Here is a 56,610-nt window from a genome sequence, read left to right as displayed (position 1 = left end):
GGCCCGTCGGAACCGCCGGTGCCCACACCTTCGAGCTCACCCTGCCCGGGCAGGTCGTCGTCCCGGCCGCCGGGGTGACGTCGGTCGGCGTCCTGCCCACCCACCGCCGCCAGGGCGTGCTCACCGCGCTGATGCGGCGCCAGCTGGCCGACCTGCGCGCTCGCGGGGAGTTCCTCTCCGTGCTGCTCGCCTCGGAGGCCGGGATCTACGGCAGGTTCGGCTACGGGCCGGCGACGTACACCCGCCGGCTGACGGTGCGGCGCCAGCAGGCCGCGTTCGCCGTCCCCCGCGCGCAGGGGGCACCGGCGGGCTCGGTCGAGCTGCTGCGGCGGGCCGACTGCGAGGCGGTGCTGGAGGAGGTGTACGACCGCTACCGCCGCACCCAGCCGGGCGCGCTGTCCCGGCCGCGCCGCTGGTGGGCGCTGGGCGCGGGCCAGGCGCCGGTCGCCCGGACGCCGCGCTACGTCGCCGTCCACCGGGACGCCGACGGCACCCCGGACGGCTACGCCAGCTACTGGAAGGACGGGGACACCCTGACGGTGGACGAGACCGTCGCCGTCGACGACGCCGGGTACACCGCGCTGGCGCGCTCCGTCCTCGGCCACGACCTGGTCGACAAAGTCGTCCTGCGGCACTGCCCGGCGGACCACCCGCTGCGCTGGCAGCTCGCGGACTTCGGCGCCGCCGAGCCGAGCGGCGAGACCGACTGGCTCTGGGTGCGGCTGCTGGACGTCCCGCGCGCGCTGACCTCACGCGGCTGGTTCGCGGACGGCGAACTCGTCCTGGACGTCGACGACCCGTTCCTCGGCGAGCGCCGGCGCCACCTGCTGACCGTCCGGGACGGGAAGGCGGAGTGCGTCCCGACGGACCGGGAGCCCGACCTGTCCCTGGACGTCCGCGACCTCGGCTCGGTCTACCTCGGCGGCACCGCCCCGAGCACCCTCGTCCGGGCCGGGCACATCCGGGCCCGCCACCCGGACGCGGCCGCCCTCGCCGACACCCTCTTCCGCGCCGAACGGGCCCCGCACTGCCTCCACTGGTTCTGACCCGGCCCGTGCCCGCCCGCACCGTCCGGCGCAGTAGGGTCGCCGCATGCTCCTGTGGATCAACGGCCCGTTCGGGGCCGGCAAGACCCAGACCGCGCACGAGATCCGGCGCCGCCTCCCCGGCAGCGTCGTCTGCGACCCCGAGCACGTGGGGTTCGGCCTGCACCGGATGACGCCGCCGCGGCTGCGCGGGGACTTCCAGGACCTGCCCGCCTGGCGCCAGGGCGTCTTCGAAGTGCTGGACCGCACGCTCGCCGCCCACGACGGCGTGGTGATCGCGCCGATGACGGTGGTGGAGCCGGTGTACTTCCGCGAGACCGTCGGCCGGCTGCGGGAACGCGGCCACGACGTCCGCCACTTCGCGCTGCTGGCCGAGCGCGGGACGGTGGTGGAACGGCTGCGCGAGCGCGGGTTCGGGCACGTCGTGGGGTTCGTGGCCGGGAAGGACGCCCCGCTGCGCCGGGAGAGCTTCGCGCTGTCCCGGCTCGACCTGTGCCTGGAACGGCTGCGCGAGGAGGAGTTCGCCCAGCAGGTGTGGACCGACCGGCTCACGGTGGCGCGGGTCGCCGACCACATCGCGGCCGCCTCGGGGCTGACCCTCGCCCCGAACACCGACAGCCCGCTCCGCGGACGCGTCCGCCGGGCGTGGACGGGAGTCCGGCACATCCGGTTCGTCTGAGCCCGGGCGGCGGACGCCGGTGCGGTGCGCCGCCGGGTGCGCCGCCGGGTGCGTCGTGCCCACCCGGCGGCGGGACCGCCCGTGCCGCTCACACCAGCAGGAGACCCCCGCACCGCTGGGCGCCGTCCTTCATCGCGATCAGGTTGGCCACGACGTAGGAGATGTTGTTCCGGGAGTGCCACTCGGTCGGGAAGTAGGTGACCAGCCGCGAGCTCTGGAACCGGGCCCGGATCTCCGGGACGAAGGCCCGGTACTGGTCGTCGGTGTAGTACCAGAAGGAGTTCTCGTTGTAGAAGGCGACATGGGTCGGGTCCTGGTACGCGCCCCGGCCGTCGGAGCTGGGCGTCATGGTGAGGAGCATCCCGCCCGGGGCCAGCAGCCGGTACAGCTCGTTGATCAGCGGGACCTTCTCGGGCACGTGCTCCAGGAAGTCCACCGCGCGCAGCACACCGACCGAGTCGTCCGGCAGGTCCAGGCGCCCCGGCAGGGTCGCGACGAGGTCGACCCCCTCCCCGGGGTACCGGTCCACCCCCAGATAACCGGGCGGCTTGCGGTGCGCCGCGCCGAGGTCCACGGCCAGCAGGCCGCGCCGCTTCGCCCAGGCCAGCGCGTTGGCCTCGATGTACTTGTCGTACAGCGCGACGGTCTCGCGCTGGATGTGCGCGTTCACCTCCGTGTCCCGCTGGGTGTTGGCCGGGTGCATCCGCTGGAGGTACAGGCAGCGCGGGATGTGGTGGAAGTCCCCGGCCTGGAAGAGACGGCACATCAGGTCCTGGTCGTCGAGCACGGTGCGGGTGGCGTCGTACCCGCCCACCTGCTCGTAGACCCCCCTGCGGAACGCCCGCACGTGGTTGGGCGCGTACCAGATGTACGAGACGTTGTGCGGAGTCGGCGCCATCGCGAGCGACTGGAGCAGCCGTCGGCCGTCGACCTCCGTCTCCTCGTACCGCCAGCCGTGCTCCTCGTTGAAGCGCGAGTCGTCCCGGCCGCCGTCCTCGGTGATCTGGGCGGTGTGGCTGTACACGAGCACGGCGTCGGGGTGGTCGTCGAAGGCCTCCGCCAGCCGCGCCAGGCAGTCGGCGGCCAGCAGGTCGTCGTGGTCGAGCTCGACGAGGATCTCGCCCCTCGCCAGCTCGCAGGCCCGGCGCTTCGCCGCCCCGACGCCGCTGATCCCGTCGTCGACCTCCACCCTGATGCGGTCGTCGGGCCGCTCGGGCCGCCAGCGCGCGCCGTTGTTGAGCACCACGATCCACTCCCAGTCCGAGCGGCTCTGTGCCGTGAGCGTGGCGAGGCACTCGTCGAGGAAGCGCGGTTGGTGGCTCGGGGTGAAGACGGAGAACTTCGGTGTGGCGAGCGATGTCATCGGTTGGCACCTGTTGGGGAGGCAGTCGGTTCGGGGGTCGGAGCCGTGCGCACGGAATCCCGGAACTCCTCCGGGACGAGGGGCCGTAGCGACGGGTCTGTTCGGACGGCGGTCCGGAAGGATTCCTCGGCCTCACCGCGGTGTCCCTGCTTCGCCAGGCCGTAGCCGAGGTGCAGATGCGCGGTGGCGGCCTTCGGATCTGCGGCGACGATCCTCCGCAGGATCGAGACGGCCTGGTCGGTGTCGCCCGGCCCGAGCAGGATCGCCTTGTTGAACAGCGCCGGCTGGTAGTCGGGATCGGTCTTCAGCGCGCTGTCGTAGGCGGCGAGAGCCTCGGCGGGACGGTTGTCCTGCTGGGCGACGACACCGAGGTCGTACCACGCCAGTTTGTTGCCGGGCTCCCGCTCCAGGACCTGGCGGAAGATGCTCTCCGCCAGGTCGTAGTGCTTCGACTCGCCCTGTTTGATTCCCTCCTGGAGCAGGACCTCGGCGGGCGGGGGCGCGGCGGGCGAGGACTTCGCCGGGCCCCTGACCGGCGGGGCGGCACCCGTCGAACCGGCCGCGGCCAGGTGGAGCCAGCCGCCCACCGCCGCGGCGGCCACCGTGACGACGAGGCCCTTCCACCACCATCTTCGTTTCACAGGACTTCCCACCTCGTCGGTCCGATGGCACGGCTCACCCGGCCCGCGGGACGCGGAGCCGGGTGAGCCGAATTCTCAGGGGAGGAGCACCACTCGGGACGCTAGGGCGCGCACACCGCGTACGCGGTGACCTGAGTGGCGGGCAGCGCGAGGGTGTTGACCTGCCATCCGGTGGCCGGTGACGTCGCCGAACCCCCGACCGGGACACTGGAGGCGATGTCGGCGGAGAGGCCCTGGAAACCACCCCCGATGGCATGCGTCCCGGTGGGACAGGTGGCGGTGGCGGTGCCGATGGCGGTCGCCGTGATGATCACACTCTCCGCTCCGGCGGCGGGTCCCTGGAAGCCCTGCGGGCCCTGGGCGCCCTGGGTGCCCGTCGCGCCCTGGACTCCCTGAGGGCCGGTAGCGCCTTGGAAGCCCTGTGCCCCTTGGAAGCCCTGCGGCCCTTCCGCGCCGGTCGCTCCTTGGGCGCCGGTCGCGCCTTGGGCTCCCGGGACACCTTGGAAGCCTTGCGTGCCTTGGGTACCGGTTGCTCCTTGTGCCCCGGTGGCGCCTTGTGTTCCTTGTGTTCCTTGTGCGCCGGTGGTGCCTTGGGGGCCTTGGAAGCCCTGTGCGCCTTGGGTGCCCTGCGTGCCGGTCGCTCCTTGGGCGCCGGTGGTGCCCTGGAAGCCCTGGAAGCCCTGGGTGCCTTGGGTGCCTTGGGTGCCGGTTGGACCTTGGGTGCCGGTGGCACCCTGTGCGCCGGTTGCGCCTTGAGAGCCGGTCGTGCCTTGGGTGCCGGTTGGTCCTTGGGTGCCGGTTGGGCCTTGGGTGCCGGTGGCACCTTGCGTGCCCTGGGCGCCGGTGGTTCCGGGGGTGCCCTGGAAGCCTTGTGGTCCTTGTACGCCGGCGACGCCCTGCGTTCCTTGGGCGCCTGTGGTGCCGGGATCGCCTTGGAAGCCCTGTGTTCCCTGTGCGCCGGTTGCGCCTTGAGAGCCGGTCGTGCCTTGGGTGCCGGTTGGGCCTTGGGTGCCGGTGGCACCTTGCGTGCCCTGGGCGCCGGTGGTTCCGGGGGTGCCCTGGAAGCCCTGTGTTCCCTGTGCGCCGGTGGCGCCTTGTGTGCCAGTTGCGCCTTGAGAGCCGGTTGCACCCTGCGTGCCGGTTGCGCCTTGGAAGCCCTGCGTGCCCTGGGTCCCTGGAGTGCCTTGGAAGCCCTGCGTGCCTTGGGCGCCGGTTGGTCCTTGTGTGCCGGTGGCACCCTGCGTTCCTTGGGCGCCGGTGGTTCCGGGGGTGCCCTGGAAACCCTGTGCTCCTTGTACGCCGGCAACGCCCTGTGTGCCTTGGGTTCCGGTGCTGCCTTGGAAGCCTTGCGTTCCCTGGGCGCCGGTGCTGCCCTGGGTGCCCTGTGTCCCCTGGGCGCCGGTCGTGCCTTGGCTTCCCTGCGTTCCCTGCGTTCCCTGCGCGCCCTGGGTCCCTTGGCTGCCCTGCGGCCCCTGGGGTCCCTGCGACCCGTGCTCCCCATGGTGGTCTCCCAGGGTTTCCCAATACCCCCAGATCCCCCAGTCCCCCCAGTTCCAGAGACCGCCGCTGAAGTCCCTCATCCAGCCCGTGCGATGGCTCAGGTCGGAGCTCATGGCACCGTTCGGGCCGGGGATGTTCGCAAAGTCCGTGCTGACGGAGCGTGTGACCGCGTCGGCCAGGGCCTCCGTGGTCGATGCCAGGTTGACGGCCGCGGTCAGCGCTGCCGCCGTCGACAGCATGGCGATGGATCTGACGCGGGATCTTCGAAGCGACTTCTTCTTCATGGGTGGGTTCTTCCTGAGAGGTGACGCATGGACACCACCGTGCAGAGGGATCTGCGGGCATACGCAGGTGCGCCTCGACGGTCATCGGTGGGACCAGTATGTTTCCGGCGCCATCCGCACTCAGGTTTCGTTCCGTCCTTTGCCCGCTGAATGTCACCCACCCGGGTTCGGGCCCTCGGAAGACCGCGTCCGAGGGCCCGTCACCTCGTCAAAGGACGCAGCGGCTCAGCGGTAGATCGCGACCCGGGGTTCGATGGTCCCCTGGAGTGGAGCCTTGCCGACGACGGTGAGCCGGTACTGCTCGGTGAGGGTGCCGTGGCCGTGCAGCACCAGCTGGACGGTGTCGAGCCGGGTGTACAGCGTGCCGGTCTGGCTTGCGAGCGCCGTGCTCCGCCAGTGGCCGTCGGGCCCCAGCACTTCGAGCCGGATGCTCGCCGGGTCGAGGAAGGGGCCGCTGGCGGGGGACTCCACGAGGATCTGCGGGGCCACCGTCCGGTCCCGTGCGGAGTCGTTGCGGTACGTGACGGTGATCGTCCGCTGCCCGTGGTCGGACGGCAGCGGGCTGCGGGGGAGCTCCACGAAGCGGCTGATCAGCTCGTTGGGTGGGGCCGCGACGGCGGGGGTGGCCAGTGCGGCGGTCGGCAGCGCGGCGAGGGCGGCGGCCAGTGCCAGGCTCCGACGGGGGATGTTCCGGGTGCGCATGGCGCCTCCCTTGGTCGACGGCCGGTGCGCGGAGTGCGCCGGTGGCCCCGGCAGCAGGTCCGCAAGACACCACCCTGCCCCCTCACCCGGAAAGCCGCATGCCGCGGGCCCGCGCCGGGTTCGTGCGCGGCACCGGGACCGGCCGGGAACCGGCCCGGAACCGGACCGGGGGGGCGGCGTTCCCGCTGGGCCGAACGTGCGACGGCCGCGGCCGCCACGCCGGTGCGTCACCCCGCCGGGTACAGGGACCCGTACTTTGGGCCGCAGCCTCCGCCCGGCGGCCTCGCGCCGCCGCGGCTCACCCGGAGCGCCGGAGGGACGTCGCGAGGAGGGGAGGGACGGCTTGCGGGCGCGTTCCGAGGAGGAGTCGAGGCATCGGCTGCCGGCCCTGATCCGGTACGGCCACCGTTCCTGGCTGGTGCCGGTGGCGGTGCTCGCGCTGGTGGTGGGCGTGGACGCGGCCACACCGCCCTCCTTCGTGTCCGTCAGCTGGCTGGTGATGGTGCCGGTGGTGGCCGCCGCGCTCTGCGGGCCGACGGCCACCGCGCTGTTCGCCCTGGTCTCGGTCGCGGCCTTCCCGGCGCTGGACAGCGTCTGGGGCAAGTCCCAGGGGCTGGAGGACTTCCTGCTGGTGGCCGCCGGCGCCCTCCTCTCGGTGCCGCTCAGCGTCTTCCGTGCCCGGGCCGCCGTCTACGTGCGCCACCTCCAGGGCACCGCCGAGACCACCCGGCAGGTGGTGCTGCGCCCGGTGCCGCCGGGGTGGGGCGGGGTGGACTCGGCGGCGCGCTACCTGGCCGCGGACGTCGAGGCCCGGGTGGGCGGCGACTTCTACGACGTGCTGGCCACCCCGTTCGGGGCGAGGGTCATCCTCGGTGACGTCCAGGGCAAGGGGCTGCCGGCCGTCTCCACCGCGGCGGCGCTGGTCGGCTGTTTCCGGGAGGTGGCCTTCCACGAGGGGGACCTGGCCACCGTCGCGTCGTGGATGGAGGAGCGGGCGCACCGGCAGAACGTGCTCGCGGAGCGGCTGGGGGACCGCGAGGAGCGGTTCGCCACGGCGGTGGTCGTCTGGTTCCCGCTCGACGCCCCGGGGGAGATCGAGGTGGTCAACTTCGGCCACGACAGCCCCTACGTCCTCGGTCCCGCGGGCATGCGGCAGCTGCCGACGGGTGACGGTGCCCCGATCGGGCTGGCCCAGCTGTCCGGCGGGCTGCCGCAGGTCCAGCGGCTGCGGCTGGACGTGGACGAGACGCTCCTGGTCGTCACGGACGGGGTGACCGAGGCCCGCGACCGGGTGGGGACCTTCTTCCCTCTGCGCACCCACCTGGAGCGGCTGGCCGCGGTGCCCGGTGCGGCCGCCCCGGGGCTCCTGGTCGACGAGGTGGCCGCCGCGGTCGTCCGGCACACCGGCGGCCGGCTGACCGACGACACCGCGCTGCTCGCCGTGCGGCAGATCGCCGGCGCGCCCGACACCTCCTGGTGAGCCGGCCGGGCCGTCCTGCCGGGGTGCTCCGTCAGCCCCCGCCCATCAGGCGGTACATGCCGATCGAGTCGGCACGCCGGGGCGGATTTCGTAAGAGTCACCATCCGGGCTTATGCCTTACAAGCTGCCCGGAGGTGATCGCCGCCGGGCTCCGGCCGCCCGGGTGAACGCGCGGCGCGACATGCCGGACCGGGCGGGGGGTCGCGGGGGCGGCGGCGATGATCGCCGGGTTCCCGGACCCCCACCCCGTCGGAGGCGGACATGCGGATTCTTCTCCTCGCCAGCGCGTTCAACAGCCTCAGCCAGCGGCTGCACGCCGAACTGCGCGACCGGCGCCACACCGTCGATGTCCAACTGGCCGGTGACGACGACGAGTTGCGCGAGAAGGTGGGCCGCCTGCGCCCCGACCTGCTGCTCGCGCCGATGCTGCGCACGGCCGTCCCGCAGGACGTCTGGTCCCGGCTCACCTGCCTGATCGTCCACCCGGGCCCACCGGGCGACCGCGGCCCGTCCTCCCTCGACCGGGCGATCCAGGAGGGCCGTACCGAGTGGGGTGTCACGGTGCTCCAGGCCGAGGCGGAGATGGACGCCGGTCCGGTCTGGGCGTGGGCGCCCTGCCGGCTGCCCGGGTACGGCAAGAGCGACCTGTACCGCAACGAGGTCGCCGACGCGGCGGTGACGGCCGCGCTGCTCGCCGTGGAGCGCTTCGCCTCGCCCGGGTACGTGCCGCAACGCCAGTCCGGCCCCGGCTGGCACGGGACGGTCCGCACCCGGCCCCTGCTGCGCCGGGAGAGCCGCCGGATCGACTGGGCGGCCCACCCCACCGAGGAGGTGCTGCGCAGGCTCCGCGCGGCGGACTCCCGGCCCGGGGTGCTCGACGGGCTGTGCGGCGGCGAGTGGTTCCTGCACGGCGGGCACCGCGAGCCGCTGCTGCGCGGCCGCCCCGGCGAGCTGCTGGCCACCCGGGCGGGCGCCGTGTGCCGGGCGACCTCCGACGGCGCGGTGTGGATCCCCGAGCTGAGCCGCCGTACCCCCGACGGCCGCACGGGCATCAAGCTTCCGGCGGTGTCGGCGCTCGGCGACCTGCTGCCTCCGCTGCCGGAGGCGCCGGCGCCGCTGATGCAGGACGACCGGGACGACCGGATCTGGTCGGACATCCGCTACCGGGAGGAGGGCGCGGTGGGCTTCCTGCGCTTCTCGTTCCCGGGCGGCGCGATGTCCACCGGGCACTGCCACCGGCTGCTGGCCGCGTACCGCATCGCCCTCGCCCGCCCGACCTCGGTGCTGGTGCTCGGCGGCGGCCGGGACTTCTTCTCCAACGGCATCCACCTCAACGTGATCGAGGCCGCGCCGGACCCGGCCGTCGAGTCCTGGGACAACATCACCGCGATGGACGAACTGGTCGACGCGGTGCTCACCACCACCGACCGGCTGGTGGTCTCCGCCATCGGCGGCAACGCGGCGGCCGGCGGCGTGATGCTGGCGCTGGCGGCGGACGAGGTGTGGTGCCGGGGCGGCTCGGTCCTCAACCCGCACTACCGGCTGATGGGCCTGTACGGCTCGGAGTACTGGACGTACACCCTGCCGCGCCGGGTCGGCGCGGCGGCGGCCGAGCGGCTGACCCGCCAGGCGCTCCCGGTCTCCGCGGCCACCGCCGAGCGGATCGGCCTGGTCGACCGGGTGCTCGACCACGGGCCGGAGGAGTTCGGGCCGGCCGCGGCCCACCTGGCCGGGCTGCTGGCCGCCTCGCCCACCACCCAGCAGCGGATCGCGGCGAAGAAGGCCGCGCGCGAGGCCGACGAGCGGACGAAGCCGCTCGACGCGTACCGGGAGGAGGAGCTCGCGGTGATGCACCGGCAGTTCTTCACACCCGAATCGCCGTACCACGCGCTGCGATCCGCGTTCGTCCACAAGCGACCGGTGCCGACGGGGCCGACCGCCCGAGGTTGACCCGAACGGCCGCGCCGGGCTCGCCTCCCCGGGCCCCGGTCCCCGCCGCGCGGTCCGGCGCCGGGCGCGGACCGTTGCTATGACTGGGCTTCGAGCCATACCGTCCGGCTCCCATCCCCGAGGAGGCATCCTCATGGGTGCTGCAACACCTGCAACAGCCGAATCCGCCGGAAGAGCCGCGACCACCGACACCGACGTGGTGCACATCCTCTGGATCAACGCCGGCCTCAGTTGCGACGGCGATTCCGTCTCGCTGACCGCCGCGATGCAGCCGAGCATCGAGGAGATCGTCACCGGCGCCCTGCCCGGCCTGCCGAAGGTCGCGGTGCACTGGCCGCTGATCGACTTCGAGTGCGGCCCGGTCCAGGGCGCGGACAACTTCGTCGAGTGGTTCTTCAAGGCCGACCGGGGCGAGATCGAGCCGTTCGTGCTGGTCGTCGAGGGGTCCATCCCCAACGAGAAGATCAAGAAGGAGGGCTACTGGTGCGGCTTCGGCGACGACCCCGCCACCGGCCAGCCGATCACCACCAGTGAGTGGCTGGACCGGCTCGCCCCCAAGGCGACCGCCGTGGTGGCGATCGGCACCTGTGCCACGTACGGCGGCATCCACGCGATGGCGGGCAACCCGACCGGGGCGATGGGCGTGCCCGACTACCTGGGCTGGGACTGGACGTCGAAGGCCGGGCTGCCGATCGTCTGCGTCCCGGGCTGCCCGATCCAGCCCGACAACTTCGCCGAGACGCTCACCTACCTGCTGTACCAGCTGGCCGGCTCCGCGCCGATGATCCCGCTCGACGACAAGCTGCGGCCCGCCTGGCTGTTCGGCGCCACCGTGCACGAGGGCTGCGACCGCGGCGGCTACTACGAGCAGGGGCAGTTCGCCACCGACTACGGCACGCCCGAGTGCCTGGTGCGGCTCGGCTGCTGGGGCCCGGTCGTCAAGTGCAACGTCACCAAGCGCGGCTGGACCAACGGCATCGGCGGCTGTCCGAACGTGGGCGGCATCTGCATCGCGTGCACCATGCCGGGCTTCCCGGACAAGTTCATGCCCTTCATGGACCCGCCGCCCGGCTCGCGGGTCTCGTCCAACGCCAGCAACGCGTACGGCACGCTGATCCGCCGGCTGCGCGCGATCACGCTCAACACCCTGGACAAGGAACCGAAGTGGCGCCACGCCGGTGACCACCTGACCACGGGCTACCGGCCGCCCTGGTGACGCCGGAGGGCCGCACACCGCCCGGTGTGCGGCCCGTCGCCGCTGCCCCGCCCCCGCCCCCTTCAGAGAAGGACACGACAGACACGATGGCTACACCGATCAAGAAGGCGACCGGCGACGGCAGCGGCCTGACCGAGATGTCCTGGGACCCGATCACCCGGATCGTGGGCAGCCTGGGCATCCACACGAAGATCGACTTCAAGCAGAAGAAGGTCGCGGAGTGCTACAGCACCTCCTCGGTCTTCCGCGGCTACAGCGTCTTCATGCGCGGCAAGGACCCGCGCGACGCCCACTTCATCACCAGCCGGATCTGCGGGATCTGCGGCGACAACCACGCCACCTGCTCCGTCTACACCCAGAACATGGCGTACGGGGTGAAGCCGCCGCACCTGGGGGAGTGGATCATCAACCTCGGCGAGGCCGCCGAGTACATGTTCGACCACAACATCTTCCAGGAGAACCTGGTCGGGGTCGACTACTGCGAGAAGATGGTCCGCGAGACCAACCCCGGCGTACTGGAGCTGGCCGAGCGCACCGAGGCCCCGCACGCGGGGGACCACGGGTACAAGACGATCGCCGACATCATGCGCTCGCTCAACCCGATCGAGGGCGAGTTCTACCGCGAGGCGCTCCAGGTCAGCCGGTACACCCGGGAGATGTTCTGCCTGATGGAGGGCCGCCACGTGCACCCCTCCACGCTCTACCCGGGCGGCGTCGGCACGGTCGCCACCGTGCAGCTGTTCACCGACTACCTGACCCGGCTGATGCGCTACGTCGAGTTCATGAAGAAGGTCGTGCCGCTGCACGACGACCTCTTCGACTTCTTCTACCAGGCCCTGCCCGGCTACGAGGAGGTCGGCCGCCGCAGGGTCCTGCTCGGCTGCTGGGGCAGCCTCAACGACCCGGAGCACTGCGACTTCACCTACCGCAACATGACGGACTGGGGCCGGCGGATGTTCGTCACCCCCGGCGTCGTGGTGGACGGCAAGCTCGTCACCAACGACCTGACACAGATCAACCTCGGCATCCGCATCCTGCTCGGCAGCTCCTACTACGAGGACTGGCAGGGCAAGGAACTGTTCGTCACCCACGACCCGCTGGGCAACCCGGTCGACCCCCGGCACCCGTGGAACCAGCACACCATCCCCGCCCCGCAGAAGCGGAACTTCGACGACAAGTACAGCTGGGTGATGTCCCCGCGCTGGTTCGACGGCAAGGACCACCTCGCCCTCGACACCGGCGGCGGCCCGATCGCCCGCCTGTGGTCCACCGCCCTGTCCGGACTGGTCGACATCGGCTACGTCAAGGCCACCGGCCACAGCGTCGTGATCAACCTGCCCCGCTCGATGACCAAGCCCGAGGTCACCTTCGAGTGGAAGATCCCGCAGTGGAGCAACGCCATCGAGCGCAACCGCGCCCGCACCTACTTCCAGGCGTACGCGGCCGCCGCCGCCCTGCACTTCACCGAGAAGGCACTCGACGAGGTCCGCGCCGGGCGCAGCCAGACCTGGGAGCGCTTCGAGGTGCCCGACGAGTCGATCGGCTGCGGCTTCACCGAGGCCGTGCGCGGCGTGCTCTCGCACCACATGGTGATCCGCGACGGGAAGATCGCCAACTACCACCCCTACCCGCCCACCCCGTGGAACGCCAGTGTCCGGGACAGCTACGGCACGCCCGGCCCGTACGAGGACGCGGTGCAGAACACGCCCATCTTCGAGGAGAACCCCCCGGAGAGGTTCAAGGGCATCGACATCATGCGCGCGGTGCGCAGCTTCGACCCCTGTCTGCCCTGCGGCGTGCACATGTACGTCGGCGGCGGGCGCACCGTGCAGACCATGCACGTGCCCACCGGCCTGAGCGGGCTCACCGCATGACGGCCGAGCAGACCGGGCAGCGGATCCAGCAGGCCCTGGACGCGCTGGCCGACAGCGGCGCGGACGCCGAGCGGGCCGGTGAGCGACTGGTGCGGGAGCTCATCGGCTTCCACGGCCAGGGCCTGGCCCGGCTCGTCCCGGCACTGCCCCCGCCCGCCCTGGAGCGGATGCTGGACGACCCGGCCGTGGCCGGGCTGCTGCTCCTGCACGACCTGCACCCCGAAGACCTCGCCGCCCGGATCGACCGGGCGCTCGCCGCCCTGCCCGAACGGGTCGAGGCGGCCGGCTTCGACCCGGACACCGGCACCCTGCGGCTGCGCCGGACGGCCACCGGCTGCGGCTGCGGCGAACGGGAGGTGGAGGCCGTCCTCGCCTGCCACGCCCCCGAGGTGACGGCCGTGGAGCTGGAGCGCGCCCCGCAGCTGCTCCAGATCGGCACCCGCCCGCCACAGGCCGCGGAGGTGCGATGAACACCCGCCGGATCTCCCGCGACGGCACCGCCCTGCTGCACCGGCTGCGCGAACCGGCCCCGCCGCGCCCCGAACAGTGCGCGCTCTGCGGCCGGGACCTGCCCGCCGTCCACCGCCACCTGGTGGACGTCGAGGAGCGCGCCCTGGCCTGCGCCTGCACCGCCTGCGGCCTGCTGTTCCGCCGGCCGGGCGCGGCCGGCGGCCGCTACCGCACCGTGCCGGACCGCTACCTCGCCGACCCGGCGGGCGAGTTGGACCAGCGGGCCTGGTCGGCGCTGGGCATCCCGGTGGGCACCGCGTTCCTGTTCCGCAACACCGTGCTGGACCAGCTGCTCGCCTTCTACCCCGGCCCGGCCGGCGCCACCGAGAGCGAACTGGACGAGGACACCTGGCAGCGCGCCCTCGGCGACAGCCGGCTGGCCGCCGCCCTGGAACCGGACGTGGAGGCGCTGCTGCTGCGCCGCACCGAGGAGCGCGTCGCGTGCTACCTGGTGCCGATCGACGTCTGCTACGAGCTGGTCGGCCGGCTGCGGCGCCGCTGGCACGGCTTCGACGGCGGCGCCGAGGCCCGGGCCGAACTCGACGCGTTCTTCGCCGGGTTGGCCGCCAGGGCCCGCCCGCTGCCCGGGGAGGTGACGGCGTGACGGCCCTCGGCTTCGCCTGCGTGGGCGTGCGCTCCGACCCGTACGCGGCCGGGCCGACCCTGGTGTTCCGGCTGCGGATCACGGCCGCGGCCGACACCCGGGTGCACGCCCTCGCCCTCCAGTGCCAGCTGCGGATCGAACCGGCCCGCCGGCCGTACGCGGACGCCGAGGGCGAGCGGCTGACCGACCTGTTCGGCACCCGGGACCGCTGGGCGACCACGCTCAACCCGGTGCAGTTCGCCACCGTGCCGCTGCTGGTGCCCGGCTTCACCGGTGACACCGAGATCGACCTCGCGGTGCCCTGCACCTACGACCAGGACGTCGCCTCGGCCCGCTACTTCCGGGCGCTGGACGGCGGCGAGGTGCCGCTGCTGCTGCTCTTCTCCGGCACGGCCTTCGCCGGCCCGGCCGGTTTCCAGGTCAGCCCGGTGCCCTGGGACCGCGAGGCCCGGGTGCGGATGCCGGTCCGGGTCTGGCGGGAGGCGATCGACGGGCACTTCCCGGACAGCGGCTGGCTGCGGCTGCCGGACCAGGTGATGGACGAACTGCTGGCCTACCGCTCCCGGCGGGCCCTGCCCTCCTGGGAGGCGACGGTGCGCGAGCTGCTCACGGCGGCGGCGATCGGGGAGGCGGCCCGATGAGCGGCTTGCCCGAAGGGATCGAACGCGGCTTCGCGGCCGCCCGGCAGATCGCCGACGCCGTGCTGCTGGAGGGCTACGTCCTCTACCCGTACCGGGCCTCGGCGGCGAAGAACCGGCTGCGCTGGCAGTTCGGAGTCCTGGTGCCGCCCGCGTACACCGCGATGGGCGGCGAGCACTCCCACCAGCGCACCGAGTGCCTGATGGAGGCGCGCGAAGGCGACGTGCTGGCGGTCGAGCTGCGCTTCCTGCGGGTGCGGCGGCGGACCGTGGAGCGGGCCGTTCCCGCCGGGTTCGAGTCGGTGGAGCGGCTGGAGCTGGCCGACCGGGACCTCGTCGAGTGGGACGAGGGAGCCGAGGAGCGGATCGAAATCCTGCTGCCCGTTGCCGAGTTGACCGGCTCCGGGCTACAGCGGACGTTCCGGTTGCCCGGTGTCGGAGAGACCGGGCTGGTGCACGAGCGCGGCGCGGTCGTCGGCCGGGTGATACGGCGCCGCGAGCAGGTCGACGGCCTGGTCCGGCTGCGCGCCGAGGAACTGCCCGGCCCCTACCGGGCGCAGCGGCTGACCGTCGAGGTGGAGAACACCTCCGACTGGGAACCGCCCCGGCGGGCCACCCGCGAGCAGGCGCTGCCGCGCTCGCTGGTCTCCGCCCACCTGCTGCTCGGACTGGAGCACGGCCGCTTCCTGTCGGTCACCGACCCGCCCGAGTGGGCCCGCCCGGCCGTCGAGCGGTGCCGCAACGACCGCACCTGGCCGGTGCTGGCCGGCCCGGAGGGCGAGCGCCGGGTGGTGCTCTCCTCGCCGATCATCCTGGAGGACCACCCGCGGATCGCCCCGGAGAGCCTCGGCACCCTGTACGACGCCACCGAGATCGACGAGATCCTGGCGCTGCGGACAGCGGCCCTGACCGAGGAGGAGAAGCGCGAGGCCCGGGGCACCGACGAGCGGGCCGGAGCCGTCGTCGACCTCGCCGACTCGATGCCGCCCGAGGTGCTGGAACGGCTGCACGGGGCGATCCGCGGACTGCGCGAGGTCACCGGCGGCGCCGGCGAGCCGGCCGCGCAGCCCTGGTGGGACCCGGGCAACGACCCGGACGTGGACCCGGAACGCGACCGGGTGCTGGTCGACGGCCGACAGGTCGGCGCCGGCAGCCGGGTGCTGCTGCGGCCCGGACGGCGGCGCACCGACGCCCAGGACCTCTTCCTGGACGGGCGCACCGGCGTCGTCGAGGCGGTGCTGCACGACCTCGACGGCTCGGTGCACCTGGCCGTCACGGTGGAGGACGACCCGGGCGCCGACCTGTGGCGCGCCCAGGGGCGCTTCCGCTACTTCCAGCCCGACGAGGTCACCCCCCTGGAGGGGCCGTGACGGTCCTGGTCGCCGGGGTCGGCAACATCTTCCTCGGCGACGACGGCTTCGGCGTCGAGACGGTCCGCCGGCTCTCCGCCCACCCGCTGCCGGCGGGCGTCGAGGTGGTCGACGTCGGCGTGCGCGGCGTGGACCTCGCGTACCGGCTGCTCGACGGCTACCGCACCGCCGTCCTGGTGGACGCCACCTGCCGGGGCGGCGCGCCCGGCACCGTCTACCTGATCGAGGCGGACGCCGGGCAGCCGTCGGACGTACCCGTGCTGGACGGGCACCGGATGGGGCCGGACGCGGTGCTGGCGCTGCTCGCCACGCTCGCCGCCGGCACCGGCGGCGAACCGCCCGGACGGGTGCTGGTGGTCGGCTGCGAGCCGGCCTCGCTGGAGGAGGGCATCGGGCTCAGCGAGCCCGTCACCGCCGCCGTGGAGGAGGCGGTCCGAGTGGTCCTGCGGGTCGTGGACGAGGCCGCGCAGCCGGAGAAGGAGACAACAGCATGCTGAGGAAACTGATCTGCGCGGCCCTGCTGGCCGGGATCGGCGCGGCGGTCTGGCAGAGCCTGCCGGACCTCAGGCGGTACCTGCGGATCTCGCGGATGTGAACCGCCGATTGCTGCGAACGGTGCAGCCCCGCCCCGGGTGGCGGCGCGGCTTCGGGCCGCCGCCGCCACCGCGCCCTGTAATGGGGCCCGTTGCCGCCCGCCCCGGGAAGGGACCCATGCACGAGATGTCGATCGCCGAAGCCGTCGTCGAGCAGGTGGACGCGGCGGCGCGCGAGCACGGCGCCCCCGGGGTGGCGCGGGTCCGGCTGCGGGTGGGCGAGTTGGCCGGCGTGGTGCCCGAGGCGCTCGACTTCTGTTTTGAACTCGCCTGCGCCGGAACGCTGGTGGCGGGCGCGGCGCTGGACACCGAGACCGTCGCCGCCCGGGCCCGCTGCGCCCCCTGCGCGGTCGAGTGGGCGGTCGGCATGCCGCCGGACCTCGGCTGCCCGAACTGCTCCGGCGGTGGCGGCGTCGAGCTGCTCTCCGGGCGCGAGTTGCAGATCCTCGACGTCCGGTGGGCCGACGGCCCCGGCGTCCGGGCCGAACAGAAAGGCTGATGCCGATGTGTCGCACGGTCGACCTCCGTCAGGCGGTCCTCGCCCGCAACGACGACAGCGCCCGCCGGCTGCGCGCGGCGCTGGCCGGGCGGGGGACGGTCGCGGTGAACCTGCTGTCCAGCCCCGGCAGCGGCAAGACCGCCTTGCTGGAGGCCGAGTTGGGGCTGGCCCGGCGGCGCGGGCTGGCGGTCGCCGCGCTGACCGCCGACCTCGCCACCGAGAACGACGCCCGGCGCCTGGCCCGTTCGGGCGCGCCGGTGAAGCAGGTGCTCACCGACGGGCTCTGCCACCTGGAGGCGCGGATGCTCGCCGGGCACCTGGACGGCTGGCTGCCGGCGGACTGCCGGCTGCTGTTCGTGGAGAACGTCGGCAACCTGGTCTGCCCGGCCTCCTACGACCTCGGCGAGACGCTGCGGGTGGTGCTGGCCTCGGTGACCGAGGGGGAGGACAAGCCGCTGAAGTACCCGACGGCGTTCGGGCTCGCCAATCTGGTGCTGGTGACCAAGGCGGACCTCGCGGCGGCGGCCGAGTTCGACGAGGCGGCGTTCCTGGCCAACGTCCGGCGGGTCAACCCGGGGGTGGAGGTGCTGAACACCTCGGCCCGCACGGGGGAGGGCGTCGGGGCGCTGCTGGACCGGGCGCTGGCGGTGCTGGGCGGGGCGGAGCCGCACCGGCCGGTGATGTCCGCCCCGGCGCCGCACCGGCACGACGACGGGGAGGATCACGATCACGAGCACGGGCACGACCGCGAGCACGACCACGGGTACGGCGATGGGCACGACCACGGCCACACCGCGGTCGGGGATCGCGCGTGACGGCCGGTCACCCGGCGATCGAGCACGAGCGGCGGCGGGTCGCCGTCCGCGGCCTGGTGCAGGGCGTCGGCTTCCGGCCGTTCGTCCACACCCTGGCCGGTGAACTCGGACTGGCCGGCAGCGTCACCAACACCGGCGAGGGCGTCCTGGTCGAGGTCGAGGGCGGCCGGGACGCCCTGGACGCCTTCTGCCGGCGGGTGGCCGGCGACGCGCCGCCGCTCGCCCGGGTGGACGCGGTGGAGCACACCCCGCTCGCCGTCACCGGCGCCACCGGCTTCCGCATCGTGGCGTCCCGCCCCGGCGGGCCCCGCACCACCCTGATCCCGCCGGACACCGCCGTCTGCGCCGACTGCCTGGCCGAACTCGCCGACCCGGCCGACCGGCGCCACCGGCACCCGTTCATCAGCTGCGTCAACTGCGGCCCCCGGCACACCATCGTGACCGGCCTGCCGTACGACCGGGCGAACACCACCATGGCCGGCTTCCCGATGTGCCCGGACTGCGCCCGGGAGTACACCGACCCCGCCGACCGCCGGTTCCACGCCCAGCCCATCGCCTGCCACGCCTGCGGACCCGCGCTCGGGCTGACCGTGCCCGGACGCCCCGCACTGGCCGGGGAGGACGCCCTCGCCGGGGCCCGTCGGCTGCTGGCCGAGGGCGCGGTCCTCGCCGTCAAGGGCATCGGCGGTTACCACCTCGCCTGCGACGCGCGCGACCCCGCGGCCGTCGCCCTGCTGCGCCGGCGCAAGCGGCGCGGCGACAAGCCGTTCGCCCTGATGGCCCGCGACCTCGCCACCGTCGAGGGCCTGCTGCCGCTCGGGGCGGTCGAGCGGGAGCTACTCACCGGCCCGGCCCGGCCGATCGTCCTGCTCCGCCGTACCGGGCGGCCGGTGCCCGAGGGTGTCGCCCCGGGCGGTCCCGACCTGGGGGTGATGCTCCCGTACACGCCGCTGCACCACCTGCTGCTCACCGCCCCCGGGTCGGACCTGCTGGTGATGACCAGCGCCAACCTCTCCGGCGAGCCGATCGTCACCGAGGACCGGGAGGCGCTGGAGCGGCTCGCCCCGCTGGTCGACGGCTGGCTCACCCACGACCGGCCGATCCACGTGCCCTGCGAGGACTCGGTGGTGCGGGTGGTCGACGGCGAGCAGCTGCCGCTGCGCCGCTCGCGCGGCTACGCCCCGCTGCCGCTCCCGCTCCCGGTGCCCGTCCGCCCGGCGCTGGCCGTCGGCGGGGACCTGAAGAACGCCTTCGCCCTGGCCCGGGGCGGCTACGCCTGGCTGTCCGGTCACATCGGCGACATGGACGACCTGGCCACCCTGCGGGCCTTCGGGCGCGCGGTGGAGCAGCTCGGCACGGTCAGCGGGGTGCGGCCCGAACTCCTCGTCGCCGACCGGCACCCCGGCTACCGCTCGCTGCGGCACGCCGAACGGACGGCCGCCGGCCGGCCGGTGCACCGGGTGCAGCACCACCACGCCCACATCGCCGCCGTGATGGCCGAACACGGCCTGGACGGCGGCCGGCCGGTGCTCGGGGTGGCCTTCGACGGCACCGGCTACGGCGAGGACGGCGCGATCTGGGGTGGCGAGGTGCTGCTGGCCGACTACGACCGGTTCCGCCGCCTCGCCCACCTCGGGTACGTGCCGCTGCCGGGCGGCGACGCGGCCGTCGAGCGGCCGTACCGCACGGCGCTCGCCCACCTGCGTGCCGCCGGGCTGCCCTGGACTCCCGGGATGCCGCCGGTGGACGCCTGCGGCGAGGAGGAACTTCGGGTGCTGGGGCGGCAGTTGGAACGCGGTCTGCACTGCGTGCCGACGTCCAGCATGGGCCGGCTGTTCGACGCGGTGTCCGCGCTCGCGGGGGTCTGCCAGCGGGCCGGGTACGAGGCCCAGGCGGCGATCGAACTGGAGGCGGCCGCCTGCGGGTTCGGCCCGGCCGAGGGGTACCGGTTCGGGCTGTCGGCCGGGGCGGACGGCTGGATCGCCGACCCCGGGCCGGTGCTGGCCTCCGTGGTGGCCGAGGTGGCCGCCGGCGCCCCCGCCGGGCTGGTCGCCGCACGCTTCCACGCCGCCGTGGCCGATCTGGTCCGGCGGATCTGCGCGGCCGTCCGGGACCGCCACGGCACCACCGTGGTGGCGCTCAGCGGCGGGGTCTTCGCGAACGCGCTGCTCTCCTCGGCCTGCGCGAGCGGCCTCGGGGAGGACGGCTTCACCGTGCTGCGGCACCGCCGGGTGCCGCCCAACGACGGAGGGCTGGCGCTCGGCCAGCTGATGGTGGCCGCCCGGTCGTCGGCCACCCGGGAGGAGTGAGAGCGGATGTGCCTGGCGGTGCCCGGCAGGGTGACGGAGATCGGGGAGCGGGACGGGGCCCGGATGGCGGTGATGGACTTCGGCGGCGTGGTCAAGGACGTGTGCCTGGAGTACCTGCCCGATCTGGCGGTGGGTGAGTACGCGATCGTCCACGTGGGCTTCGCGCTGCAGCGCCTGGACGAGGAGTCGGCCCGGCGCACCCTCGCCCTCTTCGAGGAACTCGGTCTGTTGCAGGAGGAGTTCGGCGACCCGTGGGAAGCCGCGTCGCGGGCCGATGAGGCGGAGGAGGCAGGGCCGTGAAGTACCTGGAGGAGTTCCGCAACCCCGAGCTGGCCGCGGGGCTGCTCGCCGACATCAGGGCGACGGTCACCCGGCCGTGGGCGCTGATGGAGGTGTGCGGCGGCCAGACACACAGCATCATCCGGCACGCCATCGACCAACTCCTGCCGGACAAAGTCGAGTTGATCCATGGGCCGGGCTGCCCGGTGTGCGTCACCCCGCTGGAGATGATCGACCGGGCGCTGGCGATCGCCGCCCGGCCGGGGGTGATCTTCTGCTCCTTCGGGGACATGCTGCGGGTGCCCGGCACCGACCGGGACCTGTTCCGGGTCCGCGGCGAGGGCGGTGACGTCCGGGTGGTGTACTCGCCGCTCGACGCGCTGCGCATCGCCCGGGAGAACCCGGACCGGGAGGTCGTCTTCTTCGGCATCGGCTTCGAGACCACCGCCCCGCCGAACGCGATGGCCGTCCACCTGGCCAGGAAACAGGGCCTGGGCAACTTCAGCATGCTGGTCTCGCACGTGCGGGTGCCCCCCGCGATCGACGCGATCATGGACTCGCCGGACTGCCGGGTCCAGGGCTTCCTGGCGGCCGGGCACGTGTGCAGCGTGATGGGCACCGCCGAGTACCCGGCGCTGGCGGAGCGCCACCGGGTGCCGATCGTCGTCACCGGCTTCGAACCGCTGGACATCCTGGAGGGCATCCGGCGGACCGTACGGCAGCTGGAACGCGGGGAGCACGTCGTCGAGAACGCCTACCCGCGGGCCGTCCGGGCCGAGGGCAACCCGGCGGCCCGGGCCGTGCTGGAGGACGTGTTCGAGGTGGCCGACCGCTCCTGGCGGGGCATCGGAGTGATCCCGCTGAGCGGCTGGCGGCTCTCGCCGCGCTACCGGGACCACGACGCCGAGCACCGCTTCGACGTCGCCGGGATCACCACCCGCGAGCCCGCCGAGTGCCGCAGCGGCGAGGTGCTCCAGGGGCTGCTCAAGCCCCACCAGTGCGAGGCCTTCGGCACGCTCTGCACACCGCGCACACCGCTCGGCGCCACGATGGTGTCCAGCGAGGGGGCGTGCGCGGCGTACTACCTGTACCGGCGGCTGGGCGTGCCGGACGTGTCCGTCGGGTTCGAGGAGCAGCGGGGATCCCAGGAGCCACAAAAGCCACAAGAGCCACAGAAGTCTCGGAAGTCTCAGGAGGCGAGTCGCGTTGGCTGACACCGAGCTGCTCACCCAACTGCCCGACGATCGGCCCGACTTCTCCGGTTGGAGCTGCCCGCTGCCGCTGCGCGACCACCCCCGGGTGGTGATGGGCCACGGCGGCGGCGGGGCGCTCTCCGCCGAGCTGGTGCAGAACCTGTTCGCGCCGGCCTTCGGCGGCCCGGTGCTCGCCGGGCTCGGCGACTCCGCGGTGCTGGAGCTGGGCGGCGCCCGGCTCGCCTTCTCCACCGACTCCTACGTGGTGCGGCCGCTGTTCTTCCCCGGCGGCTGCATCGGGGACCTCGCGGTCAACGGCACCGTCAACGACCTCGCCATGAGCGGGGCCCGGGCGGCCTACCTGTCCTGTGGCTTCATCCTGGAGGAGGGGGTGGAGATGGCGGTGGTGGACCGGGTGGCCCGGGCGCTGGGCGCCGCCGCCCGTACCGCCGGGGTCGAGGTGGCCACCGGGGACACCAAGGTGGTCGAGGCCGGGCACGGGGACGGCGTCTACCTGAACACCGCCGGCATCGGGCTGATCCCGGCGGGGGTGGACATCCGGCCGCAACGGGCCGTTCCCGGGGACGTGGTGGTCGTCAGCGGGCCGATCGGGCTGCACGGGGTGGCGATCATGAGCGTCCGGGAGGGCCTGGAGTTCGGGGTCGAGGTGCGCAGCGACAGCGCGGCGCTCGGCGGGCTGGTCGAGGCGATGCTCGCGGCCACGGCCGACCTGCACGTGCTGCGCGACCCCACCCGGGGAGGCCTGGCGGCGGCGCTCAACGAGATCGCGGTGGCGGCCGGGGTGGGCGTGGTGCTCAGCGAGCGTGCCGTCCCCGTGCCGGAGCCGGTGGCCAACGCGTGCGCCGTGCTGGGCCTGGACCCGATGTACATCGCCAACGAGGGCCGGCTGGTCGCCTTCGTCCCGCGCGGGTCGGCGGACGCCGTCCTCGCGGCGATGCGCGCCCACCCGCTCGGCGCGGAGGCGGTGGTGATCGGCGAGTGCGTCCGGGAGCACCCGGGGATGGTCGTCGCCCGCACCGGGTTCGGCGGCACCCGGGTGGTCGACCTGCCGATCGGCGAGCAACTGCCGCGGATCTGCTGACGGCACGCGCCCCGCCGCCCCGGGAGAGGGATCCCGGGGCGGCGGCGCGTCGCCGGGCGGCTCACCAGCCGCGGCGGTCGGCCGGGGTGCCGTGGCCGGCGCGCAGGTGGCGGACGAGCGCCCGGCGCAGGTCGCGGTCGTGGTCGGTCTCGACCGGGAGGTCGAGTTGGACGATGTCCACGCCCGCCGAGCGCAGCAGCCCGATCCGGGCCGCGACGGAGGCCGGGGAGCCGACGTAGGCGGCGGTGAGGGAGCGGCGGACGTAGGCGGCCACCTGTTCGTCGCCGTGGGCCGGGTCGGAGCGGCCGCGCTCGCGGTCGCGGTCGAGCTGGACGGCCTCGCGCCAGCGGCCTCCGGCGCCGCCGGAGGTGAGCCGCAGGGCGTCCCGGCGCAGCCGGCGGACCCGGTCGCGGGCCTCCTCGTCGGTGTCGGCGAGGACGACGGTGAGGTGCCGCCAGATCCGCAGGCTCCGGCCGTGGGCGGCGGCCGCGGTGCGGACCTGGGCGATCCGCCGCCGAGTGTCGGGCAGCGGCAGCGGGCTGACGGCGTACACCTCCGCGTAGCGGGCCGCGAGGTCGAGGCCCTGCGGGGACGAGCCGCCGAAGGACAGCAGCTCGCCGCCCGGTCTCGGGTGCAGACCGGGTCGGGCGGCGGCCACCGTGTAGAACTCCCCCTTGTGGTCGATGTCCTGATCGGCCGTCAGATAACGGGTGAAGAGGTCGAGGTACTCCTCGGCCCGGCGGTAGCGCTCGGCCTTGTCGAGGTGGTCGCCGTCGCGGGCCGTGTCGAGGTCGCTGGAGCCGATGATGACGTGGGCCGCCGCCCGTCCGCCGGACAGGCGGTCGAGGGTGGCCAGGGAGCGGGCGGCGACGGTCGGCGCGGTGGTGCCGACCCGGTGGGCGACGGCGATCCGCAGCCGGCTGGTGGCGGCCAGCGCCCAGGAGGCGACCAGCCACGGGTCGGGCCACGAGCTGGACTGCACCACCAGGGCGCTGTCCAGTCCGTCCTCCTCGTTCTCGCGCGCGGTGCGGGCGACGTGCGCGGGGTCGGCGGTGCGGTCGCGGCCGTCCGGGGCCCAGCGCAGGGCCTGGCGCTCCTGCGGGGTGTCGCCGGGGACGGGGGCCGCGCGGACCCCGCCGCGGATCTCCAGGGGCACGGATTCTCCTCGCGAGGATGGTGGCGGGGCGGGTCAGCGGGCGGCCGGGCCGAGCCGGGCCAGGGTGTCGAGCAGCTTGGCGCGGCTGACGAACACCTCGGGCGGCAGGGACACGTACAGCTGGATGGTGGTGACGCCGGGGCGGTGGTAGGCGAGGATGCGCTCGCGGCACTCCTCGGGCGAGCCGCTGACGAAGAGCCCGTCGACGAGTTCGTCCGGCAGGGCCTTCTGGGCGCCCTCCGGGTCCCCCTCGGCCCAGCGGCGGTGGCTCTCGGCGAGCAGCTCGCCGTTGCCCAGCCACTCGTGGAACTTCCGGTACGGCTCGCGGTTGAGGATCCAGGCGAGGAAGGGCCGGGAGGCGCGGTGGGCGTAGTCGGTGTCCTCGGTGGGGCAGACGAAGACCTTCACCACCAGCTCCTTGCCGGGCGGTTGCGGGCCGACGGTGTCCAGGATCTTGGGGACGTCGTGCGGGAACAGCAGGTTGGTGATGGCGCCGTCGCCCTCGTTGAAGCCGAGCCGGAGCATGTTGGGCCGCAGGGCGCCGAGGATCACCTTGACCGGCTCGGCCGGCGGGTGCGGCAGCCGGTAGCCGGTGATGTCGAAGGTGTCGAACCCGCCCGTGACGTACTCGCCGCGCAGCGCCCGGGTGACGAAGCGCAGCACGTCGCGGGTCCGCTTGAACGGCTCGTCGAAGGGGATGCCGTTGATGTCGGTGACGTGGGCGGGCACCGAGGCTCCGATGCCCAGCATGACGCGGCCGGGGGCGAGTTGGGCGAGCGTCGCGGCGGTCTGGGCGAGGACCGCCGGGCCGCGGGTGTGCACCGGGACGATGCCGGTGGCGAGCCGCAGCGACGGGGACCACGCGGCGGTGGCGGCCAGCGGGGTGAAGGCGTCGGTGCCGCCGCCCTCGGCGCTCCACACGTCGGTGTAGCCGAGGTCGGGCAGGCGCTCGACCAGGAAGCGGTGCCGGTCGATGGTCAGGCCCGGCAGCGGGAGGGTGATGCCCCACTTGGGCGGCTGGGACTCGGCGGGGTGGTGCGGCAGGTGTGGCGTGGTCATCGGGCGGGTGTCCTTCACTGGAGTGCTCGGGCGTGTCGGGCACGCCCTGGGGGCGGGGCGGTGTTCGGGGCCGGCTGTTCGGGGTGGCTGTTCAGCGGACCCAGACGGTGGTCAGGTCGAGGAACCAGGACCGGGGCTGCACGAGGCCGTGGACCTTCGGCGAGAGGGCCCGCGGGTTGCGGTCGTTGACGACGAACAGCCACGGCGCGTCCTGGGTGACGCGGGCGAGGGCCGTGCGGTAGCCGGCCTGCCGGGCGGCCTGGTCGGGGTCGGCGGCCGAGGAGGCGAGCAGCTCGTCCACCTGCGGGTCGGCGTAGTGGCCCGTCCAGAACGGGCTCTTGGAGCCGATGAACAGCGGCAGCAGCGCCTCGGACTGGAACAGCGTGGTGGACTGGGCGATGGCGTCGGACCCGAGCGCCACCTGCCCCTTGGCCTCGGCGCCGATCAGGGTGGTCCAGTCGGTGGTGCGCAGTTCGACCTTGATGCCGACGGCGGCGAGGTCCCGCTGGAGCGCCTCGGCGATCGGCACCGGCAGCAGGTTGCCGCTGCCGCCGGTGGGCACCGTGACGGAGGTGCTGAAGCCGTTCGGGACGCCGGCCTCGGCGAGCAGCTGCCGGGCCTTGGCCGGGTCGTGGGAGTAGACGTCCCCGGCCGGGTCGTAGGCGCCGGTGGCGCGGGGCGCGGCCTGGTAGGCCGGGTCGGCGGTGCCGTGCAGCAGCTTGTCGGCGATGGCCTGGCGGTCGATCGCGTAGTTGGCGGCCCGGCGCACCAGGGGGTTGTCCCAGGGGGCCTTGGAGGTGTCCAGGATCCAGTACCAGAGGTGGTCGTAGCTGTTGGTGGCGATGGTGACGCCGTCGGACCTGAGGCTCTCGATGTCGTCCGGGTTCGGGTACTCGATCCAGTTGACGCCGCCGGAGCGCAGCGCGGCGGTGCGGGCGGCGGCGTCCGGGAGGGCCTTGACCACGAGCCGGTCGAGCTTGGGGGCGCCGCGCCAGTAGTCCTTGTTGGCGGCGAGTTCGATCTGCTGGCCCTCGGTCTGCGAGACGAAGGAGAACGGGCCGGTGCCGACCGGGTGCTGGGCGAAGTTTGCCGACCCGGTCCTGCGCACGGCGGTCGGGCTGGCGATCAGGACGTGGGCGAGGTCCTCCGGGAAGTGGCCGTTGGGCTCCTTGGTGACGAGTTCGACGTGCTCGGCGTCGGTCTTGCGGTAGGAGGCGATGTCGCCGGCGTACTCCGCGGCGGCGGCGCCGAGGGCGTCGGTGTACTCGGGGCTGCCCTTGTCGAGGTAGCGCGCCAGGTTGAACACCACGGCGTCGGCGTCGAAGGGGGTGCCGTCCTGGAATCTGACGCCCTGGCGGAGGGTGAACGTCCAGGTCCGGCGGTCGGCGGCGACCTGCCAGTCGGTGGCGAGGGCGCCGGTGACCACCGGCGGCCGGTCGGTGCCCTGGAGCAGTTCGTAGCGGGTGAGGCCCTCGTAGAGCTGGAAGGAGACCAGCCGCTTGCCCTCGAAGCCGGCGCCGCCGATCACGGTGTCGGTGTTGGGCAGCTTGCCGGTGGCGCCGATCACCAGGGTCCCGCCGCGGCCGTCGCCGCCCGCCCCGGCGGTGCCGCCGTCGGCCCCGGCACAGCCGACGGCCGCGCCCAGCAGGGCGACGGCGGCCGGCAGGGCGACGGCTCTGGAGCGGATGCGGGCGGTGCGCGTCATGGTGATTCCTCGTCGGTTCGGTGGTGCTTCTGTGGTGCTTCGGTGGTACGGAGTGCGGGGCGGCCGTCAGCGCGCGGACCGGACGGCGCCGGTGGCGGCTTCGAGCAGGGCCCGGGTGTACGGGTGCTCGGGGGAGTCCCAGAGGCGGTCGGCCGGGCCCTGCTCGACCACCCGGCCGTGCCGCAGCACCAGCACCCGGTGGGCGAGGTGGCGGACCACGGCGAGGTCGTGGGAGATGAACAGGTAGGCCAGGCCGGTGCGTTCGCGCAGGTCGGTGAGGAGGTCGAGCAGCCGGGCCTGCACGGCGCGGTCCAGGGCGGAGGTCGGCTCGTCGCAGACCAGCAGGTCGGGCCCGGTGGCCAGGGCCCGGGCGACGGCCACCCGCTGGAGCTGCCCGCCGGACAGCTCGCGCGGGTAGCGGGCGGCGAGCGCGGGCTCCAGCCCGACCTGGGCGAAGAGCCGGGCGACGGCCGCCGGGCGCTCGGCGCGCGGGGTGCCGTGCAGCCGCAGTGCGAAGGCGACCGCCTCCCCGGCCCGCAGGCTCGGATTGAGCGAGCCGCGCGGGTGCTGCGGGACGAACTGGAGCCGGCCCCGCAGCGCGCGGTCGGCGCGCCCGCGCAGCCGGTACGGGTCGCGGCCGTCGAAGCGGACCTCGCCGGAGTCGGGGGCGAGCAGCCCGAGGGCGAGGCGGGCCAGGGTGGACTTGCCGGAGCCGGACTCGCCGACCAGGCCGAGGGTCTCGCCGGGCGCGAGGGTGAGGCTGACGCCGTCCAGCGCGGTGCGGTCGCCGTAGCGCTTGCCGACGGCGTCCAGGACGAGCAGCGGCGGGCCGGCCTCCGGGGCGGTGTGCCGGTCCTTCGCGGCCCGCCGGTCGGTCGCGGCCCGCCGGTCGGTCGCGGCCCGCCGGTCGGTCGTGGTGCGGGGATCGGTGCTCATCGGCGGGCTCCCGGTTCGGCGGCCACCAGGGCGGCGGTGAAGGCGTGGTCGGGCTCGCCGAGCACCCGCTCGGCGGGGCCCAGTTCGACGATCCGCCCGCCCCGCATGACGGCCACCGTGCCGCCGATCCGGCGGGCCACCGCGAGGTCGTGGGTGACCAGCAGCAGCGCGATGCCGCAGTCGGCGCGCAGGGTGGCGAACAGGTCCAGGATCCGGCCGCGGACCAGCGCGTCCAGCGCCGTCGTCGGCTCGTCGGCGATCAGCAGCTCCGGGCCGCAGCAGATCGCCAGGGCGATCGCGGCGCGCTGGCGCAGGCCGCCGGAGAGCTCGTGCGGGTACGCCCGGGCGACCCGCTCCGGGTCGGGGACGCCGGCGGTCTCCAGCAGCCCCGGGACGGCGGCGCGGGCGGCCCGGCGGCCGTCGGCGATCCCGTGCCGGCGCAGCACCTCGGCGAGCTGGGCGCCGATCCGGCGCAGCGGGTCGAGCGAGGTGCTCGGGTCCTGCGGCACGTAGCCGACGCGCCGACCGCGCACGTCGCAGAGCGCGCGCTCGTCCAGGGCCCGCAGGTCCGTCCCGGCGAGGCGGACGGCCCCGTCGACGGCGGCGCCGCGGCCGGGCAGGCCGAGCACCGTCCGGGCGACGGTGGTCTTGCCGCTGCCGGACTCGCCGAGCAGCACCAGGGCGCCGCCGGCCCGCAGGGTGAGGGTGACCCCGTCGACGGCCCGGACGCCTCCGGGGTACTCGACGGCCAGGCCGTCGATCTCCAGCAGCGCGCTCATCGCTCCACCCGCTTCGCGGCTCGTCCCGCCGTGGCCGGGGTGGCGTGCGGCAGCTGGGCGGCGGTGTCGCCGACGCGGGTGCGCAGCGCCTCGCCGAGGGTGTTGAACACGACCGACACGGCGAGGATGACCAGGGCGGGCAGCACCGCCACCCAGGGGTGGGTGAACAGCGCGGGCCGCAGCTCGTCCAGCATCGCGCCCCACTCGGCGGCCGGCGGTGCGACGCCCAGCCCGAGGAAGGACAGCCCGGCGGCGTACACCACGGCGAGCCCGACCAGCGAGGAGGCGTACACCAGCACCACCGGCGCCACCACGGGGGCGACCTGCCGGAGCACCAGCGCGCCCCAGCCGGCGCCGCTGACCCGGGCGGCCTCCAGGTACTCGGAGCCGCGGATGCGCCGGGTCTCGGTGAACGCGACCCGGGCGACCGCCGGGGTGAGCACCACGGACAGCGCGAGCACGGTCGCGCCCAGGCCGGGGGTGAGCAGCGAGGCGACGGCGATCGCCAGCAGCACCCCGGGGAAGGCGTAGAGCACGTCCAGCGTGCGCAGCAGGGCCTGCTCGGTGACCGGGCCGCCGAGCCCGGCGGCGATGCCGAGCAGCGTGCCGGCCGCGGTGGCGACGGTGACCGGCACCAGCCCGCCGGTGAGCGAGGCGCGTCCGGCCCAGATCAGCCGGCTCAGCAGGTCGCGGCCCTGCCCGTCGGTGCCGAGCGGGTGGCCGGGGCTGCCCGGGTCGAGCAGCCGGTCCGCGAGCCGCCCGGCGGCCGGGTCGTACGGGGCGACCAGCGGGGCGGCGAGGGCGAGCAAGAGCAGCAGCGCGGCGAGGGCGGCGGGGACGATCAGGCCGAGGTTGCGGCCGAGCCACGGGCGTGAGGTCATGTCAGGCCCGCACTCTCGGGTCGATCGCCGCGTGCGTCGCGTCCACCAGGATGTTGACGCCGACGAACGCCACCGCCACCACCAGCACCCCGCCCTGCACCAGCGGCAGGTCGCGCGAGGTGAGGGCGTCGTACAGCAGCCGGCCGATGCCGGGCCAGGCGAACAGGGTCTCCACGAAGACCACCCCCTCCAGCAGGTAGGTGAGTTGCAGGCCGCCGATGGTCAGCAGCGCGGGCGAGGCGTTGTGCACGCAGTGCCGCAGCACGGCGGCCGGGCGCAGGCCGCGGGCGCGCAGCGAGTCGGCGAGCTCGCCGGCCAGGACGGTGCCCAGCGCGGCCCGGAACACCCGGGCGGTGAGCCCGAGCGGCACGAGCGCGGCGGCGACGGCCGGCAGCACCAGGTGCCGGGCCAGGTCGGCGGGACCGCCGGAGCCGAACACGTCGTGGGTGCCGCCGGCCGGGAACCAGCGCAGCCCGACCGCGAACACGGCGATCAGCAGCAGGGCGACCGAGTACTGCGGGGCGGACACCGCGAGGGTGGACAGGGCACCGGAGATCCGCCCGCCGGGGCCGCGCGGGCGCAGCGCGCCGAGCGCGCCGAGGGCCACCCCGCCGGTCAGCACCAGCAGGAACGCGGCGGCGGTCAGGGTGAGTGTCTGGCCGAGCGCGGGGAACAGCAGGTCGGTGACGGGGCGCTGGCCCGAGACGGAGGTGCCGAGGTCGCCGGTGAGTGCCCGGCCGAGCCAGTCGGCGTAGCGCACGGGCAACGGCTGGTCCAGGCCGAGCCGTTCGGTCAGCTCCGCGCGGGCCTCCGGCGGCGCGCCCGGGCCGAGGAAGGCGGTGACCGGATCGCCGGGGACGAGCGCGACGGTGGCGAAGACGACGGCGGTGACGCCCAGCAGCGTGGGAACGGCCAGCAGGAGCCGGCGCAGCAGGAACCGGGTCATCCGCCGGCCCTCCGGAGCGGGGCGCCGGGCGGGCCGGCGGCGGGCCGGTGGGGCGGGGCGGGCATGGCTGTGCTGCTCCTTCGGGACGGGGCGGGAGGGGGGACCGGGCGTCATCTCGGCCTGGCGGCAGGGGATTCGGAGTGATCGGGCGGGGCCGTCACGGGTGCGCCGGGAACCGCCGCGACGGCGGCGGCCCACTTGGAGGAGCGTTGCGGACACACGGCCCGGACAGCCAGTCAGCTCCTGATGCTGTTACTTCCGGTCACAGCATCCGCGGTGGCCGTAGTGCCGCTGCCCGGGCCGCCGGGGCCCGGTCCCGTCCTTGACCTGCACAAGGGACCGGACCTAGGGTTCGCGGCATGGCTATTCGGCGGACCGACTTCACCCTGGTCGGGATCGGCGGCTCGTGGCACCGCAGGTGTTTCGACGAGTCCTGTCGACCGCGCGCGACGCGCTGACCGCCCCGGTCCACACCCGCCGCGGTCGGCGTTCCCTCCCTCCTCTCCCGGATCCGCCCCGACGCCCGTGCGCGTCCCGGCGCATCCCCGTCACAGCAGCACGCGTCCAGGGGGCCGAACACGGCCGCCGACTAGGGGGACCGCACCGCCATGTCCGATCGCAGACGCCCCGCCTCCGTCACCGGAGGTGCCCGATGGCAACAGTGACCACCTTCGCCGGCCCGCGCGGCCGCCGGCACCCCGGCCGCCGCGGTGCCTGCGGCGGCACCGGCCCGGGGGACGCCCCGGCCACCGCGCCGACGCCGCCGCAGGCCGAGATCGACAATCCGCTCGACCTGATCGCCGGGCACCAGCTGCTCGCCGAACCAGCACCGCCCCCCGCGGGCCGGGCCCACGACGACTGCGCCTGCGGCCACCCGATGTGCGTGGACGGGGAAGGCGACCGCACCGCGTCCGCCCGGGTGTTCCTGGTCGAACGGCACTCGGTGGCCAGCGCCGGGCTGCGCAGCGTGCTGGCCACCGCGCCCGGACTGACGGTGGTCGGCTCCACCGGCGATCCGCTGCGCGCCGTCGCCGCGGTGCGCCGGACCGCCCCGGACGTCATCCTGCTCGGCTGCGGCACGGACCTGGAGGAGGACCTGGCGGCCGTGGTGGCGCTGCGCGGGCCCGACGGGGCGCCCGGCGCCCGGGTGCTGCTGCTGCGGCGGGCCGAGTCGACCGCGGAGGCGAGCCGGATGCTGCTGGCCGGAGCCGGCGGGTGCTTCCCGCTCGACCTGGCCGGCGAGCGGATCATCGGTGCCGTCCAGCTCGCGGCGGCCGGTGGCTCGGTGTTCCTGCCGGCCCCGCCGCCCGCCCGGATCCACGCGGCGGCCCCCGCCCGGCACCTCGGCGAGCCGCCGCCGCAGCAGGCCGGGCTGACCGGGCGCGAGCGGGAGGTGCTGGTCAAGCTCGGCCAGGGGCTGAGCAACGCCGAGATCGGGCGCGAACTCGCGCTGGCCGAGGCCACCGTCAAGAAGCACCTCACCCAGGCGATGCGCAAGATCGGGCAGCCCGACCGGCTGCGTGCCGCGCTCTACGCCCACCGGCACGGGCTCGCCGGGTAGGTCCTCCCCTCCGGATCCGGCACGGCCCGACGCACCGCCCCCAGGGCGGGTCCCGCAGGACGCGGGGCCCGCCCTTCGTCGTGCCCGCGGGCAGGCCCGGGGCCGTTCCACCGGCCGCCCGGCGCAGGGCGACCTTCGGAGCATCCGCACGGCGACGATCGGCGCCCTGACCGGCGCCTTTCGGGGCTACCGGGCCCCTCGGCCCGGTTCGTAGCGTGGCGGTACGACGACGACACGACGGTCCCACGGGCCGTTCAGCCGAAGGGAGATGACCCGATGGGGGGTGTGTCCGACAGGGCCGGCGCTCCGACCGACCCCGGCACGCGCACGGCGGTGCTGGCCGCCGGGAGCCGACCGGCCCCGGGCCCGGCGCAGCCGAGGTCCCCGTACCGCGCGATGTCGGACGCCGAGCGGTCCGCGCTCTGGCGGCAGCGGCTGCACGAGGCCGAGGCGGGCCTGACCCGGTACCTGGTGTCGCGCGGCGACGAACTGCACCTCACCGACTGGTTCGTCCTCCAGTCCGAGCTGTTCGCCGACCTGCCCGAGCCGGACGCCCCGGCCGTCGAGTGGCAGCGGGTGTTCTTCCGCGACCAGGCGCTGATGGAGCGGTTCCTCGTGCTGCGCCACGGCGAGAAGGTGCTCGCCGACTGGGCCCGCTCCAACGCCGAGGTGCACCGCGAGGTCGAGCCCGACCACGGCCGGGGCGCCGCCGACCCGATCCACCGGATCGCCCGGCAGGCCGAACTGTACGGCTCGGACTACGAGTTCGACGAGGAATCGGCATCCGGCCCGGAGTACGCGGCGCTCACCATCACGCACTGCGCGATCTGGGACTACCGCGAGAAGGCCCGCCGCTCGGGCGTCCGGCTGACCCTCGCCTCGCCCTGCACCTACTGCACCGAGGCGCTGTCCGCCAACATCCGCGCCAAGGGCTACCGGCCCGCGCACCGCCTGACCCAGGGCCCGACCGGCCACGGCTGCCGCTGGGAGTCCAGCGCCGCGCCCGGCCCGGCCGCGGCCACCGCCACCGACGAACCCGGGGAGTCCTGACATGTGCGGCATCACCGGCTGGATCGACTGGGACACCGACCTGCTCCACCAGGCCGGGACCGTCCGGGAGATGACCGCCACCCTGGCCTGCCGCGGCCCGGACGCCGACGGCGTCTGGCTCTCCCGGCACGCCGCCCTCGGCCACCGCCGGCTCTCCGTGATCGACCTCGACGGCGGCGTCCAGCCGCTCGCCGACCGCCCCGGAACCGACCCCGCGGCCGTCCTCGGCTACAACGGCGAGCTCTACAACCACCGCGAGCTGCGCACCGAACTGGAGGCCCTCGGCCACACCTTCCGCACCCGCTCGGACACCGAGGTGGTGCTGCGCGCACACCTCCAGTGGGGCAGGTCCGCACCCACCAGGTTCAACGGCATCTTCGCCTACGCCCTGTGGGACGCCCGGCGCGAGGAACTGCTGCTGGTGCGCGACCACCTGGGCATCAAGCCGCTCTACTGGCACGCCCACCGCAGCGGCGTGCTGTTCGGCTCCGAGCCGAAGGCCGTGCTCGCCAACCCGCTGTTCCGCGCCGAACTGGACACCGAGGGCATCGCCGAACTGTTCGCGCTGCCCGCCGCGCCGAGCGCCGGCCACGGGATCTTCCGCGGCCTCCACGAGGTCCGGCCCGGCCACCTGCTGGTCGTCGGCCGCGCCGCCACCCGGGATGTCCGGTACTGGCGGCTGGAGTCCGCCGAGCACCGGGACGACGCCGCGACCACCCGGCGCACCGTCCGGGAACTGCTCGCCGACGCCGTCGAACGCCAGCTGATCAGCGACGTGCCGCTGTGCACCCTGCTCTCCGGCGGCGTCGACTCCAGCGCCGTCACCGCCCTGGCCGCCGCCGCCCGGGAACGGGCCGGCCAGGGGAAGGTCACCAGCTTCTCGGTCGACTTCCCCGGCAGCGCCGAGCGCACCCCGGACGCCTGGCGCACCACCCGCGACGCCCCCTACGTGGCGGCCGCCGCCGAGCACATCGGCACCCTGCACACCACCGTCCTGGTGCCCGACGACGACCTGCTGGACGCCCGGGACGCCGTCCTGCGCGCCCGCGACCGCCCCGGATGGGGCGAGATGGACGCCTCCCTGCACCTGCTCTTCCGCGAGGTGCGGCGGCGCTCCACCGTCGCGCTGTCCGGCGAGGCCGCCGACGAGATCTTCGGCGGCTACCCGTACTTCCACGACGCCCAGGCCCTCGCCGCCCCGACCTTCCCCTGGCTGCACGGCCGGGCCACCCCGGCGGACCTGCTGCGCCCGGACGTCCGGGCCGAGGTGCGCCCCGAGGAGTACACCGCCGCCGCGTACCACCGCTCGCTCGGCGAAGTGCCGCGCCTGCCCGGCGAGTCGGCCGCCGACGCGCGGGTGCGCGAGGTCTTCCACCTGGCGATCACCCGCTGGCTGCCCCCGCTGCTGGACCGGGTGGACCGGGTGTCCATGTCGGTCGGACTGGAGGTACGGGTGCCGTTCTGCGACCACCGCCTGGTGGAGTACCTGTGGAACGTCCCCTGGGCGCTCAAGGCGCCGGACGGACGGGCCAAGGGGCTGCTCCGCGACGCCGTCCGGGACCTCCTCCCGCCGCAGGTCACCGACCGGCCCAAGAGCGGCTACCCGTCCACCCCCGCCGTCCGCTACACCGAGGTGCTGACCGCGCGGGCCCACGAGCTGCTGGCCGACCCGAACGCCCCGGTCTTCGAACTGGTGGACCGCGAGCTGGTCCGCCGGCTGCTCGCCGAGGGCCGCCCGCTGCCCAGCCCGCGCACCGCGCCGAACCCGGTCGGCGGCCTCGACCACCTGGTCCAGGTCGACGAGTGGCTGCGCGCCTACCGGGTGGGGCTGCGATGAGCGGCGCCGCACCGGCCCTGCCCGACACCCAGGCCACCCCCGACGCGCAGGCGAGCGCGGACGACTTCCGGGCCGCCTCCCGCGGCTGGACCAGCGGGGTCGCCCTGGTCACCACCCGGGCGGGCGAGGAGGTCTTCGCCAAGACCGTCTCCTCCTTCAGCACCCTCTCCCTCGACCCGCCGCTGGTCACCGTCGCGATCGGCGGGCGCAGCCCGCTGGTGGCCGCCGTCCGGGCCGCCGGACGCTTCGGCCTGTCCGTCCTGACGGCCCACCAGGAGGACCTGGCCCGGCGGTTCGCCGCCCCCGGGGCCGGGCGCGCGCCCGGCGCCTTCGCCGCCCTGCCGACCCGCACCGCCGCCACCGGCTCCCCGCTCGTCGAGGATGCCCTGGCCTGGTTCGACTGCCGGCTGCACGCGGCCCTGCCCGGCGGGGACCACACCATCCTGGTCGGCCGGGTCGCCGCCGCGGCCCGCGGCACCGGCACACCCCTGCTCTACCACGACGGCCAGTACCGCGCACTGGCCCCGACACCCCTCACCACCACCGGAGTTGGCGCATGACACTGTTGGACACCGCCACCGGTCGCGGCGCGCCCGCCACCGCCCGAGGCCTGCTGACCGGCGACCGCTACCGGGCCGAACTCGACGACGGACGCGAGCTCTACCTCGACGGCCGGCGGATCGCGAACCCCGCCGACCACCCCGCGTTCAGCCCGGCCGTCGACGAACTGGCCCGCCTGCTCGACCTCCAGCACGACCCCGACCACCGCGACCTGCTCACCTGGCAGGACCCGGACAGCGGCCTGCGGCTGGCCCGCGCCTACCAGCCCCCGCACACCCTCGACGACCTGCGCCTCCAGCGCCGCAGCGCCGAGTTCTGGCACGCCGAAGCCCTCGGCCAGCAGGGCCGCTCGCCCGCCTTCATGGCCTCGATAGCCGTCGGCGTCTACGACTTCCGGCACCGGCTGGCCGGAGCCGACCCGCGCTTCGGCGCCAACGCCGAGGCCTGGTACCGCCACTGCGCCACCAACGACCTGGTCCTCTCGCACGCCCTCGGCGACCCGCAGATCGACCGCTCCGCCAACCCGCTGGACGACCCTGACCTCGCCCTGCGCGTCATCGAGGAGAACGACCGGGGCATCGTGGTGCGCGGCGCCAAGCAGCTCACCACCCTCGCCCCGCTCGCCCACGAGGTGCTGGTCTACCTCTCCGCCTCCTTCACCGAGGGCCGCGGCGAGCAGTTCGTGACCTGGTTCGCCCTGCCGCTCAACACCCCCGGACTGGTCACGCTCGCCCGCGAGCCGCTCGGCAGCGCCCCCTGGGGCCATGCCCACCCGCTCGGCGCGCGTTACGACGAGCAGGACGCGATGCTCTTCTTCGACGACGTCCTGGTGCCCTGGGAACGCGTCTTCCTGCTGCGCGACGCCGCCCTCGCCCGGCTCGGCCTCGGCCGGATCAACGCCTGGAGCGCCTACGTCGGCCACATCCGCTACCGCGAGCGGCTGCGCACACTGCTCGCCACCGCCACCCTCGTCGCCGAGTCGATCGGGGTGGACGGCTTCCGCAACATCCAGGAGGACCTCGGACGCCTCGCCGGGTACGCCGAGCTGACCGAGTACTTCCTGGACGCCGCCGAGACCCGCGGCGCCCTGACCGACGGCGGCCTGTTCGCCCCCGGCGACACCGCCGCCTCCCGGGTCTGGTCCGCCGAGGTGGCCGGCAGCGCCGTCGAGATCGTCCGCCGGATCGGCGCCTCGGGGCTGCTCATCCAGCCCACCGCCGCCGACCTGGCCAACCCCCGGCTGCGCCCGCACCTGGACCGCTACATGCGCGGCCGCGACATCGACGCCGAGCGCAAGTCCCGGCTGTTCCGGATCGCCTGGGAGCTCACCGGCGACGGCTTCGGCCAGCGCCAGGACCTCTACGAGTACGTGCACCGGGGCGACCTCGCGCGCAACCGGATCAACATCTTCAAGCGGTACGACCAGAGCGGGGCCCGCGAGCGCCTGCTGCGCCTGGTGGACCGGCCCGCCGACGCCGAGGAGAACCAGAAGTGACCGCCGCCTCCGCCGTGGAGATCCAGGCCAGTACCCTCGCCGGGTACGCCGACGCCAGCCGGCTGCGCCAGGTCCAGGACCGCGACTGGGCACTCGACCAGGTCACCGGCGAACCCGGGACCCTGATCGACCTCGGCAGCGGCATCGGCCAGCTGCTCCAGGCCGCCCTGGAGCGGTTCCCCACCCTGCGGCACGCCGTCGGCCTGGAGCGCTCCGAGCACCGCCTCGCCGAGGCCGCCGTCCGGCTCCAGCCGTACGGCGAGCGGGTCTCCCTGCACCCGGCCGACCTCACCGCGCCCGAGCCGCTGCCGCTGCGGGCCGACGTGATCACCCAGACCTCGGTGCTGCACTGGCTGTACCCGTGGGAGGAGCGGATCTTCGCCTGGGCCGCCGCCCACCTCGCCCCCGGCGGCAGCTTCCTGCTGACCACCTACCACCCCGCCAGGGACGCCCACGGCCTCGGCGGCGAGGACGAACTGGTCCGGGACGCCCTGGTCGCCCTCGGCACCCCGTACGAGGAGGTGCCCGGCCTCCTCGCCCGCGCGGACGTGCTGCCGATCGCGACCCGCACCAGGACCGTCGAGGACCTCGCCGAGGTGATCGGCCGGCACCTGCGGGTGGCGGGCCACCTGGAGCGCGACGCCGTCGTCACCGTCGACGGCGCCGCGCAGTACGAGCACTTCCACGCCGCCACCTTCGGCGACTACTACAGCCGCCTGGTGCCGGCCGAGCGGCGGGCCGCGTTCTTCCGCGCCGTCGGCGAGAGCGCCTGGCGCCGGCAGACCGAGCGCGGACACGTCAGCCACATGCCCGTGCGGCTCTGGACGCTGACGTCCCGTTAACAGCGTGTGTAGCCCGCCGCTCATCCCTGGGACGAGCGGCGGGCTGCCCCTACGCTGGGGGCAGCCACCGAACCACCGCACCGATCACGGCCGAGGAGCCCCACCGTGTCAACCCACCCCGCCGGACGGGAACTCGGCGCCTTCCTGCGCGCCCACCGAGAACTCCTCAAGCCCGCCGACGTCGGCCTCACCGCGACCACCCGCCGCCGCACCCCCGGGCTGCGCCGCGAGGAGGTCGCCTCGCTCTCCGGGGTCGGCCTCGCCTGGTACACCTGGGTCGAGCAGGGGCGGGTCGCCGCCTCCCGGCAGGTGCTGGAGGCGATCGCCCGGGTGCTGCGACTGGACGACGCGGGCCTGCGGCACGCGCTGCGGCTGGCCGGCTTCCACGAGCCCGCCCCGGCCGTCGGCCCGGCGGGCACCGACCGGATCGCCGAGGCCATCCGGCCGGTCCTCGACTCCTGGCCCACCAGCCCGGCCGTCCTGCTGGACCGCCACTTCGACCTGCGCGGCTGGAACGCCGCCTGGGCGGCGCTCTGGGGCGCCCCCGAGGTGCTGCCCGCCGACCGCCGCAACCTGATGTGGGTGATGGCCGCCGACCGGCGGGTGCGCGCGGTGCTGCGGGACTGGGAACCGCTCGCCATGAACGTCTTCCAGCACTTCCGCGCCCAGGCGGGGCCCGCCCTGGCCGAGCCCCGCACCGGCGAGGTCTACCGCCACCTGGACGCGGACGCGCCGGAGCTCCGCCACTGGTGGGGGTGCCACTCGGTGGCGGAGCTGACCGTCCGTACCGTCACCGTCGAGCCGGCCGGGCTCGGCCCGGTCCGGCTGACGCTGTCGTCCTTCCACCCGGTGGACGACCCCTCCGCGACGGTGCTGCTGTTCACCCCGGCCGACGCCGCCGACCGGGCGCGGATGACCGAACTGGTCGAGCATCCGTTGCGCGCGGTCGGCGGCGTGGAGGAGGGGCGCCGGGTCGGCTGACCCGGCTATCGGGCCACCGTGCGCTCGGCGGCCCGGCGCAGCCCCAGGCTGACCACCAGGGCGCCGAGCGCGGCCGCCACCGCGAGCCCGGTGCCGATCAGCAGGGTGCCGTCCACGACGTCCCCGAACGAGCCCACCGCCCAGGCGCCGAGCCCGGTGCCCGCGTACATGGTCGAGGTCAGCCAGGCGCTGGAGGTCGCGCGCAGCTCGGGGGCGATGGTGCCGGCCAGCGTCTGCTGGTCCGTCACGAAGCCGCCGGAGGCCACGAACCACAGGGTCACCCCGGCCAGGGCGAGCACCAGACCCGGCCCCTCGGCCGCCAGCGCCACGCCCACCGCGAGCAGCACGCCCCACAGCGGCAGCAGCGGCAGGTCCGAGCGCCCCGCCGTCCTGGCCCGGTCGCCCAGCCGCCCGCCCGCCAGGGAGCCGGCGATGCTGCCGGCGCCGACCAGCACGCCGACCAGGCCGAGCGCCTGCACCGAGAGGTCGAAGCGCTGCACCAGCACCGCGCCCAGAAAGGTGTAGGCGCCGAGGTTGGCGGCGTTGAAGACGGTGTTGACGAGCAGGGCGCGGCGCAGCGTGGGATCGGCCCAGCCCGCCAGGATCGCCCGGACGGCCCCCACCCGCGCCGCGGCCGGTTCGGCGCTACGGGCCCGGACCTGGCGCAGCAGCAGCGGCACGGCGGCGGCGGTGCCGACGGCCAGCGCCCAGAACGCCGAGCGCCAGCCCGCCAGCCCGGCCAGGAAGGCGCCGAGCGGCACCCCGATCACCTGGCCGCAGGAGAACAGCGCCATGCCGAGGCCCAGCGCCCGCCCGCGCACCGCGTCGGGCGCGGTCTCGGCGATGTGCGCCCAGATCGCCGGCCCGGCCGCGGCCGCCGCCAGCCCGGCCACCGCGCGGGAGACCACCAGCAGGGTCAGCCCGGTGGACAGCGCCGCCGCCGCGTTGGACAGCACGAACAGCAGGCTGCCCGCGACGAGTGTGCGGCGGCGGCCCAGCCGGTCGCTCAGCAGGCCGAGGAAGGGCGCCGCGACGGCGTACACCAGCACGTAGGCGGTGACGCTGGAGGCGGCGGCCGCCTCGGTGGTGTGGATCGAGTCCGCGATGGTCGGCAGCAGCGGCGACACCAGGAAGGTCTCGGTGCCGAACAGGAACAGGAGGAGGAAGACCCCGGCGTAGCGCCACCGGTCGAAGCCCCGCGCCGACGCGTCCAGCGGCGGGACGTCCTCGGTCCGGTCGGGCGCGGGCGGGTCGGAGATGCTGCTCACGGCGAAGTACCACTTTCTCGTACCAGGGCGCGGCCGGGCCATCGGACGGTGGGCGCCGGGCCCTCGGACGGGGGAGGGCCTCGCGGCCGCGAAGGCTGACAGGAAGTCCGATGCCGCCATCCTGCGGACCGGCCCGACGCCCAGCCAGACAGGCGGTGATCCTGTGACTCCGGCTCACAGGCTGCCGCGGTTCCGGGCGCACTCCCGGGTTCCCGCCGTCGCTTTCCCCGGGTCCCCGGCGCGGAAGCGCGGCAGGGCGGCCGGTACGGACGGGGAACCGGACGGGGCCGTGGGTTGAAGGGGCCCCGAGGTCAGGGCGGGCCGCCCGCCGTCAGATCGGATCGTCCCAGGACACCCCGACGGCGATGGTGGTCAGGAGCAGCCAGCCGAAGACCGCGACGGCCAGGACGACGGCGTAGTGCCAGCCGAGGGCGAGCAGGAAGGCGCCGACCGGGAGGGTGAGGAGGGCGAAGACGGGGAGGGCGAGGAGCGGGACCGCCCGGCCGGTGAGCCGGCGTCCGAGCGCGCCGTAGACGCCGAGCACGGTGCCCGCGCCGACCAGGCAGCCCACGGCGAGGGAGGTGACCCAGGGGTAGCTCAGGTTGTCGGAGCGGTGGCCCCGGTGGGAGAGCGCGACCACGCGGCCCTGCCAGAGCGTCAGTTGGACCTCGCCGCCGATCTCCTCGCTGTGGTAGAGGCCCTCGCTCACGTGGTAGGTGATGGTGGGCGCGGTCTCGCGGGAGACGGTCAGCTCGTAGGTGGCGGAATCGGAGTTCTCGTCGGCGTGCATCGTGATGACCCTGCCGGTCTCCTGCCGGGTGCAGCCGGTGGTGACGGTGGCGCCGCAGGACGGGGCGCCGCGGTGGGCGACCGCCTCGTCGTAGGCGTCGTCGAACCGGAGGAAGCCGAGGACGACGACGGACAGGCCGGCGACCACGGCCAGGACCCGGACGAGTGTGAGAGCGGCCGAGACGACGGCCCGGAGGGCGGACCGGGTGCCGGAGCGCCGGGGTATCGGGGCCGGGGCCTCAGGGGCGGGAGTCTCGGGGGCGGGGGTCGCGTCCCTCGGGCCCGGGGCGTCGTGCTGTTCACTCATCGGTGTCGCTCCGCGCGTCCATCGCACTCCTTCGGCCAACCCTGGGCGCTTTACGGGGTGTTCAGCCTGGATGATGGCAGGGGGCGGCGGGGCGGGGGGAGTGGCCGGAGCGGTTTGTCACCGACTTGTGGAAATCGGGCGGGCCGGTTCCGAGGGCGCCCGAGGCGGGGTCAGGGCAGCAGCAGGACGGCCAGCTCGTCGAGCAGTTCGGTGACCCGGCGCGCCTGCTCCGGGTCCGGTACGGCCTTGGCGATGACCGGCTCGGCGGGCTCGGCGACGTGGCTGTGGATGGCCTGCCGGGCCCGCTCGGAGACGGTCAGCAGGGTGCGCCGCCCGTCGTCGGGGTCGGGGGCGGCTTCGAGCAGGCCCTGCTCGCGCAGCCGGGCGACGGAGACCGAGACGTGGCTCTGGGCGAAGCCGGTCCGGACCCGGACCTCTTGGGCGGAAGCGGCGGGGTGGCGGAACACGTCCGCGATCACGGCGATCTCCGCGGGGGTGAGCTGCTGGGACGCCGGGGCGATGATCAGCTCGCGGCCGAGTTCGGTCAACCGCTTGCCGAGTCTGAGGAGTTGCACGCCGTCCATGGCCGAATGGTACATCTTTACCGATCAATCGGTACCGATGTAAGTTGCCTGGCATGACGACCTCCGAATCACTCAGCCCGGTCTCCCGCACCGCCCTGGCCGTCGCCCGGGTGCGGGCCTACGAGAGCTCCCGCCCCGACGCGCTGTTCGTCGACCCGTACGCCGCCGCGTTCGTCACCGCCGCCGGTCTGCCGTTGGCCCCCTCCGGCCAGCCCAGCAGGCTCGGCAAGATCCTGATGGCGCACGGCATCCTGCGCACCCGCTTCTACGACGACCGGCTGCTCGCCGCCGGCGCCGACCAGGTGGTCGTGCTGGCGGCGGGCCTGGACGCCCGGGCCCACCGGCTGGACTGGCCGTCCGGCACCCGGGTGTTCGAACTGGACCTGGGCCCGGTGCTGGAGTTCAAGGAACGGGTGCTGGAGGGGCTCGGCGCCGTGCCGCGCGCCGAGCGCACCGCCCTGCCCGCCGACCTGGTGGACCCGGGCTGGACCGACCGGCTGGTCGAGGCCGGGTTCGACCCGGCGCGGCCCTCGACCTGGCTGGCGGAGGGACTGCTGGTCTACCTCACCGCCGAGGAGGCGGCCGCCCTGCTCGCCTCGGTGGCCGCCCTGGCCGCCCCGGGCAGCCGGCTGCTGCTGGAGCAGGGCCGGGACCTCAGCCGGACACCGGCCGACCCGGCCCTCGCCGAGATGATCGCGCTGTGGCGGGGCGGGCTCGGCCCGGGCACCAGCCGGTGGCTCGACGAACACGGCTGGAAGGCCGAGGTCATCACCCTGGTCCACCTCGGCGAGGTCTACGGGCGCCCGCTTCCGGACCCGACCATCGGGACGTCCTTCATCGAGGCCGTCCGGTCCTGAGCCGGTCGCGTCACGCCGGCCGCGGCGGCCAGACGCCCGCGGCCAGCACACCGGTGGCGTAGGCGCGGGCGACCAGGGCGGTGCGGTTGGGCACGCGCCAGCGGCGGGAGAGCCGGGCCAGGTGGTAGTTGACCCCGTCCGTGGTGACGCCGATCTCCCGGGCGATCTGCGCGGTGGTGTCACCCCGGGCCGCCGCGGCCAGGATGCGGGCCTCGACCGGGCTGACCTCGGCCCGCGGGCCGCCCGCCGGGGCCTCGCCCGCGGGGCCGGGGGGCTCCGCGGCCCCCAGCGAGAGCAGCAGGCTCGGGGTCTGCTCCGGGGTGTCGGCGACCAGCTCGACGGCCATCTCGCCGTGCCGTTCGCGGCCGTCGACCGGCGTCCAGGAGACCCTGGCCGGATACCGCGAACGGCGGTGCAGCCGGACGGCCTCGGTGAGCGTCTGGAGCGTCGCGCGGTCCCCGAGGGTGAAGAACTCCAGGATCCTGCGATCCTGCAACTGCCCCGGCAGCACACCGAACTCGGCCGCCATCGCACGGTTGACTATCAGGATGCGGCCGCCGAACTCGCACACCGCGATGGGCAGCTGCACGTGGTCCAGCAGCCGCAGCGCCCGATTGCGCCAGATCACCGCCGCGTCGGGCCGACTGCCCGGCGCGGGCCCGGGGCACCCCTCGGTCGTTCGCATGTACGCTCCTCCTCCCCGTGGCGCCCGCGCGCACCGGAGCTGACGATGCGTCGGCAAGTCCGCGGACGCTCCGGCTACTACACAATCATGTAGTGATCGCCGCTCGACCCCCCGCCGGGTGGGCGCACAGTGGAAACATCCGAACTGTGCCGCTGTGGGAGGGACCACGATGACCGAGACGGTGGAGAACACGACCGAGGGCGAGAGCCCGACCGTCCCCCTGGTGGACATCTCGTCGGCGCCGCCGGTCGCCGCCCCGATGCTACGGACCATGGAACTGGCCAGAGCGCACGGCCCGGCGTTCGTCCAGCGGCTGCACGGCCACGACGCCCTGGTCGTCAGCGGACTGGAGCTGGTCGAGGAACTGGCCGACGAGACCCGGTTCACCAAGTCGATCGGCCCGGGCCTGGTGAACGTCCGCCGGTTCACCGGCGACGGCCTGTTCACCGCCTACAACGACGAGCCCAACTGGGCCCGGGCGCACGACATCCTGATGCCCGCCTTCGCGCTCGGCTCGATGCGCACCTACCACCCGGTGATGCTGCGGGTGGCCCGTCGGCTGGTCGACTCCTGGGACCGGCGGCAGGCCGCCGGACTGCCGGTGGACGTGCCCGGCGACATGACCCGGATGACCCTGGACACCATCGGACTGGCCGGCTTCGGCTTCGACTTCGGCTCCTTCGAGCGGGACGAGCCGCACCCCTTCGTCGAGGCCATGGTGCGCTGCCTGAACTGGGCGATGGTCAAGCTCACCCGCGACCCGGAGGCCCACCACGGCGCGAGCGACGAGGCCTTCCGGGCCGACGCCGACTACCTGGCCGCCGTGGTCGACGAGGTGATCGCCGCCCGCGCCGGCGAGGGCGTCCAGGGCCCGGCGGAGGACCTGCTCGGCCTGATGCTCGGGGCGGTGCGCCCCTCCGACGGCAGCCGGCTGGACGCGGAGAACATCCGCAACCAGGTGATCACCTTCCTGATCGCCGGCCACGAGACCACCTCGGGCGCGCTCTCCTTCGCGCTCTACTACCTGGCCAAGCACCCGGCCGTGCTGCGGGAGGTGCAGCGGGAGGTGGACGGGCTCTGGGGCGCCCAGGCCGACCCGGAGCCCTCGTACGAGGACGTCGGACGGCTGCGCCACACCCGCCAGGTGCTCAACGAGGCGCTGCGGCTGTGGCCGACGGCGCCCGCGTTCAGCCGGGAGGCGCGCGAGGACACCCTGCTCGGCGGCCGGATCCCGCTGCGCGCCGGGCAGACCGTCTTCGTCCACACGCCGATGCTGCACCGTGACCCGGCCTGGGGCGACAACCCGGAGCTGTTCGACCCTTCCCGGTTCGACCCGGAGCGCGAGCAGGCCCGCTCCCCGCACGCCTTCAAGCCCTTCGGAACCGGCGAACGCGCCTGCATCGGGCGGCAGTTCGCGCTGCACGAGGCGACCATGCTGCTGGGCATGCTGGTCCACCGGTACCGGCTGATCGACCACGCCGACTACCAGCTGACGATCAAGCAGACGCTCACCATCAAGCCCGACGGGTTCACCCTCGGCCTCGCCCGGCGCGAGCCCGTCCCCGTCGGAGCGCCGGCCGCCGGGGGAGCCGCCCTCGACCGGCGGACCGGCCCGGCCGCCGAGCGCCCCGGCCGGGTCCGCCGGGGGACCGGGCTGCTGTTCCTGCACGGCTCGAACTACGGTGCCAGCCGGGAGTTCGGCCGGCAGCTCGCGGAGGCCGCCGCCGAGCTCGGCTGCGAGACCGAGGTCGCCCCGCTGGACGCGTACGCGGACGGACTGCCCACCGACCGGCCGGTGGTGATCACCGCCGCCTCGTACAACGGCCAGCCGACCGACGACGCGGCCGCCTTCGTCCGCCGGCTCCAGGAGTCCGAGGAGCTCCGGGCCGACGGGGTCGAGTACGCGGTGCTCGGCATCGGCGACCGCACCTACGCCGCGACCTACCAGCGCGTCCCGGCCCTGATCGACGACCGGCTCGCCGCACTCGGCGGCACCCGGCTGCTGGACCGCGCCGAGGCCGACGCCTCCGGCGACCTGGACGGCGCCGTACGGCGGTTCACCGAGGCACTGCGCGAGGTCCTGCTGGTCCGGTACGGGGACGCCGACGCCCCCGCCGCGCCGCGGCCGGCGGCCGCCTTCACCGTGGCCGAGGTGACCGGCGGGCCGCTGGCGGCACTGGCCGCCCGGCACGACCTGGCGGAGCTGACCGTCACCGCCGTCGGCAGCCTGACCGACCCGGGCTACCACCGGGTCAAGCGGCTGGTGCGCCTCGCCCTGCCGGAGGGCACCGGCTACCGGACCGCCGACCACCTCACCGTGCTGCCCGCCAACGACCCGATGCTGGTCGAGCGCGCCGCCAAGCTGTTCGGCGCGGACCCGGGAACGGTGCTGAACATCGTGGCGCACCGGCGCACCGGCCCCGCCGTCGACCGCCCGCTGACGGTGCGCGAACTGCTCACCCACCACGTCGAGCTGCAGGACCGGCCGAGCGCGGACCGGCGCGCCGCGCTGGCCGGGCTCAACCCCTGCCCGCCCGAACGGGCCGCACTGCTGGCGCTGCCCGAGGACGACCCGCGCACCCTGCTGGACCTGATCGAGGACCACCCGGCGGTGCAGGAGCGGCTGACCTGGCCGGTGCTGCTGGACCTGCTGCCGCCGATCCGGCCGCGGCAGTACTCGATCTCCTCCTCGCCCTCCGAGTGCCCGGGGGAGGTGGACCTGATGGTCTCGGTGCTCAGCGCCCCGGCCCGCTCCGGCCGGGGCGACTTCCGGGGCACCGGCTCCGGCCACCTGGACCGGGTGGCCGTCGGTGACACCGTGCTGGCCCGGGTCCGGCCCTGCCGGGAGGCGTTCCGGATCGGCCACCGCACCCCGGTGGTGATGATCGCGGCCGGCACCGGCCTGGCGCCCTTCCGGGGCGCCGTCGCCGACCGCCGCGCACTGCTCGGCGAGGGGGCGGGACTCGCCCCGGCGCTGCTGTACTTCGGCTGTGACGACGAGGCGGCGGACTACCTGCACCGGGACGAGCTGGAGGCGGCCGAGCGGGCCGGCGCGGTCTCGCTGCGGCCCGCCTTCAGCGAGCGGCCGCAGCACGGGCGCCGCTTCGTGCAGGACCGGATCGCGGCCGAGGCGGCCGAGCTGTGGGAGCTGCTGGAGGCCGGCGCCGAGGTGTACGTGTGCGGCGACGGGGCCCGGATGGCGCCGGGCGTCCGGGAGGCCTTCCGGACGCTGTACCGGGAGCGCACGCCGGGCGCCGACGAGCAGCGGGCGCGGGCCTGGCTCCAGGGGCTGGTGGAGGCCGGGCGGTACGTCGAGGACGTGTACGCGGGCTGACCGCCGGGCCCGGACACGGCCGCCGGCCCGCTGCACCGGGCAGCGGGTCGGCGGCCGGCCTGCCGGGATCAGAACACGTTCACGTGGTACGCCGTGAGCGCCGCGTTCACCGGCTGGTAGAAGGTCGTCCCGCCCGAGGTGCAGTCGCCGCTGCCGCCCGAGGTGAGGCCGAGCGCCTTGTCGCCGTCGAACAGCGGGCCGCCGGAGTCGCCGGCCTCGGCACAGACGTTGGTCTGGATCAGGCCGGTGACGATGCCGCCGTCCGTGTAGCGCACGGTGGCGTTGACCCCGGTGACGCTGCCGCCGTGGGTGCCGGTGGTCGACCCGGTGCGCAGGACCGACTCGCCGACGAAGGCGTTCGGGGCGGAGTTGAAGCCGCCGGGGTGGCTCAGCGCGGAGTTGTCGTAGCGGACCAGGGCGTAGTCGTGGCCGGGGAAGGTGGAGCTGACGGTGGGGCCGATCCGCTCGCTGTGCGCGAGGTCGGTGTACCAGTCGGGGGCGACGTTGCCGCAGTGCCCGGCGGTGAGGAAGTAGTAGGTGCTGCCGCTGACCACGTTGAAGCCGAGCGAGCAGCGGTACTGGCTGCCGTAGATGGCGTCCCCGGGGGCGACCAGGGGCCTGAACACCCCGGGGACCCGGTGGATGGCCACGGTGGGCGCGTTGGGGCCGACGGCGCTCATCAGCTTGCCGAGCGAGATCGGGGACACGGTGCTGTCGGCGGTCACCACGACCCGTCCGGCGGCCTCGTCGACGTACCAGGCGGTGCCGTCGACCTCGGCCTTCAGGATGGCGTCGCTGACCGCCGTGAGCTGCTCCGGCCGGACGGCACCGGTGGGAGCGGCGGCGGCGCCCGGCACGGCGACCGCGGTGGCGGTCAGCAGGCCGAGGGCCGTGGCGAGCAGGCGGAAGCGGCGTGTGGTGCGGGGGGTTCTGCGCATGGTCCTCACCGATCTCCTCCGGGAGCGAGCGGCCCTGAGGGTTGGGGCCGTGAAGCGCGGTCAGGCGGTGGGCGGACTTCGGCCGGTGCTCTCCGTGAGCGCGGCGGATGATCTGCTCCTGACAGGCACTGACCGGAAGTATGTGAAAACTGACCGTTCGGTACAAGCTTTCTGATGGGGTGTCGGCGGACCCGTGGATCCTTGGGAGTCCACAGGTCCGCCGTTCGGAGGCTGTCGCCCGTCTGCCGGCCGGCGGCTACCCCGTCGGCTACCCGGCCTGCTGCCCGGCGGGGACCGGCTCGGGACCGGCGAGCCGCCGGTCGCGGTGGAGGGCGCGCAGCGAGAGCGCGCAGAGCACCCCGAGGGCGCACAGCGCCAACCAGGGGAGCGCGGCGAGCCCGGCCGCGCGGGCGGCGTCCAGGGCCGCGCCGGTCAGCAGGTTGCCCACGGTGATGCCGACCCCGCAGACGGTGTTGTAGAGCCCGTAGTGGGTGGCGACCAGGCGGTCCCCGGAGAGCCTCACCACGGTGTCCATCTCGAACGGGTAGGCGAGCATGGTGCCCAGCGCCAGCAGGAACGCGGCCAGCGCCGGCGGCCCGGCGGCGAGCGCCCAGCGCCCGGGGACCGACCCGGGGACGGGCAGGGCCGAGGCGGCGAGCAGCGGCAGGAACGCCACGCCCATCACGGCCACCCCCGCGGCCAGGGCGGTGCCCGGCGAGATCCGGGCCCGGCACCAGGCGGTGACCCTGGTCTGGAGCAGGATCGTGCCCAGCCCGGACACCGCGAACAGCAGCGCGGTCGCCACCGTCCCGCCGGTGCCGTCGCCACCCAGCCGGCGGACCTCCAGCGGCAGCGCCAGGTACACCTGGAAGGACAGTACGTACGAGCCGGTCATCGCGGCCGCGAACAGCAGGAACGGACGGTTGGCCAGCACCCCGCGCCACTGCCGCAGGACCCCCGCGCGCTCCGGGCCGCCGGCCGGCTCGGCCCCCCGGCGGGCCGGCAGCGAGCGGATCTGCACCGCGCTGAGCACCGCGAACACCCCGGCCGCGACCAGACAGGTGGCGCGGAAGTCCACCGCCGTCAGCGCCATGCCGACCAGCGGGCCGAGCAGGATCCCGGCCTGGTAGAACACGTTGAACAGCGCGAACGCGGCCACCCGCTGCTCGCCCGCGTCCCGCGCCAGGTACGCCCGGACGGCCGGGTTGAACAGCGCCCCGGCCAGGCCGGTGGCCGCCGAGGCCGCCACCAGGGCGGGCAGCGCGGACGAGACGCCGAGCGCGGCGAAACCGCCGGTGCGCAGCAGGCAGCCCGCGACGATCAGCGGCTTGTAGCCGAACCGGTCGGCCAGCGTGCCGCCGACCAGGTACATGCCCTGCTGGGCGAAGTTGCGCACCCCGAGCACCAGCCCGACCGTCCAGCCGGCCAGGCCGAGGCCGCCGGACAGGTGGGCGGCCAGGTAGGGCATCAGCATGTAGAAGCCCAGGTTGATGGTGAACTGGTTGACCATCAGCAGCCGGACGCTGCGCTCGTGGCCGCGGAACTGGGCGGTCAACTCCCTCACTGGGCACCGCCGAGGGCGGGCGCGAGGGTCAGCGGGTCGACCACCTCGGCGCAGCGCGACCAGCGCGTGACCTCCCGCTCGTCGGGCCGGGCGAGCTCGTCCGGGTCGTCGGCCGGTGGCCGGTCGAGCAGGTCGTGCGCGGCGCAGTACTCGTCGTCGTAGACGGTGCCGAGGTAGCGCTGCGGCCCGTCAGGGAAGACCGCGGCGATCCGGGTTCCGGCCGACTGGGTGCGGGCCAGCCAGCCGGCCACCAGGGCGACCGCCCCGACGCTCCAGCCGCCGGTGGCGTAGTGCGAGGCGGCCAGCCGCCGGCAGGTCCAGACGGCCTCGGCGGGGGCGACCCAGTGCACCTCGTCGAAGGTGCCGTAGGCGACGTTGCGCGGGTAGATGCTGGAGCCGAGGCCGCGCATCAGCCGGGAGCGGGCGGGCTGGCCGAAGATCGTGGAGCCGACGGTGTCCACGCCGACCACCCGCAGGCCCGGGTAGAGCTGGCGCAGCACCCGGGAGGTGCCGGCCGAGTGCCCGCCGGTGCCGACGCTGCACACCAGGACGTCCAGGTGGCCCAGCTGGGAAGCGAGTTCGAGCGCCAGCGGGGTGTAGGCGGTGGTGTTGTCGGGGTTGTTGTACTGGTCCGGGCACCACGAGCCGGGGTGGCGGGCCAGCAGCTCGGTCACCCGGTCGCGCCGGGCCTGCTGCCAGCCACCCCGCGGGTGCGGGCTGCTGACGGCCTCCACCTCGGCGCCGTACGCGGTGAGCAGCCTGGTCATGGTCGGCTCCAGCCCCGGGTCGGTGACCAGCGTGACGGGGTGCCGGTACACCAGGCCGGCCAGCGCGAGGCCCAGGCCCAGCGTGCCGCTGGTGGACTCCACGATCCGGCCGCCCGGGCGCAGCTCGCCCCGGTCCAGGGCCCGCTGGACCATGTGCAGGGCCGGGCGGTCCTTGATGCCGCCGGGGTTGAAGCCCTCCAGCTTGGCCCAGAAGCCGCGGCCCGTCGGGGCCAGCGGCTCGCCGATCCGCAGGACCGGGGTGTTGCCGACCAGGCCGGTGAGGGCCGCGCGGTCGTCGGTGCGGGGGGTGATGGGTGTCATGTCTCGTCTCCTGTCGGGAGGTTGGCGGAACGGAGCGGCTCGGACGGTGCCGAGCCGCTATATCCGCCACCGGCCGGTGACGAGCAGGGGGACTCTGGGCTTGGAGGCGCGCTCGACGGCGACCGCCGGGCGCGTCGCGGGGAGGACGCCCGGGTCCGTCCGGTCCCCGGCGGGCGCGACGGCGGGGGCGGGCGCGGGCGCGCAGGCGGAGCGGACGGACCGCCGGGCGGGTGCGGCGGCCTCCCCGGCACCGCAGTGCCGCTCGGCGGGCGCGGGGGAGGAACCGTGCGGCTCGGCCGGGGCGGCGACCCCGGCCGGGCGGAGCGGATGGGCGTCGAGGTGCTGCTGCGCGCAGCCGACGGGCAGCAGGGAGAACAGGCCGAGCAGCAGCGCGGCCAGGAGCCGGACAGGCATGACGGGACTCCGCGCGGCCGCACGGGGCGGCAGCGGATCGGCGAGGACGGGGAGGGGACGCGGGCGGGCGCGCCCACCCGCACCGCGAGGCGGGGCAGGGGCGGGCCCGGGCCGGTCTAGACCCTCAGTTGTGCGATCCGGTGCGGGAGTCGGGACGGTCTGGCGGCGGGGCTCGCGTCGGCCGGGACCACCGGGCCGGTCGCCGGTGCGTCCTGCGCGCCGGCGGGCTGGACGACGGCCGCCGGGCAGGCCGCCTCGGCGCTCGGACCGTCTTCGGGCTTCCCGGACAGGCACTCGCCGCCGGGGTGCTCGGAGTCCTCGTCGTGGTCCTGGTGGTGCGCGGCGTGCTGGTCGTCGGCGGCTGCCGGGGCCGGCGCGGACCAGACGATCCGGAACGGATCGGTGTGCCCGGCGCCGTTCTCCGCGCCGAGGCCGTGCGACACGAACACCGCCGCCAGCAGGGCGCCCAGCCAGAACAGCCGCGCCGCCACCCCTCGGGGGCGGGCGCGTCGTGCACGCAACGGCGACCGGGCGGTGACCATGTCGTGATCCTAGCCCGACTTCCGGCGCCGTCGTAGTGGGTCTCGGTTGATGTGATGAACCGTCAAATGGCCGTTCGGTGAAGGGTTCGGGCGGATCGGATCACGAGACCGGGGTCCGCTCCCGGGTCAGCCGCCAGACCAGCTCCTCGCCGGTCTCGGCCGGGGCGAGCGCCTCGGCGGGGCGGCGCAGGTGCTCGGTGAAGCCGAGCCGGGCCGGAACGGCGCCGCCGGCCCGGTTGGCCGGGTCGTGCACGATCTCGACGCACTCCACCCCGGGGAGCCGGAAGGCCTCGGCGGTCAGGGCCCGCGCCGTCCGGGTGGCCAGGCCGCGCCCGGTGGCGGCGGGGTGCAGCCAGTAGCCGATCTCCCGGACGTCCTCCGGGGTGTCCTCGCGCCGGAACAGCCCGCAGGCGCCGACGATCGCGCCGTCCCGGGTGATCGCGTACGTGAAGTCCCGTCCGCTCGCCCAGAGCTCCGGGCGCTCGGCGAGGAACTCGGCGGTCCCGGCGGGGCTGTGCCCGGCCACCCAGGGCATCCAGGGCCGCAGGTGTTCGAGCGACTCCTCGATGACGGCGAGGAACTCGGGCAGGTCCGCCACGGCGTCGAAACGGCGCAGGGTCAACCCGTCCAGGGCGATGACGTGCTGGGGAAGGTCCATGCCCGGAGGATGGTCCGTACGCCCCCCATCCGGCAACGGGTTTTGCCGCCCGTGACGGACCGGGGCGGGCCCGCCCCGGGGGTGTGGTTCGGCGGCCCCTGGGCAGACGCGGGGCATGGACGGCGGGCGGACGGCACCGCCGCCCGTACCCGCGGTCCCGGCGGGCCCACCGCGCCCTCCGGGCAGGACTGAGGAGGCCGGCCGTGGACCGTTCCGCGAACGGAGCGCCGCCGGGCCGGGAGCAGACCAGACGACTGGCCCTGGCGGGCCGGGACGGCGCGGTGCGGCGCAGCCGCGACTTCAGCCGGCGGGCGCTGGTGTCCTGGCACTGGCTGCCGGCCGTGGACGCGGACCGGCGGGCGGCGGCCGAGGACGTGCTGCTGATGGTCTCCGAACTGGTCACCAACGCCTGTCTGCACGCCCGCGGCGGCCCGCGCGAACTGCGGCTCTCCTGGAACGGCGCCCGGTTGCGGGTGGAGGTCGCGGACGGAAGTCCCGTTCCGCCGCGGCTGCGGCCGTCCATGGGCCCCGGGAGACCCGGCGGGCACGGTCTGCGAGTGGTGGACCGGCTGGCGCGGGCCTGGGGCTCGCGGCCGGAGGACGGCGGGAAGTCGGTGTGGCTGGAGGTCGCTCGTCCGCCGGTGCCGGCCTCCGCGGGTCGGGCCGGGGGACGGGAGGCGCCGGGCTGAGCACCACCCGGAACGCGCCCGGGGCCCCTCCAGGACCCGCCCGGAACGCGCCCGGAACGCGCCCGGAACCCGTCCGGGACCGCCCGCCGGGGTTTCCCGCGCGCCACGGCGGAAAGCCGCGAGGTGTGAGTGCCGGGCGCCGGCCCGGACGTCAGGAGAGGAGCCCGTCGCCATGACGAACCGCCCGTCGATTCCCGGCGGTCAGGCCGTCGACCGGACTGCCGGGCTCACCGTCGAGGTCCGGCCGTGGGCCCGGGGCACCGTCCTCGCCCTGCTCGGCGAACTGGACCTCGACTCGGTCGCCGAGCTGCGGACCGCCCTGGACCGGGCGGTCGCCGAGCCTTCCGCCGTGGTCGTGGTGGACTGCGCCGGGCTGGAGTTCTGCGACTCCACCGGGCTCAACGTCCTGCTGCGGGCCAAGGCCAGGGCCGCCGCCGACGGCAGCCGGATCGAACTGGCCAGGCCCCGGCCGCTGATCCTGCGGATGCTCGAACTGACCGGTGCCACCGAAGCCTTCCCGATCCGCGAGACCGTCCCGGCCTGAGGCCCGCCCCGGGCCCGCGGGTGCTCCTCCCGAGTGTCGCCCCCGGCTCGCGGTGGCAGAGTGGGAGCAGGGCGGCGGCCCGCCGCCTTCGGGGCCGAGGTGCCCGGACGGCGCGCCCCGGCCGTGCGAGCGATCCGGACGGTGCACGGATGGACGAGCGCCCGGTACCCGGCGCCCCGGCGGCCGACCCGGCCGAGCAGGCCCTGCGGCAGCTGCTCGCGGGGTTGACGGCCGTGCGCGACGGGGACTTCCGCACCCGGCTCACCCCGGACCGCCCCGGGGTGCTCGGGGAGATCGCCGAGGTCTTCAACGGCATGGCCGACCAGCTGGCCAGGGTGACCTCCGAGGTGACCAGGGTGGCCCTGGAGGTCGGCAGCGACGGCCGGCTCGGCGGCCAGGCCCAGGTGCCGGGCGCCACCGGGACCTGGCTGGAGCTGACCGACGCGGTGAACGCGATGGCGGGCAACCTGACCTGGCAGGTGCGCAACATCGCCCAGGTGACCACGGCGGTGGCGCGCGGCGACCTCACCCAGAAGATCGAGGTGGACGCCCGCGGCGAGATCCTGGAGCTGAAGAACACCGTCAACACGATGGTGGACACGCTGTCCTCGTTCGCCGACGAAGTGACCAGGGTCGCCTGGGAGGTCGGCACCGAGGGCAGGCTCGGCGGCCAGGCCCAGGTGCCGGGCGTCGCCGGGACGTGGCGCGGCCTGACCGAGTCGGTGAACGCGATGGCGGGCAACCTGACCTGGCAGGTGCGCAACATCGCCCAGGTGGCCACCGCGGTGGCCGAGGGGGACCTCACCCAGAAGATCTCGGTCGCCGCCCGCGGCGAGATCCTGGAACTCAAGACGACCATCAACACGATGGTCGACCAGCTGTCCTCGTTCGCGGCCGAGGTCACCCGGGTGGCCCGGGAGGTCGGCACCGAGGGCAGGCTCGGCGGCCAGGCGGACGTCCGGGACGTCTCCGGCACCTGGCGGGCGCTGACCGAGTCCGTCAACGTCATGGCCGACAACCTCACCGCCCAGGTTCGTTCGATCGCCGAGGTGACCACCGCCGTCGCCGAGGGCGACCTGACCCAGAAGATCCGGGTCGACGCGCGCGGCGAGATCCTGGACCTGAAGGAGACCATCAACACGATGGTCGACCAGCTGTCCTCCTTCGCGGACGAGGTCACCCGGGTCGCCCGGGAGGTCGGCACCGCCGGGAACCTGGGCGGCCAGGCCACCGTCCGGGGCGTCTCCGGGACGTGGAAGGACCTGACCGACAACGTCAACGTGATGGCCTCCAACCTGACCGGCCAGGTCCGCTCGATGTCGGAGGTGGCGACGGCGGTGGCGCGCGGCGACCTGTCCCGGAAGATCACCGTGGAGGCCAAGGGCGAGGTCGCGGCCCTCGCCGACGCGATCAACACCATGGTGGACACCCTGTCCGCCTTCGCCGACGAGGTGACCAGGGTGGCCCGGGAAGTCGGCACCGAGGGCATCCTCGGCGGCCAGGCCCGGGTGCCCAACGTGGCCGGGACGTGGAAGGACCTCACCGACAACGTCAACTTCATGGCGCACAACCTGACCAGCCAGGTGCGCAACATCGCCCAGGTCACCACCGCCGTCGCCGACGGCGACCTCACTCGCAAGATCGACGTGGACGCGCGCGGGGAGATCCTGGAGCTGAAGACCACCGTCAACACGATGGTCGACCAGTTGTCCTCGTTCGCGGCCGAGGTGACCAGGGTGGCCCGGGAGGTCGGCAGCGAGGGCCGGCTCGGCGGGCAGGCCCGGGTGGAGGGCGTCTCCGGCACCTGGAAGCGGCTCACCGAGAACGTCAACGAGCTGGCCGGCAACCTGACCCGGCAGGTCCGCGCGATCGCCGAGGTCACCAGCGCCGTCGCGGCCGGCGACCTGACCCGCTCGATCAGCGTGGACGCCTCCGGCGAGGTCGCCGACCTCAAGGACAACATCAACGCGATGGTCGGATCGCTGCGCGAGACCACTCTCGCCAACCAGGAGCAGGACTGGCTCAAGACCAACCTGGCCCGCTTCTCCGCCGCCATCCAGGGCCGGCGGGACATCCGCTCCGTCGCCGAGATGATCACCGACGAGCTGACGCCGCTGATCGGCGCCCAGTACGGCGCGTTCTTCCTCGCCGAGGAGGGCGCGGACGGCACCGAACTGGTCCTGATCAGCGCCTACGGCGGCCCGGCCGGGGCGGAGCGGCGGCTGCGGCCGGGGGAGTCACTGGTCGGCCAGGCCGCCCGGAACCGGCGGACCGTCGCCGTGGACGGACTGCCGCCCGGCTACGCCACCGTCTCCTCCGGCACCGGCGCGGCGGACGCCCACTCGCTGGTCGTCCTGCCGATCGCCCTGGAGGAGTGGCTGATCGGCGTGATGGAGTTCGCGGCCTTCCAGCCGTTCGCCCAGGTCCACCGCGACTTCCTGGACCGGTTCGCCGAGGCCTGCGGGGTCAACCTCGGCAACCTGCTGGCCAACGCCCGCACCGACGAACTGCTCGGCGAGTCCCGGCGGCTCACCACCGAACTCCAGGCCCAGTCCGAGGAACTCCAGGCCGGGCAAGAGGAACTTCGGCACTCCAACGCCGAGTTGGAGGAGAAGGCCGCGCTGCTCGCCCAGCGCAACCGGGACATCGAGGCGAAGAACCTGGAGATCGAACAGGCCCGCCAGGAACTGGAGGAACGCGCACGGGAGTTGACCCGTACCTCGATGTACAAGTCCGAGTTCCTGGCGAACATGAGCCACGAGCTGCGCACCCCGCTCAACAGCCTGCTCATCCTCGCCCAGCTGCTCGCCGAGAACGCCGGCGGCAACCTCACCGCCAAACAGGTCGAGTACGCGGGCGTGATCCACTCGGCCGGCACCGACCTGCTCCAGCTCATCAACGACATCCTCGACCTCTCCAAGGTGGAGGCCGGGAAGATGGAGCTGGCGATCGAGCCCTTCACGGTGCGTGAGCTGCTGGAGTACGTGGAGTCCGGCTTCCGGCCGCTGGCCGACCAGAAGGGGCTCGCCTTCGAGGTGTCCGTCGAGCGGGGCGTGCCGGAGCGGATCGTCACCGACCAGGCGCGGCTGCGCCAGGTCCTGCGCAACCTGCTGTCCAACGCCGTCAAGTTCACCGACACCGGCCGGGTCGAACTGCGGATCGAGCGGGTCGAGGAGGCGGACCTGCCGTCCGGGCTCGGCCGGGCGCACGCGGCGGTGGCCTTCCACGTGGACGACACCGGGATCGGCATCGACCCGGCCCACCTGGACACCATCTTCGGCGCCTTCCAGCAGGCCGACGGCTCCACCGCCCGGCGCTACGGCGGCACCGGCCTCGGGCTCTCGATCAGCCGGGAACTCGCCCGGCTGCTCGGCGGGACCATCGCCGTCCGCTCGGCGGCCGGGCAGGGCAGCCGGTTCACGCTGTACCTGCCGCTGGACGGGAACGGCACGGAGGGCGTGAACGCACCCGAGGACGAGGGCGAGGGCGAGGCCGGGCAGGGGCCGGAGGAGGAGGGGGAGGGGGAGGGGGAGGGGGAGGCGGCGGCCGAGCCGCGGGTCCGGGTGGTCGAGCCCGACCCGCCGGGGCTGCCCACCCCGCTCGGGGGCGGGGCCGAGGCGGGGGCGGCCGAGGCCCCGGCGGCCCCGGCGGGACCGTTCGCCGGGCGGACCGTGCTGATCGTCGACGACGACATCCGCAACGTCTTCGCGCTCGCCGCCGCCCTGGAACGGCACGGGCTGACCGTCCTGCACGCCGCCGACGGCCGGGCCGGGCTCGACCTGCTGCGCGCCCACCCGGAGGTCGACCTGGTGCTGATGGACGTCATGATGCCCGGTCTGGACGGCTACGCGGCCATCGCGGCGATCCGCGCCGACCCGCACTTCGAGCGGCTGCCGGTGGTCGCCGTCACCGC

General features: G+C 74.7%; 51 protein-coding genes (1 of these 51 only partly in view). 30 read left to right on the top strand and 21 right to left on the bottom strand.

The annotated features are described in order from the left end of the window. A protein-coding gene (locus ACFRAR_RS05930) for a GNAT family N-acetyltransferase (protein WP_380695220.1) crosses the window boundary here: on the top strand, positions 1-1,046 show its 3' portion. The gene continues 163 nt to the left of window position 1, outside the view; 1,046 of the gene's 1,209 nt are visible here — the last part of the coding sequence; its start codon lies off the left edge, out of view; it ends in the stop codon at positions 1,044-1,046. A 46-nt stretch (positions 1,047-1,092) separates the two neighbouring features. Next, positions 1,093-1,725, top strand: a complete 633-nt coding sequence (locus tag ACFRAR_RS05925) for an AAA family ATPase (RefSeq protein WP_380695218.1) — start codon at positions 1,093-1,095, stop codon at positions 1,723-1,725. Positions 1,726-1,813: 88 nt separating this feature from the next. On the opposite strand, the gene ACFRAR_RS05920 is transcribed toward ACFRAR_RS05925, so the two are convergent. The 4 genes from ACFRAR_RS05920 to ACFRAR_RS05905 form a co-directional block, all read right to left on the bottom strand. After that, positions 1,814-3,088 (bottom strand): glycosyltransferase, encoded by a 1,275-nt coding sequence (locus ACFRAR_RS05920; protein ID WP_380695216.1) that lies wholly within the window; start codon positions 3,086-3,088, stop codon positions 1,814-1,816. Further along, positions 3,085-3,729, bottom strand: a complete 645-nt coding sequence (locus ACFRAR_RS05915) for a tetratricopeptide repeat protein (protein ID WP_380695214.1) — start codon at positions 3,727-3,729, stop codon at positions 3,085-3,087. The genes ACFRAR_RS05920 and ACFRAR_RS05915 overlap by 4 nt, the downstream gene beginning before the upstream one ends. 101 nt (positions 3,730-3,830) lie before the next feature. Continuing rightward, positions 3,831-5,513 carry a collagen-like protein gene (locus tag ACFRAR_RS05910; protein WP_380695212.1) on the bottom strand — a complete coding sequence of 561 codons (1,683 nt, stop codon included), beginning with the start codon at positions 5,511-5,513 and terminating at the stop codon, positions 3,831-3,833. A gap of 225 nt (positions 5,514-5,738) precedes the next feature. Then, on the bottom strand, positions 5,739-6,215 hold the full coding sequence (locus ACFRAR_RS05905) for a signal peptide protein (RefSeq protein WP_380695210.1): 477 nt from the start codon (positions 6,213-6,215) through the stop codon (positions 5,739-5,741). A 343-nt stretch (positions 6,216-6,558) separates the two neighbouring features. Between ACFRAR_RS05905 and ACFRAR_RS05900 the strand changes: the two genes are divergently transcribed. From ACFRAR_RS05900 to hypE, 16 genes are all read left to right on the top strand, one after another. Continuing rightward, positions 6,559-7,695 (top strand): PP2C family protein-serine/threonine phosphatase, encoded by a 1,137-nt coding sequence (locus ACFRAR_RS05900; RefSeq protein WP_380695208.1) that lies wholly within the window; start codon positions 6,559-6,561, stop codon positions 7,693-7,695. 261 nt (positions 7,696-7,956) lie between these two features. Next, the gene (locus tag ACFRAR_RS05895) at positions 7,957-9,645 is read left to right on the top strand and encodes a hydrogenase maturation protein (protein WP_380695206.1); all 1,689 of its coding nucleotides are present in this window, start codon (positions 7,957-7,959) and stop codon (positions 9,643-9,645) included. A gap of 133 nt (positions 9,646-9,778) precedes the next feature. Further along, a complete protein-coding gene (locus tag ACFRAR_RS05890) occupies positions 9,779-10,861 on the top strand; it encodes a hydrogenase expression protein HypE (protein ID WP_380695204.1) in 1,083 nt (360 codons plus the stop codon). An 86-nt stretch (positions 10,862-10,947) separates the two neighbouring features. Next, a complete protein-coding gene (locus ACFRAR_RS05885; protein WP_380695202.1) occupies positions 10,948-12,735 on the top strand; it encodes a nickel-dependent hydrogenase large subunit in 1,788 nt (595 codons plus the stop codon). Beyond that, entirely contained in the window at positions 12,732-13,205 is a 474-nt protein-coding gene (locus ACFRAR_RS05880) for a thioredoxin (protein ID WP_380695200.1), read from the top strand. Before ACFRAR_RS05885 ends, ACFRAR_RS05880 begins: the two co-directional genes overlap by 4 nt. Beyond that, positions 13,202-13,849 carry a DUF5947 family protein gene (locus ACFRAR_RS05875; RefSeq protein ID WP_380695198.1) on the top strand — a complete coding sequence of 216 codons (648 nt, stop codon included), beginning with the start codon at positions 13,202-13,204 and terminating at the stop codon, positions 13,847-13,849. The genes ACFRAR_RS05880 and ACFRAR_RS05875 overlap by 4 nt, the downstream gene beginning before the upstream one ends. After that, positions 13,846-14,490: a DUF6084 family protein gene (locus ACFRAR_RS05870; RefSeq protein ID WP_380695196.1), complete on the top strand. Its 645-nt coding sequence runs from the start codon at positions 13,846-13,848 to the stop codon at positions 14,488-14,490. Before ACFRAR_RS05875 ends, ACFRAR_RS05870 begins: the two co-directional genes overlap by 4 nt. Next, positions 14,487-15,857, top strand: coding sequence for a hypothetical protein (locus ACFRAR_RS05865; RefSeq protein ID WP_380695194.1), 1,371 nt, complete (start codon positions 14,487-14,489; stop codon positions 15,855-15,857). Before ACFRAR_RS05870 ends, ACFRAR_RS05865 begins: the two co-directional genes overlap by 4 nt. After that, the gene (locus ACFRAR_RS05860) at positions 15,854-16,354 is read left to right on the top strand and encodes a hydrogenase maturation protease (protein WP_380695192.1); all 501 of its coding nucleotides are present in this window, start codon (positions 15,854-15,856) and stop codon (positions 16,352-16,354) included. The genes ACFRAR_RS05865 and ACFRAR_RS05860 overlap by 4 nt, the downstream gene beginning before the upstream one ends. Further along, entirely contained in the window at positions 16,348-16,452 is a 105-nt protein-coding gene (locus ACFRAR_RS05855) for a DUF6893 family small protein (protein WP_380695190.1), read from the top strand. Before ACFRAR_RS05860 ends, ACFRAR_RS05855 begins: the two co-directional genes overlap by 7 nt. Positions 16,453-16,568: 116 nt before the next feature. Beyond that, the gene (hypA, locus tag ACFRAR_RS05850; RefSeq protein ID WP_380695188.1) at positions 16,569-16,949 is read left to right on the top strand and encodes a hydrogenase maturation nickel metallochaperone HypA; all 381 of its coding nucleotides are present in this window, start codon (positions 16,569-16,571) and stop codon (positions 16,947-16,949) included. A 5-nt stretch (positions 16,950-16,954) separates the two neighbouring features. Next, positions 16,955-17,764: a hydrogenase nickel incorporation protein HypB gene (gene hypB / locus ACFRAR_RS05845; protein WP_380695186.1), complete on the top strand. Its 810-nt coding sequence runs from the start codon at positions 16,955-16,957 to the stop codon at positions 17,762-17,764. Further along, a complete protein-coding gene (gene hypF, locus ACFRAR_RS05840) occupies positions 17,761-20,073 on the top strand; it encodes a carbamoyltransferase HypF (protein ID WP_380695184.1) in 2,313 nt (770 codons plus the stop codon). Before hypB ends, hypF begins: the two co-directional genes overlap by 4 nt. A gap of 6 nt (positions 20,074-20,079) precedes the next feature. Further along, positions 20,080-20,373 carry a HypC/HybG/HupF family hydrogenase formation chaperone gene (locus ACFRAR_RS05835; RefSeq protein ID WP_380695182.1) on the top strand — a complete coding sequence of 98 codons (294 nt, stop codon included), beginning with the start codon at positions 20,080-20,082 and terminating at the stop codon, positions 20,371-20,373. Next, positions 20,370-21,566, top strand: a complete 1,197-nt coding sequence (gene hypD / locus ACFRAR_RS05830) for a hydrogenase formation protein HypD (protein ID WP_380695180.1) — start codon at positions 20,370-20,372, stop codon at positions 21,564-21,566. The genes ACFRAR_RS05835 and hypD overlap by 4 nt, the downstream gene beginning before the upstream one ends. Continuing rightward, complete coding sequence (gene hypE, locus ACFRAR_RS05825; RefSeq protein WP_380695178.1) at positions 21,559-22,647, top strand: hydrogenase expression/formation protein HypE; 1,089 nt, start codon at positions 21,559-21,561, stop codon at positions 22,645-22,647. Before hypD ends, hypE begins: the two co-directional genes overlap by 8 nt. Positions 22,648-22,708: 61 nt before the next feature. On the opposite strand, the gene ACFRAR_RS05820 is transcribed toward hypE, so the two are convergent. From ACFRAR_RS05820 to ACFRAR_RS05790, 7 genes are all read right to left on the bottom strand, one after another. After that, a complete protein-coding gene (locus ACFRAR_RS05820) occupies positions 22,709-23,803 on the bottom strand; it encodes an LLM class flavin-dependent oxidoreductase (protein ID WP_380695176.1) in 1,095 nt (364 codons plus the stop codon). Between the two features lie 33 nt (positions 23,804-23,836). Next, positions 23,837-24,862 (bottom strand): LLM class F420-dependent oxidoreductase, encoded by a 1,026-nt coding sequence (locus ACFRAR_RS05815; protein WP_380695174.1) that lies wholly within the window; start codon positions 24,860-24,862, stop codon positions 23,837-23,839. Positions 24,863-24,953: 91 nt separating this feature from the next. Then, positions 24,954-26,567, bottom strand: coding sequence for an ABC transporter substrate-binding protein (locus ACFRAR_RS05810; RefSeq protein ID WP_380695172.1), 1,614 nt, complete (start codon positions 26,565-26,567; stop codon positions 24,954-24,956). A gap of 66 nt (positions 26,568-26,633) precedes the next feature. Further along, a complete protein-coding gene (locus tag ACFRAR_RS05805; protein ID WP_380695170.1) occupies positions 26,634-27,503 on the bottom strand; it encodes an ABC transporter ATP-binding protein in 870 nt (289 codons plus the stop codon). Beyond that, positions 27,500-28,282 (bottom strand): ABC transporter ATP-binding protein, encoded by a 783-nt coding sequence (locus tag ACFRAR_RS05800; RefSeq protein ID WP_380695168.1) that lies wholly within the window; start codon positions 28,280-28,282, stop codon positions 27,500-27,502. The genes ACFRAR_RS05805 and ACFRAR_RS05800 overlap by 4 nt, the downstream gene beginning before the upstream one ends. After that, entirely contained in the window at positions 28,279-29,163 is an 885-nt protein-coding gene (locus ACFRAR_RS05795) for an ABC transporter permease (RefSeq protein ID WP_380695166.1), read from the bottom strand. The genes ACFRAR_RS05800 and ACFRAR_RS05795 overlap by 4 nt, the downstream gene beginning before the upstream one ends. 1 nt (position 29,164) lies before the next feature. After that, positions 29,165-30,109, bottom strand: a complete 945-nt coding sequence (locus tag ACFRAR_RS05790; protein ID WP_380695164.1) for an ABC transporter permease — start codon at positions 30,107-30,109, stop codon at positions 29,165-29,167. A 652-nt stretch (positions 30,110-30,761) separates the two neighbouring features. On the opposite strand from ACFRAR_RS05790, the gene ACFRAR_RS05785 reads away from it, so the two are divergent. The 7 genes from ACFRAR_RS05785 (at position 30,762) to ACFRAR_RS05755 (ending at position 38,436) form a co-directional block, all read left to right on the top strand. After that, a complete protein-coding gene (locus ACFRAR_RS05785; RefSeq protein WP_380695162.1) occupies positions 30,762-31,670 on the top strand; it encodes a LuxR C-terminal-related transcriptional regulator in 909 nt (302 codons plus the stop codon). Between the two features lie 276 nt (positions 31,671-31,946). After that, the gene (locus tag ACFRAR_RS05780) at positions 31,947-32,720 is read left to right on the top strand and encodes a hypothetical protein (RefSeq protein ID WP_380695160.1); all 774 of its coding nucleotides are present in this window, start codon (positions 31,947-31,949) and stop codon (positions 32,718-32,720) included. A gap of 1 nt (position 32,721) precedes the next feature. Continuing rightward, positions 32,722-34,557: an asparagine synthase (glutamine-hydrolyzing) gene (asnB, locus tag ACFRAR_RS05775; protein WP_380695158.1), complete on the top strand. Its 1,836-nt coding sequence runs from the start codon at positions 32,722-32,724 to the stop codon at positions 34,555-34,557. Further along, entirely contained in the window at positions 34,554-35,117 is a 564-nt protein-coding gene (locus ACFRAR_RS05770; protein WP_380695156.1) for a flavin reductase family protein, read from the top strand. Before asnB ends, ACFRAR_RS05770 begins: the two co-directional genes overlap by 4 nt. Then, entirely contained in the window at positions 35,114-36,613 is a 1,500-nt protein-coding gene (locus tag ACFRAR_RS05765) for a 4-hydroxyphenylacetate 3-hydroxylase family protein (protein ID WP_380695154.1), read from the top strand. Before ACFRAR_RS05770 ends, ACFRAR_RS05765 begins: the two co-directional genes overlap by 4 nt. Beyond that, positions 36,610-37,455: a class I SAM-dependent methyltransferase gene (locus ACFRAR_RS05760; protein WP_380695152.1), complete on the top strand. Its 846-nt coding sequence runs from the start codon at positions 36,610-36,612 to the stop codon at positions 37,453-37,455. Before ACFRAR_RS05765 ends, ACFRAR_RS05760 begins: the two co-directional genes overlap by 4 nt. Positions 37,456-37,560: 105 nt before the next feature. After that, positions 37,561-38,436, top strand: coding sequence for a helix-turn-helix domain-containing protein (locus ACFRAR_RS05755; RefSeq protein WP_380695150.1), 876 nt, complete (start codon positions 37,561-37,563; stop codon positions 38,434-38,436). 5 nt (positions 38,437-38,441) lie between these two features. Here ACFRAR_RS05755 and ACFRAR_RS05750 read toward each other — a convergent pair whose 3' ends face one another. From ACFRAR_RS05750 to ACFRAR_RS05740, 3 genes are all read right to left on the bottom strand, one after another. Then, on the bottom strand, positions 38,442-39,704 hold the full coding sequence (locus ACFRAR_RS05750; RefSeq protein WP_380695148.1) for an MFS transporter: 1,263 nt from the start codon (positions 39,702-39,704) through the stop codon (positions 38,442-38,444). A 331-nt stretch (positions 39,705-40,035) separates the two neighbouring features. Then, entirely contained in the window at positions 40,036-40,800 is a 765-nt protein-coding gene (locus ACFRAR_RS05745; RefSeq protein ID WP_380695146.1) for a hypothetical protein, read from the bottom strand. Between the two features lie 170 nt (positions 40,801-40,970). Further along, complete coding sequence (locus ACFRAR_RS05740; protein WP_380695144.1) at positions 40,971-41,384, bottom strand: MarR family winged helix-turn-helix transcriptional regulator; 414 nt, start codon at positions 41,382-41,384, stop codon at positions 40,971-40,973. A gap of 53 nt (positions 41,385-41,437) precedes the next feature. On the opposite strand from ACFRAR_RS05740, the gene ACFRAR_RS05735 reads away from it, so the two are divergent. Then, entirely contained in the window at positions 41,438-42,241 is an 804-nt protein-coding gene (locus tag ACFRAR_RS05735) for an SAM-dependent methyltransferase (protein ID WP_380695142.1), read from the top strand. A gap of 10 nt (positions 42,242-42,251) precedes the next feature. Here ACFRAR_RS05735 and ACFRAR_RS05730 read toward each other — a convergent pair whose 3' ends face one another. Next, positions 42,252-42,926 carry a helix-turn-helix transcriptional regulator gene (locus tag ACFRAR_RS05730; RefSeq protein WP_380695140.1) on the bottom strand — a complete coding sequence of 225 codons (675 nt, stop codon included), beginning with the start codon at positions 42,924-42,926 and terminating at the stop codon, positions 42,252-42,254. 169 nt (positions 42,927-43,095) lie between these two features. Here ACFRAR_RS05730 and ACFRAR_RS05725 point away from each other — a divergent pair, with 169 nt between their 5' ends. After that, the gene (locus tag ACFRAR_RS05725; protein ID WP_380695138.1) at positions 43,096-46,260 is read left to right on the top strand and encodes a bifunctional cytochrome P450/NADPH--P450 reductase; all 3,165 of its coding nucleotides are present in this window, start codon (positions 43,096-43,098) and stop codon (positions 46,258-46,260) included. A gap of 68 nt (positions 46,261-46,328) precedes the next feature. On the opposite strand, the gene ACFRAR_RS05720 is transcribed toward ACFRAR_RS05725, so the two are convergent. From ACFRAR_RS05720 to ACFRAR_RS05695, 6 genes are all read right to left on the bottom strand, one after another. Next, positions 46,329-47,207 (bottom strand): S1 family peptidase, encoded by an 879-nt coding sequence (locus ACFRAR_RS05720; RefSeq protein WP_380695136.1) that lies wholly within the window; start codon positions 47,205-47,207, stop codon positions 46,329-46,331. Between the two features lie 259 nt (positions 47,208-47,466). After that, positions 47,467-48,708 carry an MFS transporter gene (locus tag ACFRAR_RS05715; protein ID WP_380695269.1) on the bottom strand — a complete coding sequence of 414 codons (1,242 nt, stop codon included), beginning with the start codon at positions 48,706-48,708 and terminating at the stop codon, positions 47,467-47,469. Between the two features lie 50 nt (positions 48,709-48,758). After that, complete coding sequence (locus ACFRAR_RS05710) at positions 48,759-49,850, bottom strand: PLP-dependent cysteine synthase family protein (protein WP_380695134.1); 1,092 nt, start codon at positions 49,848-49,850, stop codon at positions 48,759-48,761. 57 nt (positions 49,851-49,907) lie between these two features. Then, positions 49,908-50,264 (bottom strand): hypothetical protein, encoded by a 357-nt coding sequence (locus ACFRAR_RS05705; protein WP_380695132.1) that lies wholly within the window; start codon positions 50,262-50,264, stop codon positions 49,908-49,910. A 116-nt stretch (positions 50,265-50,380) separates the two neighbouring features. After that, complete coding sequence (locus tag ACFRAR_RS05700; RefSeq protein WP_380695130.1) at positions 50,381-50,806, bottom strand: hypothetical protein; 426 nt, start codon at positions 50,804-50,806, stop codon at positions 50,381-50,383. A 100-nt stretch (positions 50,807-50,906) separates the two neighbouring features. Then, positions 50,907-51,464, bottom strand: a complete 558-nt coding sequence (locus ACFRAR_RS05695; protein ID WP_380695128.1) for a GNAT family N-acetyltransferase — start codon at positions 51,462-51,464, stop codon at positions 50,907-50,909. Between the two features lie 203 nt (positions 51,465-51,667). Between ACFRAR_RS05695 and ACFRAR_RS05690 the strand changes: the two genes are divergently transcribed. From ACFRAR_RS05690 to ACFRAR_RS05680, 3 genes are all read left to right on the top strand, one after another. Continuing rightward, on the top strand, positions 51,668-52,153 hold the full coding sequence (locus tag ACFRAR_RS05690; RefSeq protein ID WP_380695126.1) for an ATP-binding protein: 486 nt from the start codon (positions 51,668-51,670) through the stop codon (positions 52,151-52,153). Positions 52,154-52,325: 172 nt separating this feature from the next. After that, entirely contained in the window at positions 52,326-52,697 is a 372-nt protein-coding gene (locus tag ACFRAR_RS05685) for an STAS domain-containing protein (RefSeq protein ID WP_380695124.1), read from the top strand. Between the two features lie 149 nt (positions 52,698-52,846). Then, positions 52,847-56,610 (top strand): HAMP domain-containing protein (locus tag ACFRAR_RS05680; RefSeq protein WP_380695122.1); only part of this gene is annotated, 3,764 nt, incomplete at its 3' end.

Source organism: Kitasatospora sp. NPDC056651 (assembly GCF_042792155.1).
GTDB lineage: Bacteria > Actinomycetota > Actinomycetes > Streptomycetales > Streptomycetaceae > Kitasatospora.
This window is presented reverse-complemented; position numbering and strand designations above follow the sequence as displayed.

Bases quoted from the DNA above. Each gene is read 5' to 3' on its own strand.
- ACFRAR_RS05925 (WP_380695218.1), top strand. From the start codon at position 1,093: ATGCTCCTGTGGATCAACGGCCCGTTCGGGGCCGGCAAGACCCAGACC.
- ACFRAR_RS05920 (WP_380695216.1), bottom strand. From the start codon at position 3,088: ATGACATCGCTCGCCACACCGAAGTTCTCCGTCTTCACCCCGAGCCAC.
- ACFRAR_RS05910 (WP_380695212.1), bottom strand. From the start codon at position 5,513: ATGAAGAAGAAGTCGCTTCGAAGATCCCGCGTCAGATCCATCGCCATG.
- ACFRAR_RS05905 (WP_380695210.1), bottom strand. From the start codon at position 6,215: ATGCGCACCCGGAACATCCCCCGTCGGAGCCTGGCACTGGCCGCCGCC.
- ACFRAR_RS05895 (WP_380695206.1), top strand. From the start codon at position 7,957: ATGCGGATTCTTCTCCTCGCCAGCGCGTTCAACAGCCTCAGCCAGCGG.
- ACFRAR_RS05890 (WP_380695204.1), top strand. From the start codon at position 9,779: ATGGGTGCTGCAACACCTGCAACAGCCGAATCCGCCGGAAGAGCCGCG.
- ACFRAR_RS05885 (WP_380695202.1), top strand. From the start codon at position 10,948: ATGGCTACACCGATCAAGAAGGCGACCGGCGACGGCAGCGGCCTGACC.
- ACFRAR_RS05880 (WP_380695200.1), top strand. From the start codon at position 12,732: ATGACGGCCGAGCAGACCGGGCAGCGGATCCAGCAGGCCCTGGACGCG.
- ACFRAR_RS05875 (WP_380695198.1), top strand. From the start codon at position 13,202: ATGAACACCCGCCGGATCTCCCGCGACGGCACCGCCCTGCTGCACCGG.
- ACFRAR_RS05865 (WP_380695194.1), top strand. From the start codon at position 14,487: ATGAGCGGCTTGCCCGAAGGGATCGAACGCGGCTTCGCGGCCGCCCGG.
- ACFRAR_RS05855 (WP_380695190.1), top strand. From the start codon at position 16,348: ATGCTGAGGAAACTGATCTGCGCGGCCCTGCTGGCCGGGATCGGCGCG.
- hypA (WP_380695188.1), top strand. From the start codon at position 16,569: ATGCACGAGATGTCGATCGCCGAAGCCGTCGTCGAGCAGGTGGACGCG.
- hypB (WP_380695186.1), top strand. From the start codon at position 16,955: ATGTGTCGCACGGTCGACCTCCGTCAGGCGGTCCTCGCCCGCAACGAC.
- ACFRAR_RS05835 (WP_380695182.1), top strand. From the start codon at position 20,080: ATGTGCCTGGCGGTGCCCGGCAGGGTGACGGAGATCGGGGAGCGGGAC.
- ACFRAR_RS05815 (WP_380695174.1), bottom strand. From the start codon at position 24,862: ATGACCACGCCACACCTGCCGCACCACCCCGCCGAGTCCCAGCCGCCC.
- ACFRAR_RS05810 (WP_380695172.1), bottom strand. From the start codon at position 26,567: ATGACGCGCACCGCCCGCATCCGCTCCAGAGCCGTCGCCCTGCCGGCC.
- ACFRAR_RS05805 (WP_380695170.1), bottom strand. From the start codon at position 27,503: ATGAGCACCGATCCCCGCACCACGACCGACCGGCGGGCCGCGACCGAC.
- ACFRAR_RS05800 (WP_380695168.1), bottom strand. From the start codon at position 28,282: ATGAGCGCGCTGCTGGAGATCGACGGCCTGGCCGTCGAGTACCCCGGA.
- ACFRAR_RS05795 (WP_380695166.1), bottom strand. From the start codon at position 29,163: ATGACCTCACGCCCGTGGCTCGGCCGCAACCTCGGCCTGATCGTCCCC.
- ACFRAR_RS05790 (WP_380695164.1), bottom strand. From the start codon at position 30,109: ATGACCCGGTTCCTGCTGCGCCGGCTCCTGCTGGCCGTTCCCACGCTG.
- ACFRAR_RS05785 (WP_380695162.1), top strand. From the start codon at position 30,762: ATGGCAACAGTGACCACCTTCGCCGGCCCGCGCGGCCGCCGGCACCCC.
- ACFRAR_RS05780 (WP_380695160.1), top strand. From the start codon at position 31,947: ATGGGGGGTGTGTCCGACAGGGCCGGCGCTCCGACCGACCCCGGCACG.
- asnB (WP_380695158.1), top strand. From the start codon at position 32,722: ATGTGCGGCATCACCGGCTGGATCGACTGGGACACCGACCTGCTCCAC.
- ACFRAR_RS05770 (WP_380695156.1), top strand. From the start codon at position 34,554: ATGAGCGGCGCCGCACCGGCCCTGCCCGACACCCAGGCCACCCCCGAC.
- ACFRAR_RS05765 (WP_380695154.1), top strand. From the start codon at position 35,114: ATGACACTGTTGGACACCGCCACCGGTCGCGGCGCGCCCGCCACCGCC.
- ACFRAR_RS05745 (WP_380695146.1), bottom strand. From the start codon at position 40,800: ATGAGTGAACAGCACGACGCCCCGGGCCCGAGGGACGCGACCCCCGCC.
- ACFRAR_RS05740 (WP_380695144.1), bottom strand. From the start codon at position 41,384: ATGGACGGCGTGCAACTCCTCAGACTCGGCAAGCGGTTGACCGAACTC.
- ACFRAR_RS05735 (WP_380695142.1), top strand. From the start codon at position 41,438: ATGACGACCTCCGAATCACTCAGCCCGGTCTCCCGCACCGCCCTGGCC.
- ACFRAR_RS05730 (WP_380695140.1), bottom strand. From the start codon at position 42,926: ATGCGAACGACCGAGGGGTGCCCCGGGCCCGCGCCGGGCAGTCGGCCC.
- ACFRAR_RS05725 (WP_380695138.1), top strand. From the start codon at position 43,096: ATGACCGAGACGGTGGAGAACACGACCGAGGGCGAGAGCCCGACCGTC.
- ACFRAR_RS05715 (WP_380695269.1), bottom strand. From the start codon at position 48,708: ATGGTCAACCAGTTCACCATCAACCTGGGCTTCTACATGCTGATGCCC.
- ACFRAR_RS05710 (WP_380695134.1), bottom strand. From the start codon at position 49,850: ATGACACCCATCACCCCCCGCACCGACGACCGCGCGGCCCTCACCGGC.
- ACFRAR_RS05705 (WP_380695132.1), bottom strand. From the start codon at position 50,264: ATGCCTGTCCGGCTCCTGGCCGCGCTGCTGCTCGGCCTGTTCTCCCTG.
- ACFRAR_RS05700 (WP_380695130.1), bottom strand. From the start codon at position 50,806: ATGGTCACCGCCCGGTCGCCGTTGCGTGCACGACGCGCCCGCCCCCGA.
- ACFRAR_RS05695 (WP_380695128.1), bottom strand. From the start codon at position 51,464: ATGGACCTTCCCCAGCACGTCATCGCCCTGGACGGGTTGACCCTGCGC.
- ACFRAR_RS05685 (WP_380695124.1), top strand. From the start codon at position 52,326: ATGACGAACCGCCCGTCGATTCCCGGCGGTCAGGCCGTCGACCGGACT.